Origin of the sequence: Gilvirhabdus luticola, assembly GCF_040117515.1 — a bacterium.
GTDB classification, from domain to species: domain Bacteria; phylum Bacteroidota; class Bacteroidia; order Flavobacteriales; family Flavobacteriaceae; genus Gilvirhabdus; species Gilvirhabdus luticola.
The window spans coordinates 115,344-173,014 of the sequence record NZ_JBEEEN010000008.1; the positions used below are offsets into that span (position 1 = coordinate 115,344).

At 32.2% G+C, this 57,671-nt stretch carries 55 protein-coding genes (1 of these 55 only partly in view); 11 read left to right on the forward strand and 44 right to left on the reverse strand.

Annotated elements, in window-relative coordinates:
- The first annotated feature begins 141 nt into the window (after positions 1–141).
- Positions 142–2,067, forward strand: a complete 1,926-nt coding sequence (locus tag AAFP94_RS12920) for a T9SS type A sorting domain-containing protein (RefSeq protein WP_316663157.1) — start codon at positions 142–144, stop codon at positions 2,065–2,067.
- A 6-nt stretch (positions 2,068–2,073) separates the two neighbouring features.
- Here AAFP94_RS12920 and AAFP94_RS12925 read toward each other — a convergent pair whose 3' ends face one another.
- From AAFP94_RS12925 to AAFP94_RS12995, 15 genes are all read right to left on the reverse strand, one after another.
- The gene (locus AAFP94_RS12925) at positions 2,074–3,417 is read right to left on the reverse strand and encodes a GntP family permease (RefSeq protein ID WP_316663158.1); all 1,344 of its coding nucleotides are present in this window, start codon (positions 3,415–3,417) and stop codon (positions 2,074–2,076) included.
- Positions 3,414–4,817 carry an NADP-dependent phosphogluconate dehydrogenase gene (gene gndA, locus AAFP94_RS12930; RefSeq protein WP_316663159.1) on the reverse strand — a complete coding sequence of 468 codons (1,404 nt, stop codon included), beginning with the start codon at positions 4,815–4,817 and terminating at the stop codon, positions 3,414–3,416. The genes AAFP94_RS12925 and gndA overlap by 4 nt, the downstream gene beginning before the upstream one ends.
- Positions 4,810–5,289, reverse strand: a complete 480-nt coding sequence (locus AAFP94_RS12935) for a gluconokinase (RefSeq protein ID WP_316663160.1) — start codon at positions 5,287–5,289, stop codon at positions 4,810–4,812. The genes gndA and AAFP94_RS12935 overlap by 8 nt, the downstream gene beginning before the upstream one ends.
- Positions 5,290–5,319: 30 nt before the next feature.
- Positions 5,320–6,321: an NADP-dependent oxidoreductase gene (locus AAFP94_RS12940; protein WP_316663161.1), complete on the reverse strand. Its 1,002-nt coding sequence runs from the start codon at positions 6,319–6,321 to the stop codon at positions 5,320–5,322.
- Positions 6,322–6,386: 65 nt separating this feature from the next.
- Positions 6,387–6,839, reverse strand: coding sequence for a cold-shock protein (locus tag AAFP94_RS12945; RefSeq protein ID WP_316663162.1), 453 nt, complete (start codon positions 6,837–6,839; stop codon positions 6,387–6,389).
- Positions 6,840–7,085: 246 nt separating this feature from the next.
- Complete coding sequence (locus AAFP94_RS12950; RefSeq protein WP_316663163.1) at positions 7,086–8,642, reverse strand: DEAD/DEAH box helicase; 1,557 nt, start codon at positions 8,640–8,642, stop codon at positions 7,086–7,088.
- A 192-nt stretch (positions 8,643–8,834) separates the two neighbouring features.
- Positions 8,835–9,791, reverse strand: coding sequence for an alpha/beta hydrolase (locus AAFP94_RS12955; RefSeq protein ID WP_316663164.1), 957 nt, complete (start codon positions 9,789–9,791; stop codon positions 8,835–8,837).
- Positions 9,792–9,847: 56 nt separating this feature from the next.
- A complete protein-coding gene (locus AAFP94_RS12960; protein ID WP_316663165.1) occupies positions 9,848–10,297 on the reverse strand; it encodes a hypothetical protein in 450 nt (149 codons plus the stop codon).
- Between the two features lie 161 nt (positions 10,298–10,458).
- On the reverse strand, positions 10,459–11,367 hold the full coding sequence (locus tag AAFP94_RS12965; protein WP_316663166.1) for a helix-turn-helix domain-containing protein: 909 nt from the start codon (positions 11,365–11,367) through the stop codon (positions 10,459–10,461).
- A gap of 10 nt (positions 11,368–11,377) precedes the next feature.
- On the reverse strand, positions 11,378–11,797 hold the full coding sequence (locus AAFP94_RS12970) for a nuclear transport factor 2 family protein (protein WP_316663167.1): 420 nt from the start codon (positions 11,795–11,797) through the stop codon (positions 11,378–11,380).
- Between the two features lie 33 nt (positions 11,798–11,830).
- A complete protein-coding gene (locus AAFP94_RS12975; RefSeq protein ID WP_316663168.1) occupies positions 11,831–12,103 on the reverse strand; it encodes a hypothetical protein in 273 nt (90 codons plus the stop codon).
- Positions 12,104–12,165: 62 nt separating this feature from the next.
- Positions 12,166–12,711, reverse strand: coding sequence for a carboxymuconolactone decarboxylase family protein (locus AAFP94_RS12980; RefSeq protein ID WP_316663169.1), 546 nt, complete (start codon positions 12,709–12,711; stop codon positions 12,166–12,168).
- A 232-nt stretch (positions 12,712–12,943) separates the two neighbouring features.
- Positions 12,944–13,849 (reverse strand): SAM-dependent methyltransferase, encoded by a 906-nt coding sequence (locus AAFP94_RS12985; protein ID WP_316663171.1) that lies wholly within the window; start codon positions 13,847–13,849, stop codon positions 12,944–12,946.
- Positions 13,850–13,956: 107 nt separating this feature from the next.
- Positions 13,957–14,148: a cold-shock protein gene (locus AAFP94_RS12990; protein WP_316663172.1), complete on the reverse strand. Its 192-nt coding sequence runs from the start codon at positions 14,146–14,148 to the stop codon at positions 13,957–13,959.
- A gap of 88 nt (positions 14,149–14,236) precedes the next feature.
- Positions 14,237–15,334: a fatty acid desaturase family protein gene (locus AAFP94_RS12995; protein ID WP_316663173.1), complete on the reverse strand. Its 1,098-nt coding sequence runs from the start codon at positions 15,332–15,334 to the stop codon at positions 14,237–14,239.
- A gap of 420 nt (positions 15,335–15,754) precedes the next feature.
- Here AAFP94_RS12995 and AAFP94_RS13000 point away from each other — a divergent pair, with 420 nt between their 5' ends.
- The 5 genes from AAFP94_RS13000 (at position 15,755) to AAFP94_RS13020 (ending at position 22,524) form a co-directional block, all read left to right on the forward strand.
- Positions 15,755–16,675 carry a M23 family metallopeptidase gene (locus AAFP94_RS13000; protein WP_316663174.1) on the forward strand — a complete coding sequence of 307 codons (921 nt, stop codon included), beginning with the start codon at positions 15,755–15,757 and terminating at the stop codon, positions 16,673–16,675.
- A 122-nt stretch (positions 16,676–16,797) separates the two neighbouring features.
- Positions 16,798–17,952 carry a helix-turn-helix domain-containing protein gene (locus tag AAFP94_RS13005; protein WP_316663175.1) on the forward strand — a complete coding sequence of 385 codons (1,155 nt, stop codon included), beginning with the start codon at positions 16,798–16,800 and terminating at the stop codon, positions 17,950–17,952.
- A 66-nt stretch (positions 17,953–18,018) separates the two neighbouring features.
- Positions 18,019–19,131 carry a helix-turn-helix domain-containing protein gene (locus AAFP94_RS13010; RefSeq protein ID WP_316663176.1) on the forward strand — a complete coding sequence of 371 codons (1,113 nt, stop codon included), beginning with the start codon at positions 18,019–18,021 and terminating at the stop codon, positions 19,129–19,131.
- Positions 19,132–19,258: 127 nt separating this feature from the next.
- Positions 19,259–21,676 (forward strand): outer membrane beta-barrel family protein, encoded by a 2,418-nt coding sequence (locus AAFP94_RS13015; RefSeq protein WP_316663177.1) that lies wholly within the window; start codon positions 19,259–19,261, stop codon positions 21,674–21,676.
- Between the two features lie 113 nt (positions 21,677–21,789).
- Positions 21,790–22,524: a head GIN domain-containing protein gene (locus AAFP94_RS13020; protein ID WP_316663178.1), complete on the forward strand. Its 735-nt coding sequence runs from the start codon at positions 21,790–21,792 to the stop codon at positions 22,522–22,524.
- A gap of 53 nt (positions 22,525–22,577) precedes the next feature.
- Here AAFP94_RS13020 and AAFP94_RS13025 read toward each other — a convergent pair whose 3' ends face one another.
- The 8 genes from AAFP94_RS13025 to AAFP94_RS13060 all read right to left on the reverse strand — a co-directional run bounded on the left by AAFP94_RS13025 (position 22,578) and on the right by AAFP94_RS13060 (position 31,168).
- Complete coding sequence (locus AAFP94_RS13025) at positions 22,578–23,033, reverse strand: DUF6265 family protein (RefSeq protein WP_316663179.1); 456 nt, start codon at positions 23,031–23,033, stop codon at positions 22,578–22,580.
- A 19-nt stretch (positions 23,034–23,052) separates the two neighbouring features.
- Positions 23,053–23,814 (reverse strand): SOS response-associated peptidase, encoded by a 762-nt coding sequence (locus AAFP94_RS13030; RefSeq protein WP_316663180.1) that lies wholly within the window; start codon positions 23,812–23,814, stop codon positions 23,053–23,055.
- Between the two features lie 82 nt (positions 23,815–23,896).
- Complete coding sequence (locus AAFP94_RS13035) at positions 23,897–24,952, reverse strand: NAD(P)-dependent alcohol dehydrogenase (protein WP_316663181.1); 1,056 nt, start codon at positions 24,950–24,952, stop codon at positions 23,897–23,899.
- Between the two features lie 115 nt (positions 24,953–25,067).
- Positions 25,068–27,077, reverse strand: a complete 2,010-nt coding sequence (locus AAFP94_RS13040; RefSeq protein WP_316663182.1) for a M13 family metallopeptidase — start codon at positions 27,075–27,077, stop codon at positions 25,068–25,070.
- 620 nt (positions 27,078–27,697) lie between these two features.
- Complete coding sequence (locus tag AAFP94_RS13045; protein WP_316663183.1) at positions 27,698–28,114, reverse strand: hypothetical protein; 417 nt, start codon at positions 28,112–28,114, stop codon at positions 27,698–27,700.
- Between the two features lie 18 nt (positions 28,115–28,132).
- Positions 28,133–28,639 carry a DUF4251 domain-containing protein gene (locus tag AAFP94_RS13050; protein WP_316663184.1) on the reverse strand — a complete coding sequence of 169 codons (507 nt, stop codon included), beginning with the start codon at positions 28,637–28,639 and terminating at the stop codon, positions 28,133–28,135.
- Between the two features lie 28 nt (positions 28,640–28,667).
- The gene (locus AAFP94_RS13055) at positions 28,668–29,051 is read right to left on the reverse strand and encodes a hypothetical protein (RefSeq protein ID WP_316663185.1); all 384 of its coding nucleotides are present in this window, start codon (positions 29,049–29,051) and stop codon (positions 28,668–28,670) included.
- A gap of 11 nt (positions 29,052–29,062) precedes the next feature.
- A complete protein-coding gene (locus tag AAFP94_RS13060) occupies positions 29,063–31,168 on the reverse strand; it encodes an elongation factor G (protein ID WP_316663186.1) in 2,106 nt (701 codons plus the stop codon).
- A 363-nt stretch (positions 31,169–31,531) separates the two neighbouring features.
- Between AAFP94_RS13060 and AAFP94_RS13065 the strand changes: the two genes are divergently transcribed.
- Both AAFP94_RS13065 and AAFP94_RS13070 read left to right on the forward strand, forming a co-directional pair.
- A complete protein-coding gene (locus tag AAFP94_RS13065) occupies positions 31,532–31,819 on the forward strand; it encodes a DUF3817 domain-containing protein (RefSeq protein WP_316663187.1) in 288 nt (95 codons plus the stop codon).
- Between the two features lie 51 nt (positions 31,820–31,870).
- Positions 31,871–33,070: a mechanosensitive ion channel family protein gene (locus tag AAFP94_RS13070; protein WP_316663188.1), complete on the forward strand. Its 1,200-nt coding sequence runs from the start codon at positions 31,871–31,873 to the stop codon at positions 33,068–33,070.
- A gap of 1 nt (position 33,071) precedes the next feature.
- Here the strand turns inward: AAFP94_RS13070 and leuB are convergent, their stop codons facing one another.
- The 4 genes from leuB to AAFP94_RS13090 all read right to left on the reverse strand — a co-directional run bounded on the left by leuB (position 33,072) and on the right by AAFP94_RS13090 (position 38,089).
- Entirely contained in the window at positions 33,072–34,130 is a 1,059-nt protein-coding gene (leuB, locus tag AAFP94_RS13075; protein WP_316663189.1) for a 3-isopropylmalate dehydrogenase, read from the reverse strand.
- 13 nt (positions 34,131–34,143) lie between these two features.
- Positions 34,144–35,667, reverse strand: coding sequence for an alpha-isopropylmalate synthase regulatory domain-containing protein (locus AAFP94_RS13080; protein WP_316663190.1), 1,524 nt, complete (start codon positions 35,665–35,667; stop codon positions 34,144–34,146).
- A gap of 230 nt (positions 35,668–35,897) precedes the next feature.
- The gene (locus AAFP94_RS13085) at positions 35,898–36,983 is read right to left on the reverse strand and encodes an Ig-like domain-containing domain (RefSeq protein ID WP_316663191.1); all 1,086 of its coding nucleotides are present in this window, start codon (positions 36,981–36,983) and stop codon (positions 35,898–35,900) included.
- Positions 36,974–38,089 carry a hypothetical protein gene (locus AAFP94_RS13090; RefSeq protein WP_316663192.1) on the reverse strand — a complete coding sequence of 372 codons (1,116 nt, stop codon included), beginning with the start codon at positions 38,087–38,089 and terminating at the stop codon, positions 36,974–36,976. Before AAFP94_RS13090 ends, AAFP94_RS13085 begins: the two co-directional genes overlap by 10 nt.
- A 203-nt stretch (positions 38,090–38,292) precedes the next feature.
- On the opposite strand from AAFP94_RS13090, the gene AAFP94_RS13095 reads away from it, so the two are divergent.
- The gene (locus AAFP94_RS13095) at positions 38,293–38,928 is read left to right on the forward strand and encodes a dioxygenase family protein (protein ID WP_316663193.1); all 636 of its coding nucleotides are present in this window, start codon (positions 38,293–38,295) and stop codon (positions 38,926–38,928) included.
- A gap of 1 nt (position 38,929) precedes the next feature.
- Here the strand turns inward: AAFP94_RS13095 and AAFP94_RS13100 are convergent, their stop codons facing one another.
- A complete protein-coding gene (locus tag AAFP94_RS13100; RefSeq protein WP_316663194.1) occupies positions 38,930–39,799 on the reverse strand; it encodes a DUF72 domain-containing protein in 870 nt (289 codons plus the stop codon).
- Between the two features lie 118 nt (positions 39,800–39,917).
- Between AAFP94_RS13100 and AAFP94_RS13105 the strand changes: the two genes are divergently transcribed.
- Positions 39,918–40,334, forward strand: coding sequence for a glyoxalase (locus tag AAFP94_RS13105; RefSeq protein ID WP_316663195.1), 417 nt, complete (start codon positions 39,918–39,920; stop codon positions 40,332–40,334).
- Here the strand turns inward: AAFP94_RS13105 and AAFP94_RS13110 are convergent.
- The 3 genes from AAFP94_RS13110 to truA all read right to left on the reverse strand — a co-directional run bounded on the left by AAFP94_RS13110 (position 40,327) and on the right by truA (position 42,621).
- On the reverse strand, positions 40,327–41,004 hold the full coding sequence (locus AAFP94_RS13110; RefSeq protein WP_316663196.1) for a DUF2461 domain-containing protein: 678 nt from the start codon (positions 41,002–41,004) through the stop codon (positions 40,327–40,329). The genes AAFP94_RS13105 and AAFP94_RS13110 overlap by 8 nt on opposite strands.
- Before the next feature lie 82 nt (positions 41,005–41,086).
- Entirely contained in the window at positions 41,087–41,644 is a 558-nt protein-coding gene (locus AAFP94_RS13115) for a hypothetical protein (RefSeq protein ID WP_316663197.1), read from the reverse strand.
- Positions 41,645–41,844: 200 nt separating this feature from the next.
- The gene (gene truA / locus AAFP94_RS13120) at positions 41,845–42,621 is read right to left on the reverse strand and encodes a tRNA pseudouridine(38-40) synthase TruA (RefSeq protein WP_316663198.1); all 777 of its coding nucleotides are present in this window, start codon (positions 42,619–42,621) and stop codon (positions 41,845–41,847) included.
- A 107-nt stretch (positions 42,622–42,728) separates the two neighbouring features.
- Between truA and AAFP94_RS13125 the strand changes: the two genes are divergently transcribed.
- On the forward strand, positions 42,729–43,148 hold the full coding sequence (locus AAFP94_RS13125; protein WP_316663199.1) for a hypothetical protein: 420 nt from the start codon (positions 42,729–42,731) through the stop codon (positions 43,146–43,148).
- 59 nt (positions 43,149–43,207) lie between these two features.
- Here the strand turns inward: AAFP94_RS13125 and hisIE are convergent, their stop codons facing one another.
- The 13 genes from hisIE to sucD form a co-directional block, all read right to left on the reverse strand.
- Positions 43,208–43,804: a bifunctional phosphoribosyl-AMP cyclohydrolase/phosphoribosyl-ATP diphosphatase HisIE gene (gene hisIE, locus AAFP94_RS13130; protein ID WP_316663200.1), complete on the reverse strand. Its 597-nt coding sequence runs from the start codon at positions 43,802–43,804 to the stop codon at positions 43,208–43,210.
- Positions 43,804–44,559 carry an imidazole glycerol phosphate synthase subunit HisF gene (gene hisF / locus AAFP94_RS13135; protein ID WP_316663201.1) on the reverse strand — a complete coding sequence of 252 codons (756 nt, stop codon included), beginning with the start codon at positions 44,557–44,559 and terminating at the stop codon, positions 43,804–43,806. Before hisF ends, hisIE begins: the two co-directional genes overlap by 1 nt.
- 1 nt (position 44,560) lies before the next feature.
- Positions 44,561–45,292, reverse strand: coding sequence for a 1-(5-phosphoribosyl)-5-[(5-phosphoribosylamino)methylideneamino]imidazole-4-carboxamide isomerase (gene hisA / locus AAFP94_RS13140; protein ID WP_316663202.1), 732 nt, complete (start codon positions 45,290–45,292; stop codon positions 44,561–44,563).
- A 2-nt stretch (positions 45,293–45,294) separates the two neighbouring features.
- Positions 45,295–45,876, reverse strand: a complete 582-nt coding sequence (hisH, locus tag AAFP94_RS13145; RefSeq protein ID WP_316663203.1) for an imidazole glycerol phosphate synthase subunit HisH — start codon at positions 45,874–45,876, stop codon at positions 45,295–45,297.
- Between the two features lie 74 nt (positions 45,877–45,950).
- Entirely contained in the window at positions 45,951–47,087 is a 1,137-nt protein-coding gene (gene hisB / locus AAFP94_RS13150) for a bifunctional histidinol-phosphatase/imidazoleglycerol-phosphate dehydratase HisB (protein WP_316663204.1), read from the reverse strand.
- Positions 47,084–48,133, reverse strand: coding sequence for a histidinol-phosphate transaminase (hisC, locus tag AAFP94_RS13155; RefSeq protein ID WP_316663205.1), 1,050 nt, complete (start codon positions 48,131–48,133; stop codon positions 47,084–47,086). Before hisC ends, hisB begins: the two co-directional genes overlap by 4 nt.
- A gap of 67 nt (positions 48,134–48,200) precedes the next feature.
- Positions 48,201–49,490 carry a histidinol dehydrogenase gene (gene hisD, locus AAFP94_RS13160; RefSeq protein WP_316663206.1) on the reverse strand — a complete coding sequence of 430 codons (1,290 nt, stop codon included), beginning with the start codon at positions 49,488–49,490 and terminating at the stop codon, positions 48,201–48,203.
- Positions 49,487–50,344, reverse strand: a complete 858-nt coding sequence (gene hisG, locus AAFP94_RS13165) for an ATP phosphoribosyltransferase (protein ID WP_316663207.1) — start codon at positions 50,342–50,344, stop codon at positions 49,487–49,489. Before hisG ends, hisD begins: the two co-directional genes overlap by 4 nt.
- 267 nt (positions 50,345–50,611) lie before the next feature.
- On the reverse strand, positions 50,612–51,427 hold the full coding sequence (locus AAFP94_RS13170) for a prohibitin family protein (protein WP_316663208.1): 816 nt from the start codon (positions 51,425–51,427) through the stop codon (positions 50,612–50,614).
- A 10-nt stretch (positions 51,428–51,437) separates the two neighbouring features.
- Positions 51,438–53,468 (reverse strand): VWA domain-containing protein, encoded by a 2,031-nt coding sequence (locus AAFP94_RS13175; protein WP_316663209.1) that lies wholly within the window; start codon positions 53,466–53,468, stop codon positions 51,438–51,440.
- Between the two features lie 3 nt (positions 53,469–53,471).
- Entirely contained in the window at positions 53,472–54,218 is a 747-nt protein-coding gene (gene fabG, locus AAFP94_RS13180; RefSeq protein ID WP_316663210.1) for a 3-oxoacyl-[acyl-carrier-protein] reductase, read from the reverse strand.
- Between the two features lie 106 nt (positions 54,219–54,324).
- Positions 54,325–57,276, reverse strand: coding sequence for a M16 family metallopeptidase (locus AAFP94_RS13185; protein WP_316663211.1), 2,952 nt, complete (start codon positions 57,274–57,276; stop codon positions 54,325–54,327).
- Between the two features lie 97 nt (positions 57,277–57,373).
- Positions 57,374–57,671, reverse strand: partial view of a succinate--CoA ligase subunit alpha gene (gene sucD, locus AAFP94_RS13190; protein ID WP_316663212.1) — the final stretch only. 575 nt of this gene lie beyond the right edge of the window; 298 of the gene's 873 nt are visible here — the last part of the coding sequence; the start codon falls outside the window, past its right edge; its stop codon occupies positions 57,374–57,376.

The following is a 57,671-nucleotide window of genomic DNA, read 5'->3' on the forward strand; positions in this document are numbered from 1 at the left end:
TAAAATAGGATTTATTATCTATTTACAAGCATTCTAAATTGATAAAGGATGATATAAATCATAGTTTAAATTATTGTCTATTAATACCTTAATATTTCCTTTAAATCATAGATAGAAATATTCACAATAAATTTACTAGTCATGAAATCAGCTTATGAAAAACTTGGAGTAGTTTTTATTTTAGCACTTTTTCTAATAAGCGCAGTAGCCACTTCAATTGATGATTTTTTCTTACCTGGATCGCAACCTGGCCAGTCAGGTACTTTTGATGCCCCCGATAATTGTGCAAGTTGCCATGGCAACTACGATACTGATGTAGAACCAATGTATAATTGGCAGGGCAGCGTTATGGCTCATGCCGCTAGAGATCCTTTATATTTGGCCTCTTTAACTATTGCAAATCAAGACGCGCACCAATCAGGAGATTTGTGCATACGTTGCCATGCACCAGCTGGTTGGTTAAGTGGTCGTTCTGTACCAACTGATGGATCTGCTCTTACAGATCAAGATAGAGAAGGCATAGATTGTCATTTTTGTCATAAACTCATTGACCCTGCAAGCACTACTTCTATAGACCTAGATTATTTAAATACTTTAAGCATTGTACCTCCACAATCTGGTAATGGCATGTATGTCGTTGATTCAGATAATAAAGCAAAGCGAGGTCCTTATAATGACACCAATGCAAAACATGAAGTTATATATTCAACATTTTATAGTGAGTCTACGCTTTGTGCAACATGTCATGACGTAAGTAACCCTGCATTTACTTTAGCTCCAGACGGAACTTATGTCCCCAATGAATTTGGAGAGGCCTCTCCTACTTTCAACACTTATGAGATGTTTCCAGTTGAGCGTACCTATAGTGAATGGAGCATGAGTGCTTATAATTCTCCTGAAGGAGTGTATTCTGAAGTATTTGGAGGTAATAAGGGCAATGTATCTACTTGCCAGGATTGTCACATGAAAGATGTTACTGGCTATGGATGCAATAAAAATGGGGTTCCACTTCGAAATGATTTGCCACTTCATGATATGACAGGTGGAAATACATTTATTCCTACGCTTGTTGCACAACTCTATCCAGACGAAGTGAATATAGATGCAATAAATGCAGGAATCATTAGAGCAGAAGGCATGCTGAAGAATGCAGCAACAATGAATGTAGAAGTTGAGGCAGAAGCAGAAGGGTTTGAAGTTAGTGTTGAAATCATTAACGAGACTGGACATAAATTGCCATCAGGATATCCTGAAGGTCGACGTATGTGGATTCACTTGACAGCCTATGATGAAAATGATGCAATCATTTATGAATCTGGTAGTTATGATACACAAACAGCTATTCTGAACACAGAAAACGCAAAAATATATGAAGCAAAATTAGGAATGAGTCAAGCTGTAGCAGACGCAGCAAGTCTAGATGGTAATAAAACATATACTGCTGGTGAATCTTTTCATTTTGTACTAAACAATATGATTATTAAAGACAACCGAATTCCGCCTCGAGGTTTTACCAATGCTAATTTTGAAGCTATACAATCAGCTCCAGTTGCATATTCTTATGAAGATGGTGCATATTCAGATATTACAGTTTATGATTTACCACTAGAGACATTCAGAATTAACACCCAATTATTATATCAAACGACATCTAAAGAATATATAGAATTTTTACGAGACGAAAATACGACCAATAATTTGGGGCAAGAATTATATGATTTATGGGCTAATAATGGTAAATCGGTACCAGTTATCATGAACGAAAATGATTTCTATACAGATAATTTAACTATATCAAATCATTCTGCTGAAGAAGCTGCATTGAAAATTTATCCAAATCCAACAAATGAAATTTTATACATAAAACACACAAGCAAAATCATTGAACCAATAAGTATTGAAATCTATACTATTAATGGAAAACGAATTGATTATCTAGGTAAAGGAGTTAAAAGAGACAACGATAAATGGATATGGAATACCGGTAATGTATCATCAGGAATCTATATTGTTTCATTTAAATATGAAAACACGACTATCTCAAAACGTATAATTGTAAGAAAATAGCAACTTTTAAAAAATTAAAGAAAAGACACTCACTGAAGCAAATCCAATAAAAGCAAGAATGGTTGTCATAACGGTCCAACTTCTAAATGTTTGTTTTTCAGATAGACCTAAATATTTACTTACTAGCCAAAAGCCACTATCATTAACATGAGATAAAATTGAAGCACCTGATGCTATAGCAATAACTATAAGTGCCTTATCAATTTCGCTAACACCAGAACCTAAAAGTGGTGCAGTAAGTCCAGCAGCAGTGATCATAGCAACAGTTGCAGAGCCTTGTAAAATTCTAACCAATGAGGCAGCAATAAATGCAAATAAAAATAAGCTTACACCTTGATTAGCAAAATACTTGGCCAACATTTCTCCTGTTCCAGTGTTGACCAACATTTGTTTAAATACACCTCCAGCACCTGTTAGCAAAATAATGATGCCAGCAGGAGCCATCGATTTTGTTGTAATGTTCAATAAAGTTTCTTTAGCAGTTTGTCTACGTATTCCTAAAAGATACCATGCAATTAAATTGGCTAGAATTAATGCAGTAAATGGATGACCAATCATTTTAAGCCATTCTTTTAAGTTTTGAGAAATATTATAATTTTCAAGCAATGGACTGTTAAGTAATGTATTACAAACAATTAATAAGATGGGAATACCAATAATAGTTACTATAAGTCCGACTGCAGGATAACTACTTTTTTGAGTGTCTTCATCTAAAAGTTCTGGTGCATTTATATGAATTTTTTTAGCAATATATTTTCCAAACAGTGGCCCTGTAACAATAGCCGTCGGAATGCCAACAAGAAATCCGAATAAAATAACCCAACCTAAATCAGCTCTTAGAATATCTGCAACAGCAACTGGTCCTGGTGTTGGCGGAATAAATGAATGCGTTATTGCCAAACCAGCAAGAAGCGGAATACCATATAATAATAAAGACTTCTTGGTTTTGCGTTGTAAAGAATAAATAAGTGGAACTAAAATGATAAATGCTACATCAAAAAAAACAGGAATAGCAACAAAAAAACCAGCAATTACTAAAGCCCATGAAGCATTTTTTTCTCCAAACTTTCTCAATAAATAATTTGCCAAAGCTTCAGCTCCGCCAGAATGTTCTAATATAGCTCCAAACATAGCACCTAAACCAACAACAACAGCCACAAAGCCCAATGTATTTCCCATACCTTCCTGCATCGTAGAAATGATGGAATAAGGCTGCATTCCTGAAAAAACGCCAACAATAATACTTGAAATTAATAGAGCAGCAAAGGCTTGAATTCTAAATTTGAGAATGAGAATAAGCAATACTATTATACCCAATAATACCGCTGTTATTAATGAAAAATCTATCATTTTACTTTCCAGTTTGTATGAAAATATTCATTAGAATCTTTATCAATACGCTGATATGTATGAGCACCAAAATAATCTCTTTGAGCTTGTATTAAATTAGCAGGTAATTTATTTGATGTCATCGAAATCCAATAGTTATAAGCAGAACAAAATGAATCTAAAGCAATTCTTTTTGAAAAAGCATTCTGAATGGTTTTTGAAACATCATTTTCAAATTGGTTTAAAAATTTAAACGTTTTTGAATCATCTATAATATCCTCATTTTTAGTAAATAATGAAGATAAATCATTCATTAAAGCAGATCGAATAATACAACCATTAGTCCAAATTCTAGCTAATTCAGATAAATTTAAGTTCCATTCATATACATCAGTAGCTTGCTTTATTAATGCAAAACCTTGCTGGTGGTTTATTATTCTGGCAAATTGATACGCTTTTTTTATGGACTCTATATCTATACTCAATTTTTCATCGGATAATTTTTTTGTCTGATTAGAATAAACAACACGTTTTTCTTTAAAAGATGAAATATATCTTGCAAATACAGCTGATGACATTATGGTATTTGGATAGCCTAAATTTAGTGCTGCAATACTAGACCAAGAACCCGTACCTTTGTTTTGAGCTTTATCAAGAATTTTATCCAATAAATAATCATTACCTTCTTTTTTCTGAAGAATATTAGCCGTTATTTCAAGTAAAAAACTTTCAAGTTCTCCTTTATTCCATTCTAAAAAATATTGAGCAATCTCCTGATAATTCAACGTAGTGGATAATAACGCATATAATTCCGTCAATAATTGCATTTCTGCATACTCAATACCATTATGAACCATTTTTACAAAATGTCCTGAACCTTCTGGTCCAACAAAAGTGCAACATGGTTTACCGTTAGAATCTTTTGCTGCAATGGTTTCTAAAATTTGAGAGACTTGATTATAACTTTCTTTTGTGCCTCCAGGCATCATTGATGGTCCAGACCTTGCTCCTTCTTCTCCACCAGAAACACCACAACCAATAAAATTAATTCCTTTTGAAGACAGAAAATCAAATCGCTTTTTCGTATCTAAATAATGAGAGTTTCCTCCATCAATAATTATATCACCTTTTGATAAAAAAGGTAGTAACTGGTCAATCATTTGATCAATGGCATCTCCAGCTTTAATCATTAAAAATATTTTTCTAGGTGTTTTTTGTGAATCAATGAACGATTTAAGCTCTGTAAATCCTTGAATATTTGTAAATGAATGATTGGTTTTCAAAAAATCTTCAACTACATATTCCTCGCCTGGAAACTCACGGTTATAGACTGAAATGGGAAAACCATTTTCTGAAACATTTAGACTAATGCTCTTTCCCATAACACCTAGCCCTATAACACCAAAATCTGATTTAATCATTTAAGTTTAAAAGTATTTGTTTAATAATGTCTTCTTTAGACTTTGCAATATTAATTTTCAAACCATAATTAGGTTCTTCTAAAGTATTAAATTGAGATTGTAATAAATCTGACTTCATATAATGATTATGCCTTTGCTCTAATCTTGATTTAATTAGGTCAAATGACCCATCAAGAAAAACCCAAAAAATATTCTCTGTTTTTGAAGATAGCAATTTTCGGTAAGATTCTTTTAGTGCAGAACAAGCTAAAATGGCTCCACCATTATTTTCCCATTCTTCAATTTTTGAAGCTAAATTATTTAACCATGGTAGCCTATCTTCATCAGTTAAAGACTCATTAGTCTTCATCTTTTTAATATTCTCTTCTGGATGAAAATCGTCTGCATCAAAAAATGGAAGTTGAGTTTCTTTTGACAATAATTTACCTATTGTTGTTTTTCCACACCCGCTTACACCCATTATTATAATCATAAGCTTTAATTTGATTAAAACTTTTTAAAGTCATTCAATGACCTTTAATATTAATTTTCCTTTCTTTTCTCCAGTAAACAAGCGTTTGAAGGTGTCATAAAAATTTTCAATGCCCTCGTAAATATCTTCTTTACTTTTAAGTTTCCCTTCTTTTATCCATTGACTCATTTCTAGTGCGGCCTTCTGGTAATCTTTGGCATAATCGAAAACAACCATGCCTTGCATAGTTGCTCTATTGACCAATAAGGACATATAATTTGCTGGACCTTTCATTTTAGACGTATTATTATATTGTGAAATGGCTCCGCAGATGACTATTCTTGCATGCAAACGCAATATTGCCAAAGCATATTCCAAAATTTCCCCACCAACGTTATCAAAATAAACGTCTATTCCATTAGGGCATTTCACTTTTAGCTCTTTAATCACATTTTCGGATTTGTAATCTATAGCTTCGTCAAAACCTAATTCGTCAAGTAAATATTTGCATTTGTCTTTACCTCCAGCAATACCAACGACCGTGCAACCTTTTAGTTTGGCTATTTGTCCAACTACACTTCCTACAGCTCCAGCAGCGCCAGAAACTAAAACAACATCACCGAATTTTATCTTACCAACCTCAAGAATCCCAAAGTAAGCTGTCATTCCAGTCATCCCTAATGTACTTAAATACATTGGCATTGGAGCAATAGAAGGATCCACTTTATGCCAGTTAGATCCGTTAGTAATGCAATATTGTTGCACACCGCCAAAACCTGTGACACAATCTCCTACTTTAAACTTCGGGTTGTTTTTTACCTTGACAATCTTACCAATAGTACCAGCACGCATCACATCGCCAACTTTAATAGGTTCTATATAAGACCTATTGGCATTCATCCAACCACGCATCGCTGGGTCTAATGAAACGTAATGGTTTTGAACCAAAAACTCTCCATCTTTTAAATCTGGAATATCATTTTTTTCCAATCTCCAGATATCTGGTTCGGGAAATCCTATTGGGCGTTTTACAAAGATTAATTGTTTGTTCATTCTTTTATTTTAGATGTGTACTCTAAAATAAGAAAAATGATTGCAATCAAAAAAAAAGGAAAGTTTTATATTTTCTTCACCTTTACGGCGTTCATGCCTTTGAGACCTTTTTCAAGCTCGAAAGTCACTTTGTCATTTTCTATAATTTCGTCAATTAAGCCGCTAACATGAACGAAGTGTTTCTCATTGTTTTCAGAATCAATAATAAACCCAAATCCTTTTGAAGTATCAAAATAATTAACTTTACCTGTTCTTACTGGGTCAAATGCAGCATCTTCACTATCTTCTTTTTTAGGAATGCCTATTTCAATGCTCTCGGCATCGACTTTAACCTTCATATTTGGGTCTGGCGGAGTATCTGTTAAATTTCCATTATAGTCTACATAGGCAAACTGAATACCCTTGGTTTTTTGATTTTCTGCTTTCCGGGCTTCTTTTTTCTTTTTCTTGTCTTCGCGTTTTTTTAGTCTTTTCTTCTCTTTTTCGCTTTTATTAAATGTTTGTTGAGATTTTCCCATTCACTAGATTTAAATTTTACATTATGATTTTATAAATAAGAATTAGTGCAAAATCAAACAAATTTTTGAAGATAGGTTTATCAAATATCAATCTAATGTGTACAGAGATGTCTTAAATATTTTCAGTAAAGATAGGGTTTACATTCTTAAAATAAGAATCAAAAAAAATAGATAGCTAATTTTTATACTAGTATATCACTGTAATTCAGGTATTTGTATTAGAAATTCCTTTAATTAAAATTTGTTTTATTCAGCAGGTTTACCGTGTATTTCTTCAAAAAGCACATCAAAGTTTTTACGTAGATATGTGCGCAATTTTTTTCTGTAGTCTTCTTTCAACCACTCAATAAAATTAAAGGTACTCTTACAAATACACTTACTATATCTATTTATCCTATGGTCTATGTCATCGCCTAGTTTTTTTGCTAATTCTAATGCATCATAAACATCTTCGCTGTTTTCTATGCACAACATGGCATGATGCTCTATAGAGCGCGATAAAACAACTTTAGAAGATTCGCCATTTCTTATGGATTCAGTATATACCTCATTAATATCTAAATAAACTTCTTCGGAATTAGAGAACTCTGCTCGTAATTCGTCAGGCATCTCATATTTAAAATTACTTTCGATATCCTCATCATTGAGTAAAGTATCCAAATAGAAATTAGGTGATCTAAAGATGCGCTGCCAATCTAATTCTGAACCCCAAGGCCCAAATCTATGAAGGTTATTTCCCAAATCTATGACTGTAAAAGTATCTTTATCTTTAAGAATTCGTGAGCCTCTACCAATCATCTGATAATATAATGTGAGCGATTTTGTAGCTCTGTTCAAAATGATAGATTCTACCGTTGGTTCGTCAAAACCAGTGGTGAGAATACTTACAGACGTTAAAATGGCATCAGGTGTATCTTTAAACCATTTTAAGATCTTTTTTCTTTCTTTTTTAGAGTTTGTATTGTCTAAATGGGCAATTGGATATCCAGCCGCTCTAAACGTTTCATAGACATATTGCGAAGTATGAATACCGTTGTTAAATATTAGCGTTTTCTTGCCTTTTGATTGCTCTTCGTAGGCATGCAATAGCTTACTTAACATATCAAAATTGTTGTATAAGTCTTCTGAAGATTTTACGGTATAATCTCCGTTTGCACCAACTACTAAAGAAGTTAAACCAACATTGTATGAATAGATTTCTGCTCTTGCCAAAAATTTATTCTTAATTAAAGACTCTATACTTTCACCAACAATAAGCTCGTTGTAATTGTCTTTCATTGGTAACTTTATGTTAGAGCTTAAAGGCGTAGCCGTAACACCCAAAATGAAGGACTTTTCAAAAAACTTAAAGAGTTTGGTAAAGGAGTTGTAATGAGCTTCGTCTATAATTACCAAGCCGATATTAGAAATATCTAGCTTATCTTCATTTAATCTGTTGTTCAAGGTTTCGACCATTGCTACAAAACAACTATATTGATCCTGATCTTCAAGATTAGCTTTGCTATCTACTACTTTATTAACCACATTAAACTCTGTAAGCATTCTAGAGGTTTGCTTGCATAGCTCAATACGATGGGTCATAACAAGTACTTTGGTATCGTGGTGCTTTAAAAACTGACGTACGATCTCTGAAAAAATAACGGTTTTACCTCCACCAGTTGGAAGTTGATACAATAAATGATAATCTTCTGGAGCATCTTCAAAGCATTTAAATATCTTCTCGATGGCACCGTGTTGGTAATTATAAAGGCTTTTACCAACTTTTCTGTCCTCAAGTTCTAATGTTGTAATAGATCTACTCATATATCAAGTTGCAAAAGTACAACCTAAATTGAGTGTTCAAAGAAATAATGATCAATATTTATTAACTATGTGTTGTTAGCTTTTTTATTGCGTATCATTTTATCAATAGGTTTTTTAAAAATTCTACTAAAGAAATATTCATCATTATCGCCTTGCTTATATGTGTTTTCTTTTGAAGTATCCCAACTGTTTTTAATTTTTCCCGTATAAAAATTCTAAAGCTTTTGGAAATCTTTTTGCAAAATCTTCAAAGCTGTGCTTACCTTCATTGTCCAAAAGATAGTTTACTTTAGTTTTAGATGCGTTGTTTTGAATTATGTTTTTTAAATTTTCTGCATCTTCAACAGCCATTTTTTTAATTTGAAATGTATCACCTTCTTCTGTACCAATACCAATATATACTCTTTGTGGCCATTTATTTTTGCCTCTAGAGATTTTTAATATTTCCTGATTATGAACATATAATGATGGACTTTCGAGAAGAAGTCGACTGCATTGTTTTGGGTTTTTTAACGCCGTATACAAAGCTATGAGTGCTCCTCTTGATGAACCTCCAAATCCCGTATGCTTATACCCTTTTTTAGTTCGAAAATTTGAATTTACTAATGGAATAACTTCATTGATCAGAAAATCTGGATACAACTTTCCTTTTGGGTTATTAATTTTTGCGTTTTCGTTTGTTTCAAAAAAGTCTTCCCAAGGTAAATATTCATTTGCTCGATCTCGCAAGGGGTTTGTTGACTCCACTGTTGAGGCTCCATTATCAATTCCAACCACAATAATTGGTTCTATCTTCTTTGACTTAATTAGCTCATGCACTATGGTTTGAATATCATATGCGTGAAACACTAAAACTCCATCGTTTAAATATAGTACGGGATACTTATTATTGTTTTTATAATAATCTGGTGGTAATAAAACCCGAATTCTTCTTGTATTATTGAATACATTACTTTTTAGTTGAATGGTATCAATAATAAATAGATTTTCTTTGGATTGCTTTTGAGATACTTCTTGTAACGAATTGGATTGAATTGAAGTTGCTTTACAACTCATTAAGAAAAATGAGACAAGTACTATTTGAAACAGAGGTATATTAACCTGCAATTGATATAAACGCATTAAGTCTTTTTGGTAAAGACGATGCATTTTGGTGTGTGTTGCATATTTTAACTACTATAGTTGTATTAAAATGCATTTGGTGTTTAGGATTGGTTACTAGCACTTTCTTCTACCTTGCTCCAAGTATCCCAAACTTGTTTCACAAGCGATTTTAATTCTATTGAATCCTTACTTTTCTCTAACTGTAAAAATATGTCATGCAATTCTCCTCTTAAGGACGGATACTTACTAGATATTTCCGCAACTTTTTTCCAAGCATTAATATGATCTTGGAATGCAGAAATAAAATTTTCGGGACAGTTTGTATAATCTAAAGATTCTAACTCACTAGTATAGTTGTTTAGTGCATCCTTTAATGGTATTTTTTCGGAAGCATGGTTCCTAACATTTCCTAAAAAACTGTCTTTTGCAAATATTCTTTCAATACATTCTGTACGTTTCATTTCCAATGAAGAATCAGAATTATTCTTTTTTACAACGGATTCTTTACAGCCTAGAATTGAGAAAAATACTATGAGTAATAACAATTTCATGTAACGATAATTTGAGTGATTGTTTAACAAGTTACCAACTACTGAAAAACAACAGGTACATACCCCATAAAATTAAATAAAATCTTAAATTTTCATTAGCTTTTGGTTGTAAAATTGTATCCAAAACGAAAACTACGTGAAGTGTGGCTTTATAGGACATATTATTCTTTAGTTTGGTATGAACTGGTAACGGCTGAAGCTCTATCAAAACCAACTGTGTCTCTATACACTTGTGGTGATACCTCGGCATTCTTTTTAAAGAATCTGCTAAAATAATATTCATCATTATATCCTAATTCATATGCAATCTCTTTTACGGTTTTGTTGGTGAGATACAGCTCGCGTTTAGCTTCAATGATAATACGTTCGGAGATGAGATCTGTTAAAGTTTTGTTGAAATGTATCTTGGTGAGCTTGGTAAGTGCCTTTGGGCTTATGGCCAACATATCTGCATAGTCACTTGCCGTGTGTTTGGATTTATAGTGCAGCTCGATATAGTTTTTTAGGTTTTGTAAAATAAAGGGTTTTTCGGGCTGGTCTATGGTCTCCTCTATCTGGGTTTGCTGTTCTGTTTTAAGCCGTGATGCCGTGATGAGGAAAATTTTAAGATAAGAGATCAATAACTCATATTGTGCAAGAGCTGGGTTTTGCATTTCAGCCTTGATCTGTTCAACAATCATATTAAAATTGGCTTGGACTTTTGCATCTACATCAACAAAAGGTGGACTATATATGTTGTTGAACAATACGCCATGACAAGCCACTTCTTTATGATGTTTATGGATACAAAAGAAATCTGGATGAAAGTTAATGACCAGACCACTAATACACTTCTCGGCTTCAACCATAAAGGGTTGGTGAGGCGAAAATGACAACAATGTGTTGGCTTCAAAGCTGTACTCATTAAAATCGGCTTTTACATTACCACTACCATTGGTTACCCAAATGAGCGAGTAATGGCTCAATTTTAAAAGTTCGTTAAATGGGTTGTCTACATCAAAATATGAGAGCTTAAAAGACAGTGTGCCTGTTTGCGGATTGATAAGTGTAAAATCATTGTGTTGCAACATAGGTTCTAAATTATGTTAATTTTCGTTCATTTTCATTAATTTTTAAATCGTTGATGCTGGCATAACGCTTTTGCATCAGACCATTTGCGTCAAATTCCCAAAGCTCATTACCATAGGCTCTGTACCATTTGTCGTATTCATCTTGAAATTCATACTCAAATCTAACAGCCATTCGGTTATCTTTAAATCCCCAGAGTTCTTTTTTTAGTTTATAGTGGCGTTCTTTCTTCCATTTTTGTGTTAAGAATTGTACGATCTCCTCTCGCCCATTAATGAATTGTGTTCTGTTACGCCATTCGGAATCTATGGTATAGGCTTTAGATACCTTTTCAGGGTTCTTACTGTTCCAGGCATCTTCGGCCAGTTGTACTTTTTGTAAGGCAGTTTCTGATGTAAATGGTGGTAGCGGATGTTTTATTTCTGACGACATTTTTAGTGTATTAATAATTGAACATGTAATGATCTAATGGTTGTAGCTTTCAAAACATACATTACACAATAGTGTTTTGTCTTTTGGTTTTAAGTGTATTGCCTTTAAATTTTGTTCTACATATGATGTGATCCAGCCTTTTTGTTGTTCTAAATCTTTGATGTTTTTAGATTTTAAAGCTTTATAAAAATTTCCACCATATTCTTGTCTTCCCCAACAATTCGGGCAAAAGCCTTCCGGAGAATTTGTATGCTCATGATTGGGGCTTTTCTTTAAGAACTTGAGTATGCTCTTTGTTAGATTCATTTTTTATATCGATCTATAGTTAAAAAAAGGAAGCATGTCATAAACATACTCCCTTTGCTATTTTAAATGGTTTCAGCTATTGGAAAATCAACTGGCACTTTAGTTAAATTGTGCAGGTAGTTCATTGCTGTTTTATCACTGATCTGAAGGATCAGATCCACAAGGTTTTCGTTAGTGTAGCCTTGAGCAAAAAACTCCTCTATGTTCTCGTCACTGGCATTACCTCTGTTTTGTGTAAGGTCTGCCGCAAGTACAACCAGAGCGTTCAGTTTTGGATTTTCGCTTCTACCCTTACGGATACCTAATAATTGTTCATCGTTAAAGCCATTCATTTTACCTAAAACCACATGTGCACTTTGGCAATAGATACAGCCGTTTACCTGACTAACAATAAGGTTTACGGCTTCTTTTTCTTTGTTAGACAAAGAGGTTTTAGCATTCTGAAATTCTAAATAACGTGCTAAACCATGGTCAGAATAGGCTATGGTGGCATAAAGATTAGGTACAAAACCTAACGCTTTGTTCAGGTTATCAAAAATCTCTTGGTTTGTTGAAGATACATCTTCTTTTGTAGGAACTTTAAATCCTGTTACGTGTACATTTTCCATTTTTGTATTGTTTTAAATATAGTGTGTCATTATTGACGATACAAAGATGGTAAGCATGTATGTTTTAAAAAATGGACAATTGTCGTTAATGGATGGACAATTTTCTTTAGGGGTTTATTGGAAAGGTGTTATCACATACATGCCTATTAATAAGCGTAATATGAAACTCTTGTACAGGCACAGACCGGCAATTAATTGAAAGATGCTGTTTTGGTGTTGCAGTGACAGTTAATTATAGCTTTTCGAAAACCAAGCGATAATGCTCCATAACTTCTTTTTCGAAACAGATCTTATTTGGGCTTATTCTAAAAACAGCCACTTGATGTCTGAATTCTCTATCAGTTAGTAATTTTGGGAGTAATGATAGGTATAGCGCGTACTTTTTAAAACTAAATGCTCTGAATTTTTTTCGCCATTGTCTAATGGTCTCTATGTAGTCTTTACGACCGCTGCTTTGCGATATTAATTTAAAATACGGTTTGGCATTGCGTATAACCATTTCTGGCCCATAAGGAAGCCAGGAACCAGGGAACTCTTTAATCATAAGTGCCATAACATGTGCTGCAGAACCTTTTTCTGCATTGACATCAATGGTTTCAAAATCGACCATGTTTTTAGCAAAGGTCATGGTTTGCATGTAAAATCTACCACCAGTAGGCAGTAAATAATTAAGTGTTTGAAAAAAATTTGCATAGATGCTTTCCTGTTTACCTGATTGCCATTGAGTAATGGAACAGAAATGTTCTAAACCACCAATGCAGGATATGGCGTCAAAAGTACCATAGTCATCTGGAGTTACCGTGCGACAATCTTTTACCAATACATTCATATCGTTATTTTGGCAGGCTTCTGCTTGCCCTTCTGATAAGGTAAGACCAATGCAGGCAGCACCTCTTTCTTGTGTAACATATTTGATGAATGGTCCCCAACCACAAGCCATATCTAATACCTTACTACCCTTTTTAATATTTAGGCTATCTGCAATGAATTGATGTTTTTGTTTTTGTGCCTCTTCTAGTGACATTGTAAAATTACCATCATATTTGGCACCACTATAATCGGCCGATTCTCCCATACTTAAACGGAATATTTTGTCAATAGTGGTATATGTGAAATCCAAGTCCTTTTTTTCAGCCATTAGAATAGTTTAACGGATTGAAGACATATGAAACATATGTTTGTTAGAAATTAAGAAGAAACCACCATTATTAGATGGCTTCTTTTTTAATGTTTAATAGCTATAAATTAGATTAAACTTACGGTAATTGCATTTAATCCTTTATCTCCTTTTTCAACCTCAAATTTTACTTGGTCGTTTTCTTTGATTTCATCAATAAGATTTGACGTATGAACAAATATTTCTTCTTCTGTGTCTTTTACGGTTATAAAGCCAAAACCTCTGGCATTATTGAAAAATTTTACTGTACCTTCTTTCATAATTGTTACTTTATTAGTATTTATTAATTTATTTATTAATGTCTTGAATATCATCTGTATTTAAATTTTATTATTGAATAATCATAGTTTATGCCATGACTGTACTCTCCTTCTTACCCAACCAACGCAACATCTTTACATGATCTGCAATGGCTCGTGCCATACTTTTCTTAACGTGATATGGCATACCAAACTCTCGTGCTGTTTCTTCCACGATTTTGGTTAAACTTTTATAATGTACATGGCATACATCTGGTAAGACGTGATGTTCTACTTGATAATTTAACCCACCAATAAACCAAAACAAGAATTTACTTTTGGGTGCAAAATTGCTAGTAGTTGCAAATTGATGGCCGTACCAATCTTTTTGCATCATACCATCTTGGTTAGGTAAGGGAAACTGATTGGCTGGCATAATGTGTGCAATCTGAAACACGATACTTACCAAAAGTCCTGTTACAATATGCATACATATAAAGGCCAATAGTATCAACCACCAAGGCTGTGGTACCATAAGCATAGGTAATGCCAAAGCATAGGAGTAATAAAAGAGTTTCCATGCAGTCATGCTTGCCAATGCTTTTGGGTATTCGTACTTATTATTTAAAAAGCCCATATTCTTGTAACGTTTTAGCCGTACAAAGTCTTTTGCAGTTACCCAGGCTATGGTAGAGATTCCATAGAAAAACCAGATATATATATGCTGAAACTGATGCAGCCAATTGTATTTGGTATGTGGTGAAAATCTTAAAAAGAAAGGCATGTTAAGATCGTCGTCAGCCTCATTAATATTGGTATAGGTATGATGCAATACATTGTGTTGAATTCTCCAAACGGTGGCATTGGCCCCAATAAGATTGAACGTATAACTCAAGGCTTTATTAATGTTTTTGCTTTTTGAATATGAACCATGTATGGCATCATGCATCACGCCCATGCCTATGCCTGCCATGCCTAAACCCGTAATTAAATACAGAGTAAACAATAACCATACAGATGTGACTATGCCTGTAGCCATAAGAATTAATGGTACGAAGAACAAGGCGATCATTACGCCAGTTTTTATAACCATGTTAGCATTGGCGTTTCTGCTCTTGTTGTGGGTTTTAAAATACGTATTTACTCTGCTTCTTAAAGTCTTTGAGAATTGGGTATTTATGGCTCTTGAAAATGTTGGGTTAACCATATGCATTTCTTTTTTATTGTTGTAGTGCTATTCCTTGTGAATGCGAAGCGATAAGCCTTAAGGACTACCAAAATCTGGCACTTTAATTTTATTAAAAAATTGAAGAAAGCAAAGGATTAAATATATTGGGGTACAAAATAGATAAAGAAAAGCCGATCAACTAGCTAATGCTGTAAAGATAGGTTAAAATAACGACGCAGTTGCATCATTTATGTTAAAGTGTTATTATTCATGCCAATAGCATATATAATGGTCTTCATTCTTTCTAATATGTAATATTGAAAGTGACACTATTAGATTATTTGTAGTTTTTAACATTTCTCTCTTTTTTAGTATCAAAATCTTATATTTTCTAACAATAGATTAACATATATTTTCGTTTAAACTTTTTATATTCGTCATTCAAAAAAACAACCAACCTTGTTTAATAGCACAAAACTCTTAATTGCATTGGCTTCGTTGTTGGCATTTTGTACAGTAAATGCCCAAAACTATCAACCCGATCTGGTACTCAACGCGTCCCATTTTAAAGCTCTGGATTCATTGGATGAACTACAAATGGAGAAAACCTTACAGGTAGTTCCTCTAGTCAATATTAAAGCCGAGTATTGGGACAACACAAAATACAACCCTTACCAAGATGTGGAACTTATCTTCCCGCTACGAATACGATTTGACGATAGTAGCTACACATCTCCTATTGGCATTGACAAAGTAGTGACCTCGCGCTTTGGTTGGAGACGAGGCAGAGGGCACAAAGGTATAGACATTGATCTGGTAACCGGTGATAGTATCTATACCATGTTTGATGGCATTGTGCGTTTTGCACGGTACAATACAGGTCACGGGAAAACGGTTGTGGTAAGACATTACAATGGTCTGGAAACAACCTACGCACATTTATCAAAGTATGCGGTTAAAGAAAATGATACCGTAAAAGCTGGAGATTTTTTAGGGCATGGTGGTGCCACAGGCAATGCCAGAGGCAGCCATTTGCATCTAGTTATTAATTATAAAGGCATTTCTATAAATCCAGAATATTTATTTGATTTTGATGACGATAATACCATTAGAGCCCAGGAACTTTGGGTGACCAAAAAATGGACACGACCAGCATACCATAATTCTAGACGCCAAAGTAAAATTGTGCCTCTGCTTTCTGAAGAGGAAGCTATTGCTAGTCTCGAAAAACAACGAGAGGTCTATATTGTAAAGCCTGGTGATACTTTATCTAGAATTTCGTTACGGAATAATGTAACGATTAGGTCTATTTGTACCACAAATGCCATACGTAAAAATTCAGTATTGCGTGTTGGGCAAAAGTTGATTATCGAGAAATAGAAAGATCTTACATATACTACGTAGTTAATAATATTTTTAGCTGAGCATAACCCTTATGCTTTTAATACTTTTATCTTATATCTTTGTAAAACTATGATTACAATTGCAGAGTATCTATAACCATGGAAGATTTTACGTTTCAGAACTTAATTAATCTTTTTTTGGTATTGATATCATGGCTTCTAGTTATATTTTTGTTAACTGCTAAAACAAAGAACAAAACCAGTAATATATTACTAGCCTCATTCTTATTGGTCAATGCTCAAGACTCTAGCGGTATTTTGGCCTCTTATTTTGTATATCCAACACATCCAGGATTGGGGATGCTTATTAACAATACTGTTTTTTTTAAATTGCCTTTGCTTTATTTGTATCTGCTTTCTGTAATCTACTCCAATTTCAAGCTAAAAGCTAAACACCTATTTCATATATTAGGTTTTGTAATTAATTTTATAATACTATGGCCTGATTTTTTTGCAGTTGATTTTGAAAGCAAATGGACATTTTTAGAAGCCAATGCTGCTGGACATGAACTACTTGCCATAAAACTGTCTTATATCACTCTACATATCCAACTGTTCATATATTTAGTGATATGTTTTATCGAAATTAAAAAATATAAGCAACTGCTTCTAGAGAACTATGCTGATACAAAACTACTACACCATCAATGGTTATTTCAACTTGTTACTTTACTCACCATTAGTATCTTGCTTGCAACCATTAAAAATGCATTAAGGTTTATGCATCTAGATGTCATATTCTTTTATATTAATTGGTTGGTACAACTTCTGGCATTGGGCATTATTTGCTGGATGGTACTTAAAGCCTTGCATAGCCCTGAACTTTTCAGAGGTATAAATTCCAAATTGCAATTGGTAAAGCATATGATTAAAAGTGAGCAGCATGTCACCAAATCTAATAATGAGGACTCTGAAGAGATCAGGTCTCTTAAAACTTATATGGAAATGGAAGAACCTTATTTGAATCCCAATCTTACCATATACAAATTGTCTGACCAGTTGCAAGTGCCTATAAAGCAATTATCGTTACTTATAAACCACGATATGAACCAACATTTCTTCGATTTTGTTAATAGTTACCGTATTAAGAAGGCTATGACCTTATTGCAAGATCCTGATAAGAAAGATATTACAGTGCTAGAAATTTTATATGATGTAGGCTTTAATTCAAAGTCGTCATTCAATACGGCCTTTAGGAAATATACCAATCTCACACCTACACAATTTAGAAAAAGAGCTTTAAATGATTTATAGATAGTGAACTTGAATATTGATAACATATATAATCTTATTACCATTTGTTTGGCTTTATTGTTTTCAATGTATCTGTTTTTTAACAAGACTAAAGAGCGTTCAGGTAATATTTTTTTAGGCTTCTTTATTTTAGATTTTGCTATTGAAAGTTTTGATGTACTTTTGAGTAAAACCTCCTTTTATACAGAGCACCCGAACTATTATTTAATAATACCTGCATTATCTTTTTTAATCTATCCTAGTTGGTTCTTCTATATTAAGACTACTGCTTTTAAAGATTATAAATTAAGAAAAGTTGATTTGTTACATTTAATTCCTTTTATAGCCATTGTAATTATCTTTCTTTTCAGTTATCACTTACAACACGATGATGTTAAATTAGAGATAAGAACGAATCCTAATCACACGCCATGGTTTATCGGCTTTACTTACTACCTATTAAGAATTCAAGGGATAGTTTATGGCATCTGGTCAATTAGGATAGTATATAGATTTAAAAAGATAGTCAATGAAAACTATTCAAATATTAGCGATAAGAACTATAAATGGATATTGCAGCTAACCATTGTGTTTGTTTATTTTATATTAGCTACTTTAGTCTATAACATTTTCAGGTTTGGTTTTAAGGAGTTGTATGAAGAACAGAACATCCATCATCATATATCATCCATTATTACTCTTATTTTTCTATCGTGGATTATTTATAAAGGAATGTCCCAGCCATATTTATTTAATGGTGTAGATTCAAACATTAAGCTATTAGAAGAATATCTGAAAGAGAATAAGGAAAAAGAGAAAAAATCTATAAGTAAAGAAAGAACTAATCGAGATTCAGCTTTAAAAGAAAGACTAGAAGAATATGTAATTACAAATAAAATATATACCAACTCTTCCATAACAATTTTTGAACTGGCCAATGGGCTTGGAATGAGTAGTTATGAATTATCTCTTTTTTTAAACAAAACCTTAAACAAGAAATTCTTTGACTATATCAATGAGTATAGAATAAAGAATGCTATGCAAATTTTACAAGATCCTGACCAAAAACAACTTACTGTTCTTGAAATATTGTACGCTGTAGGCTTTAATTCTAAATCTTCTTTTAATACTGCCTTTAAAAAATACACCGGTAAAACACCAACCGAATACCGTAAAGAGTATTTAAAATCAGTTGATTAGAAAAAAGTCGAACGTTTACACTAAAAAAGTCGAACCCATTTATTTTTAAAAATGCGTTCGACTTTTTTTAGTCGGTCGATTTTCAATGATTTCTACAGGACATTTGTCTCATAAAATCATTGAAACCATGAAAACACTATTTAAACTGTTCGTATTAGTAAGTATATCTTTAACATCTCTAAAAGCATTTACTTCAGAAGCCAAATGGACCATCTCTGGAACAGTTGAAGAACAACAGACCAAAAAAACGGTAGCTTATGCCACAGTGGCATTATACTCTAAAAAGGATGCTACTTTAATTACTGGGGTCATAACCAACGACGAAGGTATATTTCTACTGGATAAAGTAAGTGAAGGTGATTATTACTTAACAGTAAGTTTTATGGGTTATAAAGATTATACCGTTGAGACCATTGTATTGAAGGCAAATGAGAGACACATTGATCTTGGAACTATTCTCCTTGAGCATAATCTAGAAGCGCTAGATGAAGTGGTAGTAACTTCTAAAACCAAAGCTATAAAGCATGCAGTTGATAAGCAAGTACTATCAGTAAGCTCAAACTTACTTGCAACTGGCGGAACAGCTGTTGATGCCTTAAGGCTTTCCCCATCCATTCAGATTGATTCAGATAACAATGTAAAATTAAGAGGCAGTACCAACTTCATTATTCTTATCAACGGTAAGCCAACCACATTAAGTGCTCAAGATGTTTTAAAGCAAACATCTGCAAACACTATTAAGAACATAGAAGTTATTACCAATCCATCGGTTAAATACAATGCCGAAGGCGGCGCAGGTATTATCAATATTATACTCAAGAAAGGAGTTGTATCAGGATTCAATGGTATCGTAAATGCATCTGTTGGGACCAAGGATAAATACGCTGGCGATGTGAATATAAACCTGAATAAAGAGAAAGTAAGTTATTCTTTCGGCACAGAATGGAGAGATTACTCCAAAACAGCTAATAACAATTATTACCGGACACTTTATAATGAAGATAATACCCACTTTGCCACCATGCTTCAGGATAGAAAGTTTACCGAGTCTAACCTAGGGTTCAGATTTGGGCTAGACTACAACCCAAACGAAAAGACCAACCTATCGTATTCTTTTCACACTGGATATAACAAAATAGACGGTCAGGTCCTTACAAATAACTCTGGATACACTGTACCAGAAAGTAGTGAGGAACATAAATACAACCCGTTTTACACAACTATTAAGCCTACATTCTTTACCAATAACCTTGGTCTGACTAGAACTTTAAATGAAAGTAATGACATATTGTCTTTTAACTTATACTATTCTTATATAGATTATGATTTTAACAACAGTCAGGCTTCATATCTTACAGATGAAAATCAGATTATCATCGACCCCGAACCATACAGATTAGACATTTCCAATAGGAATAACAGTAATGACGTACGTTTTGATGCTGATTATACCAATGTAGTTTCGGAGCAAAGTAATTTGGAAACTGGTGTCTCCTATCATCAATACAACCGCTTTTTAAACTTTACCTATTCAGAATATGATTATGACCAAAATGATTGGGTGAACCATCCTGATTATACAGGAAAGTATAAATTTAATGAAGGTGTATATGCTGCTTATCTAAACTTAAACAGTTCTTTTTGGGGTTTAAGCACATCGTTTGGTTTGAGAATGGAATATACCGACAGAGTTTTAAGAAGTAAAAATACCGATGATGAATACAAATATCATAAAGCCAATTTCTTTCCTGGAGTATTCTTAAGTAAAAACCTAAACGACAACGCCAATGTAAAATTTGCATTGACTAACCGTATTAATCGTCCAGATGAATATTATATGAATCCTTATCCAGAGTTTCAGGATGATTATTTCTATTCTGAAGGAAACCCCTATTTGATTCCAGAGATTATTCGCAATTATGAATTTGGTTACAGCTATAGCAAAAACCAAACATCTTTTGCAGCAAACCTGTATTATCGGACTACAAAGAACAAAATTGAACAAAAGTTAACTGTTGAAGACGACGATAAAATACATACTATCTTTCATAATGACAGTGGTGACAAGTCTATCGGAACAGAACTTATGTATAACTTCAACTTCAATGATTGGTGGAGTGTTAATGCTAATACAAGTCTGTTTTATTATGATATATGGGCTAATATTGATGGTACTAAATCTAGCAATAATGATTTTTCATGGACCTCTCAAGTAGTTAACTCTGTAAACTTAAACAACACCTCATCGCTCCAGGTTATAAGCTATTATGCCAGCAAAACAGCACGCTCGCAAGGAGAATTGAGTAATTACTTCTTTATGGACATTGCATTGAAAAAACAATTTCTTGATGGCAAGCTTTCTGTAAATCTGCAATTAAAGGACGTATTGCAATCATTGAACTATGAACTCTATACCAATACAGCCAATATGAATCTTGTTGGTGACTTTAATAATGAGTCTCCCATCTTACTACTCAATGTAAGTTATAAGTTGAGCAATTACAAAAAGAAAACAAAAGATGTTGAAACTGAATTTGATATGTAATTCTTAAAACAGAGTAACATACACGAAAATAGATCGTCATTAATTGAAAAATCTTTTTCAGTTCTATTATTAAAAATAGCAAACAAATTAAATTAATTATAAAACAAACAATCATGAAAACTATTAAATTTAAAACCTTTGTAATACTCTTAATGAGCATCATTATAGCTTCCTGTACAACAGACGAAGACTGTATTACAGGCAACGGGACCATAATCACGGAAACCATTCCATTAGCAATTTTTTCTGGGATAAGAAGCTCTGGAACAGATCATGTTATTATTTCACAATCCAATACCCAAGAAGTCACTGTAACTGGTCACAGAAACATAATTAACAAACTAAAGCGCAGTGTAAGTAATGGTGTTTGGAAAGCCGAACTTGAAGATGGCTGCTATAGAAACAGCCAATTGGAAATACATGTAAAAGTACCAGAGATGAATTATGTCAGGTTGGTTGGTTCTGGTAGTATTTTGGTTAAAGATTTTGTAAGCCAAGACTATATGGAAGTCATCCTTGAAGGTTCTGGATCCATTGATCTTAATGCCAATCAAGGTGCAAAATGGCTTGATGTACTCATTGAAGGCAGTGGTACTATCACGGGATTTAAAAACTTTGAAGATTTAGAAAATCTTGATATAGAAATTTATGGTTCGGGAAATTTTGATGCTTTCCCAGTAGTATCCAACTCCTGTGAGATATATGTAGAAGGCAGCGGAAACTGTAATGTTTCTGTCGAAGATTATTTAGATGTAATAATTGAAGGGTCATCTGTTATTAGTTACAAGGGTTATCCTAGTATTTCAAGTCGTATTGATGGTTCAGGATCTGTACAAGACACCAATTAATATCTAACCAATAATAAAAAAAGCCTGAATAAGTTCAGGCTTTTTTTTATGAGTTACTGTTTTATAAAATAAAAAGAAAAACCTTTATCATTTTCTCCCAAAACATTAACTTTTATCTTTCCACCTTCCAGAAGCTGATATTGTATCTTTTTTGGGAAGTCGTGGTTTTGATTTTCAAAAGACCATAGGTTGTCAAGAGATGCGCTTAAAGTAAAAGGAATGCTCTGACCTTCGTTCTGGTCTGGTACAGTAGCAATGAATGTAATGTTGTTATCATTAACTTTAAGTTCAAGCGTTTCTGATATCCTGGTAACGCCATCTCTTATCTTGTAACCTTTACCGATAAATTCTGTTTCACTTACCTTTTCCCAGTATTCAAAATTTTGTTTTCCTTCTACCTGCCAAGTACCAATAAGAAACTCTAATTGGGATAAATCTTGTTGAGCTAGGCAAAGGTTAAATGATAGTGCAAAAAAAAGAAGGTTTAAAATTAATTTTATAGTTTTCATTATTTATATATTTTAAATTTTAAAACACTAATTCTTTATAAACAACCTCATCTGATATATTTTCTAAATTTCCTGGATATTCTTTTCCTCTTAATTTTGCAACGCTATGATATGTTAGCTCATCTACTGGATACGGTTTTATAAGCTCTTGAATTAATTTTTTGTCTATATCATCATTAATTGGATTTAACCAAACATCAGCAAGTTCTTCAAACAGAATAAGTGGCATCCTTGGGCCTTTAAGCTTCGGATTATTATGAATTTTTGCCATCATTGAATTACCTTCAGTGGTAACAATAGAAAAAGAATTGACAATGCCTCCAAATTCAGTTTCCCAATCATTCCACAAACCAGCTAAAATCATTGGTTTGCCATCTTTTCTATAAATATAGAATGGATAAGTACTACCATTATAATGGTGATGCTCATAAAACCCATCTATGTAGATTAAACATCTATGATGTTTTGCAGATTCTTTAAATGATGGTTTTTCAAATATGGTTTCGCCTCTAGCATTTAGAGTATTATTCCATATTTTTTTCATGCCTTCTTCATCTCTAACCCAATGAGGAATTAGTCCCCATGTTGCAATTGTAGGAAAATAAGGAGAATCATCTGTATAAATCAGCAAATCTGGATGACTAAAACCTGAAGAATGAAATAGTGGCAAATCTGTAAATGGTATAAGTTTCTCTTTAATCTCTTCTACTGCCTGAATATCTCCTCTTGCTTCTGCCCTTTTTAATTGAGATTCATATGTGGCTTTTATATCGTAACACATATTAAATTATTACCAAATCTTAATCCATTCTTCTTGTATATAATTCTGATCTTTTTGTTTGCTTATAAGACTTCATTGAAAATTAATTTTTAAGTGATTTCATATCGATGACAAATCGGTATTTTACATCACTTTTTAGCATACGCTCATAAGCTTCGTTGATATTCTGTATATCAATAACTTCAATATCAGATGTAATGTTATGCTTACCACAGAAATCCAATAATTCCTGGGTTTCTGCTATACCTCCTATTAAAGAACCTGCAACAGCTTTACGTCCGAGTATCATTGGTACAGTGACGAGCATTGGATCTAAAGGTCCCAAATATCCTACAACTACCAAAGTACCATTTGTGCTTAAAGTGTTTATGTAAGGATTTAAATCGTGTGCATAAGGAACAGTATCTATAATAACATCAAAATGCCCCGTCACACTTTCTAATTGGGCTTCATCTGTAGTGATAATAACCTGATCTGCACCTAGAGCTTTTGCATCTTCAATTTTACTTGTAGATCGTGAGAACAAAGTAACATTAGCACCTAAAGCATGAGCCAATTTGATGGCCATGTGCCCTAGACCACCAAGACCAACTACTGCCACTTTACTATTTTTGTCTACATTCCAATATCTTAAAGGTGACCAAACAGTAATACCTGCACATAAAATAGGCGCAAGACCTGGCAGTTCTAGATTTTCCGGAACACTTAAAACAAATGCTTCATCTACTACAATAGTTTCAGAATAACCACCATGAGTGGGTTCGTTTAAATGCTTATCAAAACCACCATAGGTGCCAACCCATCCTGGGCAATATTGTTCTAAATCATTCTTGCAATTTTTACAAGTTCTACAGGAATCTACTAAACAACCCACTGCAACAATATCGCCAATATTGTGTTTGGTAACATTTACTCCTATTTGAGTAACTTTTCCAACGATTTCATGACCAGGAACAATCGGGTATACTGTCATTCCCCAGTCGTTACGAGCAAAATGCAAATCTGAATGGCAAACACCACAATATAAAATGTCTATTTCTATATCGTCTTTGGTAATTGCTCTTCTGTTGATATTTAATTGTTTTAAATCGGCTTCTGGAGCATCAGTTCCATAAGCTTTTACACTTTTTAATGCCATGTTTTTTTAGTATTTATGTTTAACAAATGGTTATACCAAAATCAAGTATGTCTATCTGTAAAAATGAGGAAATTAAAGTTACTAAATTTTTAGTTAGCTTTTTACTACCATTGCGTTACCAAATCTTAATCCGTTTTTCTTCTGATTTATAATTCTTGTCTCCAGGTTGAACATCAAACGCCTCATAGAACGGTGTAAAGTTCATTAACGGACCATTAACGCGCCATTCTGCAGGAGAATGTGGATCTGTAGCTACATAGTTGCGTTGAAACTCATCACGTACTTTAACACGCCAAATACGAGCAATGGATAAAAAGAAACGCTGATCTGGTGTAAAACCTCCAATCTTGGTAGTATCTTGACCTTGTTCTGTCATTTTAAACGCATCATAAGCAATGGCAATACCTCCATTGTCTGCTGTGTTTTCACCAACTGTCATGGCACCTTTTAAGTGTACACTATCTAAAACTGTAAATTGATCATATTGATCAATGATCTGTTGTGTTCTAGCTTTAAACTTTTCATAATCTTCTTCTGTCCACCAGTTATTTACATTGCCATTACCGTCGTATTGCGCACCTTGATCATCAAAAGCGTGGGTTAACTCATGACCAATGACCATACCGATACCACCATAATTAACAGCGTCGTCTGCATAAAAATCAAAATATGGCGATTGTAATATTCCAGCAGGAAAAACAATCTCGTTCGCTGATGGATTATAATATGCAGTTACCGTTGATGGTGTAGTAAACCATTCTTCTTTATTTGGTGGTTTGTTTAATTGGTTAAGTTGATAATTAAACTCATTTTTGTTTAAAGCTACTACATTTTCAAAAAATTGGTCTCTTAGAATTGTGACATTGTATTCTTTCCAAACATCTGGATAACCTATTTTTTTGGTAATGGTGTACAATTTTTCTTTAGCTTTTAGTTTTGTGCTATCGCTCATCCAATCCAGTTTATCAATTCTGTTTTCAAAGGCTTTTTGAAGGTTATCTACAAGCTCTAAAGCTCTCTTTTTAGCATCTTCGTTAAAATAACGTTTAACATATAATTGACCCAACGCAAAACCCAATTGGCCATCTACCCTTCGCGCCATGCGTTGTTTACGAGATTTTTGAACAGACTGGCCTGATAATACTTTAGAATACTGAAATGCTGTATCCTGAAAAGGTTGACTTAAAATATTGGCATAGTTACTAATAGTATGTGCCTTTAAATAGTCTTTCCAGTCTTCTAAAGAAACAGATTTGAGCATAGCATCCAATTTTTCATAATATGCTGGTTGTCTGACATTGATAGAATCTGCCTCTGCACCTAAATTTAATAATAAGTTTCCCCAACCTATATTTGGTTGATTATCATTGAGTTCAGATATTGCCATTTTATGATAGTTTTCTTTTACAACTCTCCGTTCAGTTCTAGTCTTATGAGATGTAGCCAGTTCTTTTTCGATGTTATAAACTGTATTGGCCAAGTTGGAGCTGTTCTCTTGATTGACAAGATCAAATAATTTACTTAAATAGTTTATATATGCATCTTGAATAGCCAAAGAAATTGAATCGGTTCTGAAATAATAATCGCGATCTGGCAGGCCAATTCCGGTCTGGACTGCATGCGCAATATTAATACTGCTATTTTGGTCGTCTGCATCTACATACACGGCAATAATTGAACCACCGTTTTCCTTGAGTTGTTCGGTTACAAAAGTCATTATTCCAGAAACATCCTTAATGGTTTCAATATTTTTTAAAATAGGTTCTATAGGTTTAAATCCACGTCTATTAATGCTTACTGTATCCATTCCAGATGCATAGAAGTCTCCTATTTTCTGTTCAATACTTCCTACAGGATGTTCTTGACGAGACACTTCTTCTAAAATACTTTGCAATAACTTTTGTTGAGGAATATTTAAGTATCTGTAAGAGCCTACTCCTACCTGATCATCATCTATGACCGCAGTATCATACCAAGTTTTATTAACATGGCTGAAGAAGTTGTCGCCTGGCTTTATAGAGTTATCTATGCCATCAAAAATTACTTGTTTGTTATCGATAGGATTTTCTTTTTTGCAAGAAAAAAGGATTAAAATAAAGAGCGGGAAATAAAAAATGTTTTTCATAAATTAAAAGTCGTTTTAACAAAGATATATAATTTTTATGTCTGCTTTTGTCCTAACTAGTACATAAAAAATGCAACCAAAATGAACCTTTTGAATTATATTATAAAAACACTTCTTATAAACAACCTTTTAAACTTCTCAATAAAAAAGACTTTAGGATTCATGGAAACATACAGTTTACTATTGAACCACGTTGTACTTCAGAGTTTATAACTTTTAGTATTATATCAAAAGATGGTAACCTAGACGTTATTATAGATGGTTGTTAACTTTTAATTGTAAGGGTCTATTGTAACAATAGACCATCTTCACGGTAGGTGATTTCAGTTACTTTAAAAGACCTTAAATGCATAACCTATTTGGTTTCTTAAATTGGTTTATTGCACCCATAAAAAACAAAAATAATTAACAGAAAAATTATAAAATTTTTAGTTGGGTTTTTCATAAAAAGTAATATTCAGCACTAAAAATTGAGATAAATTAGCGTATTCTTTTATGTTTAAAAAGATAAGATCAAATATTGAAAAGATTGAGAAAGAAGCATCCAGAAACTAGAAAATGACACAAAGTAAACCTTGTATCATTTTCTTAACAAACCTTTTGTTCAATATTTGAAGACGCTATTTCTTTAATTTAATTATCGCATCACTGACCAAATCTCCAAAGACTTTTTTATGCTTTTCAAATTGCTCTTGATTTAAAATTTGTTTTACCTTGTTATTGGATTTAACTTCCAATTTCAGTAATTTTTCTTCCATTTCTTCAGCGGAAAGATCTTTGTCTTTGTCATTTACTCGTTTCATATCGAAGACAAAATCGGTAATAATTCGATTATACTTTTCTCTGTTCTTTTCAGACAGACCCATTTTGTTTGCTTGGTTATAAAATGACATTTGAATACTGTCTTTCTCATTCGGCGTATAAATTTCAACTTTGTTTTTTTCTCTTTCCAGTTGTTTTTGAGTCAAGTCTTGACTGGCAATTGGATTACTGATAAATAATGTAAATGCGACTATTAATAAAAATGATGTTTTCATTCTATTATTCTTTCTTTGCTATTTTTTTGAGAGTTTTCCATCATAAGTAATGCTGTTTCTATTACTGCTGATTATGTATAAAGAGGTATTTCCACTGGGATATACTGTCAAGGTAAGTGAGAACTTCTCCGAACCTTCAGAGGCATTGGCTTTAATGACGATCCGTTTCTTTTTATCCACTTTTTTGACTTCATATTTGGAGAGATCGCAATTAAAATTTATACCAGCATCACCACCATAACTAGCAACTTGAGCGACTCCAAAATATGGTAAATCTGCCTCTGCTTTTGTGCCATCCACCCTTAAATAATTGGGATTACCAATTAGATTAATCCTCCTTCCTTTTTGAGTCGTTGCCCAATTCCCAACAAATTCAAACGCTTTTGAATCTATTATGGTTTGAATATGCCTATATTCTTTAAGCTCGTTTGCTTCTTTTTCATCTTTTTTTTCAGCCTTTGATTGTGCGTTAATGACTTGAGCACTAAAAATTAGTACAAGGCAAATAAACAATCTGCTTTTCATAATTATATAATCTATTTGAATAAATTGTTTATAACCAACGTGCAAAGAAATCCATCATTTCTTCTTTAAGATCATAATGCATCTTTATATAATGACGCATATCATCTTTAAGAGGACGTTGTTCTTGTATAAGGCGACCATCAATGTTTTCATTATAGTCTGCAATCAATAAATTATTCATTTTTCGCTTGCAACGATGCATTAATTTTGAAATTTCGTTTCTTTCAATCATGATACGATTTTGAAAATTTTCAATCTTCTTTGTCGCGCGTTTATCATATTCTCTGGCTGCTATTTCTTCTAATTTTTCTTCAAACGTATCCATTTCATTAAAATGAAAACGTAATTCTCTTTTCCAAGTTTCTAAATTGAACTTTAAATCGCTTAAATAAGATACTTTAGTTGCTAACATGTTATTTAAATTTAATTATTACTTACTAATTGGTCTTGAACATTTTTTGGTACGGACTCATAAGATGAAAATACCGAACTAAAGGTTGCCCTTCCTTGTGTTATTGAGCGTAAATCTGTTGAATATCCATACAATTCTGCTGCAGGAGTTTGAGATTTAAGTATTTGATAATTACCTGTACTTTCAATGCCTAAAATGATAGAACGTCTGGATTGCAAATCGGTCATGACATTACCAACCATATCCTCTGGTACTTTTACAACAAGTTCTTGAGTTGGCTCTAATAATTTTGGATTGGCATTTAGAAATGCTTCTTTAAATGCGTGAGCTCCAGCTATTTTGAAAGAAATATCGTTAGAGTCTACTGCATGCATTTTACCATCATAAACCATAACTCTTACATCTCTTATATAAGAATTTGTTAATGGTCCAGATTCCATAACTTCTAGAATACCTTTCATAATAGAAGGCAAATATCTTAAATCGATAACGCCACCAACTATACAATTGTAGAACACCAATTTTCCACCCCATGGAAGATCCAATTCTTCTTTTCCTCTTATATTAAATCCTTCAGGCTCTTCTATCCCTTCATGCCAAGGCTCTATTTTCATGTGTACTTGAGCAAATTGTCCTGCACCTCCAGATTGTTTTTTGTGTCTGTAACTGGCATTTGCAGCCCTTTGAATTGTTTCTCGATAAGGAATTTTGGGTTTGTCGAATTTCGCTTCAACACCATATAAATTTCTTAAAGCCCAACTTATGGTGGCTAAATGAAGCTCTCCTTGACAGCCTACCAATAACTGTTTGGTTTCTTTAGAGTATTTGATTACAACTGTTGGATCCTGACTATGGATTTTCTTAAGTGCATCACTTAACTTTTCATCATCGGCTTTTTCAACTGGAGAAGTAGCCCTAGTTATGCGCGGTTCAGGATATTTAATAGGTTTGATGGTTACAGGAAAATTTTTAGAACTTAAAGTGTCACTAGTTTCAGTGGATTTAAGTTTTAAAGTTGCTCCTATATCTCCAACCGTTAATTTAGACACAGACTCTCTTTTTTCACCATCCATGATGAACAATTGATTGAGAATTTCTGTTTCTCCATTTCTAGAATTTACAAGCTTATCATTAACCTTAACTTCACCAGATTTTACTTTAAAAAAAGTAACTTGACCTAAATTGGGTTGATGAAACGTTTTAAATACAAACAATGAAGTTGGCGAATCCTTTGAAGGTACAATCTCTTTGCCTTCAACACTTTGTATAGATTTTAAATCGGCTGTGGCTGGAACTACATTGTCTATAAAACCCATTAAGCGGCCTGTACCCATATCATTTAATGCTGAAATGCAAAACACTGGAAAAACTTCATGATTAAGCATACCAGCTTTGATACCTTTTCGCATTTCGTCTTCGTTGAGTGTTCCTTTTTCAAAAAATAATTCTAAAAGTTCTTCATCATTTTCTGCTGCTCTTTCTACCAATTCATTATGGAGGTCATTAGCAATTTCTAGCTGATCTTCAGGAATTGGTAATTTTTCTGGTTTGCCCCCTTCAGGTGAAAATTTATACATCTTCATCTTAAGAACATCAACAATGCATTGCGCTCCATCAACTTTTAGAGGATATTGTATTTTTACTACATTATTTCCTACCAATTGAGATAAACTCTTATAACTCTCGTCGAAATTAGCTGTTGGGTGATCTATCTGATTGATGACAAAAAGGGTAGGTTTTTGAAATCTTTCTATATAACTCCATATAATTTCTGTTCCAATTTCAACGCCATGTCTTGCATTAATTACCGTAACTATTGTATCTGCTACTCTTATTGAAGAAATGATCTCACCTATAAAATCATCCAGACCAGGAGTATCAATTATATTAATCTTATAATTACGCCATTCTGTGTGTAATGGTGTTGCAAAAACTGAAGTCTGTCTTTCTTTTTCTATGTCATGGAAATCGGAAACAGTATTTTTAGATTCTACTGTACCTCTTCTGTTAATTAAACCTGCTTCAAAAAGCATGGTTTCAGCAAATGTAGTTTTACCGCTGCCATGAGCACCCACAAAGACAACATTCTTAATATGCTTGTCGTCGTATACTTTCATTTATTTAATTTTTAGTTGAATGGAAAAACTACTTATAACATTAAAATAAAAAAACGCAACTTTTTGAGTTACGTTTTAAGTATACATTATATGTGAATAGTAGATTTTCATAATCGATTAATTTCAAAATTTAAACCTGAAATCAGACTTCAATATACTAAATTTTTATGAATTTGAATTCTTATGACTGCTAAAATTTAATTGATTACTTTTTTTATCCTTAATACTATGATACAGGTATTTTATTCAATTATAAATCCTGCATGTTGTTTTAAAAAATCCAGATAATAATTCAAGATAATTTTATATTTGAAAGTAAAAAGAATAAAGTATTAATATCTTTGCACTTTAAAAAAATAAAGAATGTTATCTACTTTAAATATTTTTAGAATTATTGCTTTTTTAGAAGGGGTTTCTTATATACTACTATTATTTATGGCCACCCCGATAAAATATCTAATGGAAGAACCAAAGTATGTAAAGCTTTTAGGTATGCCACATGGTCTCTTATTTATTGCCTATGTTGCTTTTGCATTTTTATTAAAAGGTGAATTTAAGTGGAATACTAAAGATTTTAGTTATATATTATTGGCATCCATTATTCCTTTTGGCACATTTTATATCGATAAAAAATATTTAAAAACTGCATAAATTTTGGAATCTCTAAAGCATCTTTTATACGATTATTTAATTTCTGTTCAAATGCCAGAAACAACCGCTAAATATTTAAACATGTTAGCATTACTTCTGGCATTACTCATTGTTGTTTTCATCATTGATTTCATTGTTAGAAAAATTTTACTTTCTGTCTTTACAACTTTTTCTAAAAGAACAGAAACTAACTTTGATGATATTTTAGTCCAGAATAAACTCCCAAGAAACATTGCCCATATTATTCCTTTACTCATTGTTTTAGAGTTTATTCCAATAGTATTCGCAGACTTTGACTATTTTGAAAACATTGTTGAAAAAAGCTTGCAGGTCTTTGCCATAATACTTACACTTTGGATAGTTAGAAGCTTGCTTAATAGTGTTCATGATTATTTACAGATGCTCCCTAGGTTTAGTGATAAACCTTTAAAAAGTTATATCCAGGTATTTATGATCTTTGCTTGGGCTATTGGTATACTTTCCGCATTTGCAATCGTTACTGGTATTCCATTTTTAAAATTTCTTACAGGGTTAGGAGCAGCTTCAGCCGTGATTTTACTCATTTTTAAAGATACAATTCTTGGCTTTGTTGCTAGTATTCAGGTTTCTATAAATAACATGGTGCATATTGGTGACTGGATCACCTTTGAAAAATATGGTGCAGATGGTGATGTTATAGAAATTAGTCTGGCAACAGTTAAAGTTCAAAACTTTGATAAAACTATTACAACCATACCAACTTATGCTCTTATTTCTGATTCTTTCAAGAATTGGAGAGGTATGGTAAATTCTGATGGAAGACGTATTAAAAGAGCTTTGAATATTAAGCAAAATAGTGTGAAATATTTAAAGACTGAAGAAGTAGATAATTTGAAAAATATAGGACTTATAAAAGCTTATCTGATTAAAAGACAGTCCGACATTGATGAATATAATTCTAAAAAAAATATTGATAAGTCGTTGTTACTAAATGGTAGGAATCTGACTAATCTTGGTGTTTTTAGAAAATACATTGAAGAATATCTAAAGCATCATTCTGCAATCAACAAAGATATGATGATTATGACAAGGCAGTTGGCTCCAACATCACAAGGAATTCCTTTGGAAATTTATGCATTCAGTAGTGATAAACGTTGGGAAAATTACGAATACATTATGGCAGATATTTTTGACCATGCCATTGCTGCAGTTCCTTATTTTGATTTAGAAATTTTTGAACTTCCTAGTAATTCAAGCTTCTTAAATAATTAGATTAAAGATTATTGGCTAACCAATCGCCTACTTCGCTTGTTTTATAAGCTTTGTTGCTGCCTGATAAATCTTCCGTTACTACACCTACTTCTAATGATTTATCTACTACATTTCGTATTGCATCAGCTTCTTCTTTTAAACCAAAAGCATCTTCAAACATCATAGCTGCAGAAAGAACAGTTGCTAATGGATTTGCAATATCTAATCCCGTTGCTTGCGGATAAGAGCCATGAATAGGTTCAAATAAAGAAGTATGCTCTCCAATAGAAGCTGAAGGCATTAATCCCATAGATCCTGAAATTACCGAAGCTTCATCTGTGAGAATATCTCCAAATAAATTTTCAGTTATTAAAACATCATAAGAATTAGGCCATTGTACCAAACGCATAGCAACAGCATCTACAAATTCATAACTTACTGTTACTTCTGGATAATCTTTTTCCAATTCCTGAACAGTTTCTCTCCACAGACGTGATGTTTCCAAGACATTAGCTTTATCTACACAGCACAATTTTTTAGAACGAGACATAGCCATTTCAAATCCTTTTCTTGCTAATCTTATAACTTCTGCTTTGGTATATACGCAATTGTCATACGCAGTTGTGCCTTCATCTCTTCTACCTTTTTCTCCAAAATATATACCTCCGGTTAATTCTCTTAAAAAAACCAAATTGGTTCCTTCAATGCGTTCCCTTTTTAAAGGAGAATTTTCTATTAAAGAAGGAAAAGTAAAGGTTGGCCTTACATTAGCAAACAACCCCAATTTTTTACGCATTTTTAATAAACCTTGTTCTGGCCTTACTTTTGCACTTGGGTCGTTATCATATTTTGGGTGACCAATAGCACCAAACAAAACAGCATCGGCTTTCATACAAATATCATGAGTCGCATCTGGATAGGGTTCTCCAACAGCATCAATTGCTGCTGCACCTGTTAAAGCTGAAGTCCAAATAATTTCATGACCGTATTTTTTTGCAACAGCATCACATACTTTTACTGCTTGATCAATGACTTCTGGACCAATACCATCTCCTGCTAAAAGCGCTATGTTTAATTTCATAAATTGTTAAGTGTTAATTTGTAATAATGTTGAGCATTTTTTCTGTTGCCTTAATAGCTGATACTGTTTGATCTGAATCTAATCCGCGTGTTTTAAATTCTTTCTCTGAATTCTTCCAGGTAATAATTGTTTCACATAGCGCATCAGAATGACTTCCTGGTGGAATTCTAACTGCGTAATCTATCAATTCTGGCAAGGTCGTTAAATGTGTTTTTTTATAAATTTCTCTAATGGCATTCATAAAAGCGTCAAACTGACCATCTCCTTGTGCATTTTGTTCATGGGCTTCTCCATTAATTGTCAAAGCAACTGTAGTAGAAGGTCTTAATCCTTTCGAATGCGTCAATACATACGAATTAACTTTTACCTTTTCTTCATAGGTTCTGTCTAGAACATCTGAAATGATATAAGGTAAATCTTCTTTTGTAACTACTTGTTTTTTATCTCCTAGTTCAATGATGCGCTCAGTTACTTTTTTAAGATCTTCATCATTCAATTGTAACCCTAACTCTTGTAAGTTCTTTTGAATATTTGCTTTGCCAGAAGATTTCCCCAATGCATATTTACGCTTTCTACCAAAACGCTCTGGCATTAAATCATTAAAATAGAGGTTTTTCTTATTATCTCCATCTGCATGGATTCCTGCAGTTTGAGTAAACACATTAGCTCCAACAATAGGCTTATTTGCGGGAATCATAAATCCGGAAAATGTTTCAACAAGTTTACTTACGGTATACAAAGATTTTTCATTTACATTAACTTTGATATCTGGGAGAAAATCATTAATCACAGCAATAACACTGGCTAATGGTGCATTGCCTGCACGCTCTCCCATTCCGTTGAGAGTTAAATGAATACCATCTGCACCAGCTTTTATGGCTTCCATAACATTTGAAACACTCATATCGTAATCATTATGAGCATGAAAATCAAAGTGTAATTGAGGATACTTACTTCTTATCTCTAATATAAACTCAAAAGATTCTCTCGGAGTTAAAACTCCCAATGTATCAGGTAACATTATTCGTTTTACTGGTTGAGCAGACAAAAACTCTAAAAATTCAAAAACATAATCTTTGGAGTTTCTCATACCGTTACTCCAATCTTCTAAATAGACATTGGTTTCAATATCATGTTCTTTAGCTTGATTAATAACTTCTTCTATCTCTTTAAAATGCTGATTAGAAGTTTTTTTGAGTTGATGAATTAAATGGTTTAATGAACCTTTTGTTAATAAATTCTGAACCTTGGCACCTGCTTTAATCATCCATTGGATTGATACTCCTTTGTCAACAAAGGTTAAAACTTCAACTGCATCTATATAATTGTTTTGAGTGGCCCAATTTGTAACATTTTTAACTGCTTGAAACTCGCCTTCTGAAACTCTTGCTGACGCAATTTCAATTCGATCAATTTTAAGCTCTTCTAATAATAACTTCGCAATGGTTAATTTTTCTGAAGCCGAAAAGGATACACCTGAGGTTTGCTCTCCATCACGCAATGTGGTATCCATTATTTCAATTCTTCGTTTTGCCATCTTAATTGTTAACCTTTATTGAGAAATCAAGTTGACAAATGTATAAAAAACAATTTTTTTATATAATTAATTAATTAGTTTAGATACGATGTTCACGCACTTTTATAAAATTAATAATAGAATGACCACATATTGAAATTAATGTAATGTTCTTAATAAATTCAACAAACTTATTGCGAAATAAATATTATATTCAAGTTAACTGGTAAGATTGAGAATTAAATTTTGCTTTATTTTATTTCAAATTGAATTGATTTGAATTTTGGATATTCTGTCTTAATGGTTTCTTCATTTAAATCTCTATCAAAAAGATAGTTTAAATTATTTCCTGCCAAATCTTCTAGCTCTGTATTTACTGAAATGGAATAATTACCATTTTTCCAGTTCGATTTTGGTTGAAACTTTAGGACAGATTCGTTATTTGTTAGTTTAAAATCACCTGGAACTAATTCATTAATTGAATCCAAAACCTTTACGGTTTCCAAAGCCAAAGCAAAATCCAACGATTCACCAAAATCTATTATCAATTCGTTTTGTGTATTTGCTAACGGAGTTTTAATTAACCATTTATTTATATCTGGTGATTTTGAATCCTTTTCTCTTACCAAAAAAGTTTTATGAAAATTTTCATTTAATAGATTTCCATTAGCATCTTTAAAATCTTTTGAAACCCTAATGGTATAAGTGTTTCCATTTACAATTGGCAAACCCAATTCTTTATTAGGTATTAAATCTGTTTTAATACGGCCAGGATCTAGCCAAAGCGTTAATTGTGTATGGTCTTTATTCCATAATTCAGTTTGTAGCTCAAGGAAAACTGGAACTTCTTCTTTTTTAGTGTTATCAATTACAGTAATATATTCTAATGCAGATTTTACTTCTTGCATTGGTTTAGAAAATACGAAGTACATTTTCAACAAATTTTCTGGCACTGTGTCTTTGGTTGGATAGATACCTAATAATTCTGCCTTGGTTGAAATTAAATCTTCAATTTTAAATGTTATTAAGGTTGCATCTTGATCTTTTAATTCATATTCTTTTCCACTAGTAAATGGGATAACTGGCCTAAAAGTTACAATGCCCTTATTTGAATAAAAATCGCCTAAAATGGCTGTGTTATTGCCTTTTAAAGTGATCTTTAATTCATCTGTTTTAACATTAGAAGAAAAGGAAATGCTTACGGCTTTATCATTTTCATAATTTATAAGTTCATTGTCAATGTTTTTGACTTGCTTACAATTAAAAAGAATAACAAAACAAAAAAAGACCAAGAAAACCTTGGCCTTAAACATGTTTTTCTGAAGAATTACATCCATTGTTTAGTTCTGTTTCTTAAAACCAGATCTCCTTCTCGATCTCTGATTAAGAACAATACGTTTTCGTTGTCCAAATTATCCATCTGCAATACATTAACAAAAGGTAGGTTGTCATAAGTTACACCATCTGTGGCAGCAAATTCTTTAACTTCTTCCGTAAGTGAGTTTTTAAAATTTGCAATATCATCATAATCTATACGCATTACTGGTCGGTTTGAATTTGACATAAAAAACTTTTGTTTGCCATTTTTCTCAAATACAATCATATCTAAAGGAGAATTACCTCCACCTAATTCTGCAACTGTTCTTCCTTTAATATGCTTATTCCCTTTTAAATCTTTTAATGGAAATAACACCAAAGGCGTACAGGTATAGCTAGCTATTAAATAATCTTCATTCTCTATATTAATAACATTAAAAGCTTTAATTGGTGCATAGGATTCAAATCTACCATGAGCAGCATGCCAAATTTCTAAAGAAGCAAATTCTTCATTGTCATTAAATGGGAAATCTATACTCCGAAATGTAGATTTAAATTCTTTATTGGATAAACCTGAAACCATTACTTTTCCTTTATGATACATCATATCTGCAATTGCCCAGTTCCTTAAAGGGCGTCCTCTATGATCTTCATCGTCAACACCAACAGGATTCGTTAACTCAACTTTAGAATAACTTACACTATTCAATGAAATGTTTTCAAACTTTTCTCCATTTAATTTCAACAATACTGGAGTGCCATCGGTTACATTAACTGAAAAGTATACCGATTTAGAAACTGGATTTACTGCCATATCTGTAATCTTAATATTGTCCTTGGTTGTCCCTATAGAGGCAGCAATTTTATTATCAAAATCGTTAATCATAATCTCTGGTGCTTTATCATTAGCTTTTGAATCTTTAGTGTCTAAAGCATAAATGGCTGCATTTTTTGAATCGCCAATAAATAATATTCCCTCTGGACCAAAGGTTAAAGCATTAATTGATGCTATCTTGGTATCTTCAGTAATAAAGTTTTCAGTAAATGGGCTGCTGTCTTTTTTAAATGCCGAAAGTGTCAGTAAAACCATGCAGCAAAGAGTGAAGCTAAAGATTATTTTTTTCATTTTGAATTAGTTTATCTAAAAATATTAGATAATTAAATACGCTTCAAGTAATTAACATCGAATTAACGATACTTTAATAGCCCAAGAAATATTTAAAAAATGTTCTTAATTAATTTTTAGTTAAAAATTATAAACTTTTCTTAAACATGACTTTAAGGTTTGAAAATTCTTTAATTTAGAAACTCAACTTAATTTTAATAATTGTGAAAAAGGTTTATTGTTTATTTATCATATTAACTTTATTTTCTTCTTGTATTAAATCACAAAATAATAAGGAAACCCTAAAAAATATTGGTGGACCGTGTGAAGGATGTGAAGCGATTTATGAATACGGAAACAAACGTCTTCAAAATGTAGATACCTTACCTGATTTTAATAATTCCAATAATAAAATAAAAATTAGTGGTACAGTATATGAAATTGATGGTAAAACTCCAGCAAAAGATGTTATTATTTACATCTATCACACCAATGAGAAAGGTATTTATCCATCAACCAATCGGTCTAAAGGTTGGGAACGCAGACATGGTTATTTAAGAGGTTGGATTAAAACCAATGCTAATGGAAACTACACCTTTTATACCTTACGACCAGCATCATATCATAACACAACCATTTCTCAACACATGCATGTCACCGTAAAAGAGACAGATAAAAATGAATATTATATTGATGATTTTCATTTTGAAGATGACCCAAATCTACCTGAAAGAATGAGAAAAAGAGAAAACCCAAGAGGTGGATCTGGCGTTGTAACTTTAGAGAAAAACGGTAACATTAGTGAAGCTCATCGTGATATTATTTTGGGTTTGAATATTCCTGATTATCCTGAAAAATAACCTATGCCATTGTTGGTAAATTCAAATCAGTATCCAGTTCATTATTTAACTTTTCAATAAAATATGATGAAAGTAATGGCGATTCTTTCTCAATATTTTGATGCACAAAAAAATCAATTTCATTAATACCCTGTTGCTTCCAAGTCTTAAGCCTTGCAACCCAATCGTCCAGACGTGAGTAATCTTTTTTGTGATTTGCTCCAACATATCTTACAAAAGCTGTTCCATTTGTTAACCTCATGTGTAGCAAGTCTCTTCTTCCTGCAGTATCTACAATAATATTAGAAATATCATTTTTCTCGAATAAATCATAAAGCTCATTTGCAACAATTTCATCATTATACCAATTGGTATGCCTGAATTCGATAGCTAAAGGTATTTCTTTTGGCCAACTCTCAACAAAAGTTACTACTCTGTCAAAATCTTTTGGAGCAAAATTGTTATGCATTTGTAAGAAGATTGTTCCAAGCTTTTCATATAGATTGGATGCATGGTAAAGATAGTTCTCCACAACATCTTTAACCTCGTTTAAACGTTTCCAATGGCTAATCTCCTGATTTAATTTTGGAAAAAATTTAAATCCTTCTGGTGTTTTTTCTTTCCAATTTTCAAATTGTTCTGCCGAGAAAATTCTGTAGAAAGTAGCATTAAGCTCTATGGAATTGAATTGAGAAGAATAATATGCTAATTCATCTTTTGTTCCTCTTGGGTAAAATCCTTTTAAATCTGCTTTATTCCATTTTGCACAACCAACATAAACCTTTAAAGGTTTTTTATCATTACATTTTTCTAAAACCTTCTGATTGTCAGGATGGTCTGATGGCAATGTAAAATCTATATTTCCTGGGTCATCTGTGCTTCCGAATTTCATTATCTAAATTTTTATAAATATAAGAACTCTTAATTGTTCATAAAGCCGTTAACAAGTATAACTCTTACCTCTTTTTTAATAATCATTAATCTATATTTTTAATTAAATTTTAAATGCCATGGACACTCGAAACACTAATTTAAAATCAATCCGTCCAGAAGTTTCCCCAAGTTTAATTAACGATAATATGAGTTCTGATGAACGGTTTCAAAACTTGGTACTTCGACCTATTACAATGCTTCAAGGAGATTTGATTATTGAAGTTTTTAGAAATTATCTAGCAAAACATAAGAGTACTTTTTACAATCTTACTTTAGAAAAACGCGTGGCTTACATTGATAATTCTATTAATAAAGACATCAAATTTAGAAATTCTTTAAAAGGTATGATTATAGGGCTTTTTACAGTTGAAGAATATATGCTATATATAGAAAATTCTTCTGCTTTAAATAAGCGAATGATGCATATCGTAAAAGAGCATCTACAAAATAACATTCAGCTTTTTGAAAGGCCTAAAATGCTTACTGCTATATAATTGAAACTCCGTTAAGATCTGTAGTAAGCACATCGCTCATATAATCAAAATATGGTCGAATTAATTTGAATGCTTCATTTACATTTTTAAGAAAATCTTCTTCTAATACTTCTTTGTCTGTGTATTTTTTTACAAAGATGTATTGTTTTTTTCTAATTAAATCTATTGCTGGATGGTCTTTGTCAAAATCTCTTGGTGCAGATTTTAGCTCGTCTCCTACTAGTACACCCCAAACATCCTTAAATTTTTTATTGTTCATAATCTTTCGCATTTCCGTATCATCCATTTCAAACTCTTTTCTGATGCGGAGTAAATCTTCTTTGTTTGGTTCCCAAAAGCCTGTAGCAATAAAAGACTCATTATTTGGAGCTATGTGCAAATAGTAACCACCACGTAAATGTGGTTTCTTTCTATGGTATGCTCCTCCAAAATGGGTTTTATAAGGTGATTTGTTCTTTGAAAAACGAACATCACGATAAATCCTGAACATTTTTAAGCTATCTACATCGTCATGTGTTTTGATGGCTTCAAACAAAGCATTATAGGCTTGCTTTGCTTTTGCTTCTATAGATTTAAACTCTTTTTTATGTTCGTTAAACCAATCTCTATTATTGTTCTTTTCAAGGGACTTAAAAAAAGTTAATGCTTCTTTTGGTACTGTTATATTCATATTATATAAATAATTTTGTTTGTTAAAATACAAAAAGTCCCAATTAAATTGGAACTTTTCATATAACGTTAACAATTATATATTAATCTAAATCTGTTCTTCTATAAGTTTTTGTTTCAATTAAATCTAGATCCTTGTTGTAATATTCTACAACAAAATTTCCTTCAGTATCAAAATATCCAATGCCTTTATTCTCCTTTTCGTGCACAAGATAATGTTTGCCCGAGCTAGTATTCCATACTTTTGCCACCTTTATGAATTTAGAATGATTATTATTAAACTGAATATCGAATCCTCTCTTATTAGGAGATAACATATAGCTTTCGTTATCTAATTTGTAATACGTTTCGATTGATGCTATGTCATACTCAGAATCAGAATCATTATCAATCATTGTAGTTTTTTCAACCTTAACAGATGAATTGACTCGGTCTTGATTAACTTTATTTATATCATTACCATCCAACTCAACATTTCCTGTTTCTTTGATAACTACCTTTATTTTTTTTTCAGTAGTTCCTTTATCTGTTTTAACCTTAACAGTTTTAATTTCAGTCTCTTCTTTTACTTCTTTTGGTTTTTCTTGCGCCATTGCAGTTCCAAAGACAACCATTACTAACATTATTAATATGAATTTCATTATTTTAAATTTACTAGTTAATATTATACTATATTCTCTTATAGAACAAGCTACTACAAAGGTCAAATATAATGGTAGATAAAGAGTTACATGGTTTTCAATAAGATTTGCATAATCTACATGTACAAAGAAAAAATTATGGCTTTATCCAAAAAATTATTCATAAGATATTTCTATGCTATAAAACTAATTTAATCAAGTTATTCAAATTTAATATCGTTTAAAATTAATCCTGAAGCTGGAGCAATATAATCCATAACCTCTTTGCTTCCAGACTTCAAGGAATCTTCAATATAACTTAAAGAAATCTCACCTTTGCCTAGTTTAATAAGTGCTCCCATCATTAGTCTTATTTGGTTTCGCATAAAACCTTTACCCTTTATTCTTAATATATAAGTTTCCTTTGGGAAAAAGTTTGCAGTAAATAAATTGTTTTTTTCTAATTCGCATAACAATACCTCTCTTTTGTATATACCATTATCTGTTGCTTTGTAACAGTATGTTTTAAAATTGTGCTTTCCTTGAAAAAGTTTAGCGCCTTTTTTCATGGTTACAATATCGAGTTCATCTAAAATAGTGGTTAAGATTGGCGCACAGAACGGATGATTTTTTTGTCCATGTGAAAAAAGATAAATGTATTCTTTTGTTTTTGAATGTTGTATAATATTAAAGTTTTCATCAACTTCTTCTATAGATAAAGCCCTAATATCTTGTGGCAAGTTATAATTGAACAATTCCAGGAATGCTTTCTTGTCTTCAATAGGTTCATTTAGAAAAAGTTCAAATGCCGCTTCGTTGGCAGAAACCATGGCATCTGTTCGACCTGAAGCTAATGTTTTAAATCGCTTGCCTTCAAGGATATAATTGAAAGTTCTATCTATCATCAAATGAATCGTTTTTAATTTTGGTTGTTTTTGCCACCCATGAAACCGATAGCCTAAATATTGAATTTTAAATAGATAATAATACTTCTTCAAAAGCGAAAGCTTTAAATTAACAATCGTCCTACAAGTAACCTTTTTTACCACATATGACAAAATTTTTATACATTGTATTCATTATTTACTAACTAAAAACTAATATTATGTCTGAAAATTCAACAAATAAACCACCAATTTGGTTTTGGATTGTAAGTGTTATAGCCCTTGTTTGGAACGGAATGGGTGTGAATGCATATTTGCAACAAGCTTATAATACGGAGAGCTTTCGTGAAATGTATCCACCTGAACAACTAGAAATTATAGCTAACCATCCTGCATGGTTAACAGCTGCTTTTGCAATTGCTGTATTTGGTGGTGCACTAGGAAGTATTACATTACTTTTAAGAAAAAAATGGGCTGTAACATTATTTTTAATATCATTAATAGCCGTTATAGTTCAAATGGGTTATGCTTTTATAAATGATCAAGTAACTAGTATGGTTATGGTACTCATGATAATTGTATTTGCAATATTTCTTGTATGGTTTTCAAGAAAATCTGCAGCTAAAGGATGGATTTCTTAAACGAAGAATAATTTAATAAAAGCCTTCAAGCATTAATTATATAATTAATGCTTTTTTTATTAGTGTCTTGATTTTAAAACTTCGACAATATCTTTTAGGGAATAACCTTTTGCTTGTAATAGTATCAAATAATGGAAGAGTAAGTCCGCACTTTCATTGAGAAATAAATCTGAATTAGAGTCTTTGGCTTCTATAACCATTTCTACTGCTTCCTCACCTACTTTTTGAGCAATTTTATTAATACCTTTTTCGAATAGCAAAGCCACATAAGATTTATCTGATTTAGAATTATCTTTTCTGTTTTTTATGACATCTTCAAGTTGAGATAGAAAACCAAAGGTTTGTTCATTACTCTCTGCCCAACATGTATCTGTTCCTTTATGGCATGTTGGACCATCCGGATTTACCAGAATTAACAAGGTGTCGTTATCACAATCTACTTTAATATCAACAAGATTTAAACTATTTCCACTTTCTTCACCTTTGGTCCATAATCGATTTTTTGATCTGCTATAAAAAGTGACTTGTTTAGTATCTAGTGTTTTGTAATATGCCTCTTCATTCATGTAACCAAGCATCAACACCTTTCTTGTGTTTGCGTCTTGAATAATTGCAGGGACTAATCCATCGTTGTTTTTATTAAAATCTATAATCATTACAATCGTACTTCTATATTATTCTTTTTTAATTCTTCTTTTAAATCTTCAATTTCAATCTCACCAAAATGAAAAACACTTGCAGCCAATGCTGCATCAGCCTTTCCAATTTTAAAAGTATCAACAAAATGTTGCATGTTTCCTGCACCACCAGAAGCAATTATAGGAATATTCAATTCTTTTGATAATCTAGACAGAGCATCATTTGCAAATCCGTTTTTTGTACCATCATTGTTCATTGAAGTAAACAATATTTCTCCTGCACCTCGCCGTTCTACTTCTTTTGCCCAATCAAACAAATCTATATCGGTTGGAATACTTCCACCTGCCAAATGAACTTTCCAGTTTTCATTTATTTTTTTGGCATCAATAGCTACAACAATACATTGATTGCCAAATTTGTTTGATAATTCATTTATTAATTCAGGTCGTTTTACTGCTGAAGAATTAATAGACACCTTATCTGCACCACATTTCAGCAAAGCATCGACATCTTCAATACTAGATATTCCTCCTCCAACAGTAAACGGAATATTAACTTGCTCTGCCACATGCAGGACCATTTCGAGTGTTGTTTGACGCTCTTCAATTGTCGCAGAAATATCTAGAAAAACCAACTCGTCAGCCCCTTTAGCAGCATATTGCTTTGCCAATTCTACCGGATCACCAGCATCAATTAAATTAATGAAATTAACACCTTTTACAGTCCTTCCATTTTTAATGTCGAGACACGGAATAATTCTTTTAGTCAGCATATTACATTTGCGTTTCTAAATCTCTTAAACTAATTTTACCTTCATATAAAGCCTTACCAATTATAACGGCTTCACAGCCCAAATCTTCCAATTTATTAATATCTTGAACAGACGAAACTCCTCCAGAAGCAATTAATTTAATAGCTTGATCTTGACTTGTAGTACATTCTGAAATGATTTTTCTATACAATTCAAAGGATGGACCTTCAAGCATACCATCTTTAGAAATATCTGTACAAATAACATACTGAATACCCTTTTTTTGATATGTTTTAATAAAAGGAGTAACATCTAGATTGCTTTTCTCTAACCAACCACTAATGGCAATTTTTTCATCTTTACAGTCGGCACCTAGAATAATTTTGGTTCCTCCGTATTTAGAAATCCAACCTTCAAAGGTCTTTTCATCATTAACCGCAATACTGCCTCCGGTAACTTGCTTTGCTCCAGAATTAAAAGCAATATGTAAGTCTTCATTAGATTTTAGGCCGCCTCCAAAATCAATTTTTAATGAGGTTTTAGAAGCTATTTGCTCAAGGACTTTGTAATTAATTATTTCCTTGGCTTTTGCACCATCTAAATCTACTAAATGCAAATATTCTATGCCAGCTGCCTCAAATTTTTTGGCTACTTCCAATGGATTTTCATTATAGATTTTTTTGGTTTCAAAAACACCTTTGGTTAGTCTCACACATTTACCATCTATAATATCAATTGCAGGTATTATTCTCATATTTATAATTCAATAAAATTCTTTAAAATTCTTTCTCCATCTAAACTACTTTTTTCAGGATGAAACTGAACACCATAAAAATTATTGTTTTCTAGGGCTGATGCATACTCTAAACCATAGTTTGTTGTTGCAATAACTTGATTTGAAAGTTCTGCATAATAGCTGTGCACAAGATACATAAAGGCATTGTCTTTTATTCCTTTAAACAAATCTGATTTTAAATTGGATATTGCATTCCATCCCATTTGAGGCACTTTTACATTATTAGGAAAACGTTTTACATGTGCATCAAAAATTCCTAATCCTTTAGTACTTCCTTCTTCAGTAGAATGGCATAACAACTGCATACCTAAACAAATACCCAAAACAGGTTGTTTTAATTTTGGAATAACCAAGTCTAATTTGCTTTGTTTTAACATTACCATAGCACTGCTTGCCTCTCCAACACCAGGGAAAATAACCTTATCTGCTGATATGATTTCTTCTGGATTATTTGATAGAACTGCATTAACACCTAACCTATTAAAAGCAAATTGTATGCTTTTAATATTTCCTGCACCATAATCTATTATTACTAACTTCATTTAAATTTTTTATTAAAAATAGTTTCCGCATCACTTTTCTATTTCGCTCAATGTCCAGTTCGGAATAATAAATTTTATAACATTCCTTTTGTTGATGGTAGAATCATTTTCTCTATATCTCGTTTTACAGCCATTTTGATAGCTTTTGCAAAGGCTTTAAAAATAACCTCAATTTTATGATGCTCATTGGTGCCTTCGGCTTTAATATTTAAATTACATTTGGCACCATCTGTAAAAGATTTGAAAAAATGAAAGAACATTTCTGTAGGCATTTTTCCTATCATTTCACGATTAAATTTAGCATCCCAAACTAACCAGTTTCTACCACCAAAATCGATAGCCACTTGCGCCAAGCAATCATCCATTGGTAAACAAAACCCATAACGCTCTATTCCTAATTTATTACCTAGAGTTTTTGAAAATACTTCACCCAATGCAATCGCGGTATCTTCAATAGTGTGGTGTTCATCAACTTCAAGATCTCCAGCTACTTTAATATTTAAATCTAATTGTCCGTGACGTGCTATTTGATCAAGCATGTGGTCAAAAAAAGCAATTCCAGTATCAATATTACTTTGCCCTGTACCATCAAGGTTTAAATCAATTTTTATTTTGGTTTCGTTGGTGTTTCTTTCAATACTTCCTGTTCTGTCTTCTGTTTTAAGGAACTCATAAATCTGTTGCCAGTCGTTAGTTTCTAACGCAATGAAGCCATCTAATTCTTCTCGTTTAACAGTAATTTCATTCGTTCCTAAATTGGTATAGTCATTAATGTAAATCCCTTTTGAACCTAGATTTTTTGCCAATTCAATATCAGTCAATCTATCACCAATTACTACGGAGTTTTTTAAATCATATTCATCTGAAAAGTATTGTGTCAATAAACCTGTGTTGGGTTTTCTGGTTGATGCATTATCTTTTGCAAATGTTCGGTCAATATATTGCTCTTTAAATTCAATGCCTTCAGCTTTAAACGTTTCTATAATGAAATTATGAACTGGCCAAAATGTGTCTTCTGGATAAACTTTTGTTCCTAAACCATCTTGATTAGTGACCATAACGATTTCAAAATCCAGTTCTTTTGCAATTCTACTTAAATACTGAAATACCTTGGGATAAAACACCAACTTCTCAAAAGAATCTATTTGCTCATCTGCAGGCTCTTTAATGAGCGTTCCGTCTCTATCAATAAACAATACTTTCTTACTCATGATATACTTTTTAGTGCATTTATCAATTTCTTATTTTCTTCACTTGTACCAACCGTAAAACGTAAACAATTTTCACATAATGGTTGATTGGTTCTGTTTCTCGTTACAATTCCTTTTTCAATAAGTTGATTATAACGTACTTTAGCGTCGTCTACTTTTACTAAAACAAAATTGGCATCTGTTGGATATATTTCTGAAATAAAATCAATGGTTTTCAATTCTTTTATCAATGTTTTTCTTTCAGCAAGAATATTTGAGACTTGCTCATTAACTAAATCCTTATTCAACAACTGTTCTATAGCTCTTTGCTGTGTTAGCTCATTAACATTGTAAGGTGGTTTTATTTTGTTTAAAACAGAAATAATATCTTTTGAAGCATAGCAAATTCCCAACCTAATTCCTGCCATTGCATAGGCTTTAGACAGCGTTTGTGTGACAATTAAATTAGCAAATTCTTCCAAACAGTTTAACCAACTTTCTTGTTCTGAAAAATCGATATAAGCTTCATCTATTACAACAATTCCGTTGAACTTTTTTAATAAACTCTCAACATCATTACTATTGAAACTATTTCCTGTTGGATTGTTTGGTGAACACAAAAAAAGGATTTTACTTTTATCATTTGAAGCCTTTAAAATCTGTTCAATATTTGGATGGAAGTCTTCAGATAATTCAACCTTTATAGTTTCAACTGCATTCACTCTGGCTAAAACTTCATACATACCATACGTTGGAGGCAAAATGATAACATTATCTATACTAGGTTCACAAAAAGCTCTAAAAATAAGATCTAAAACTTCGTCACTTCCATTTCCTAAAAGAATATTTTCTACTGCAATTCCTTTGGCTTCTGAAAGTAATATTTTCAAATTGGTTTGTTGTGGATCAGGATAACGATTGATACCATTATCAAAAGGATTTTCATTTGCATCTAAAAACACCATTTCTGCATTAAAATCCTTAAATTCATCGCGCGCAGATGAATAAGGCTTAAGGCTTTTGACGTTTTGTCTTACTAGGTTTTTTATGTTGAATATTTGTTTCATAATTTTCATTCATTGTGGATTCCACGTCACATTTCGACTTCGCTCAATGTCTTTGCGGAATGACAAATCACTTTTGTTTTATATCCTTTAGTCTCATTGAAACAGCATTTTTATGAGCTTGCAAACCTTCAGCTTCTGCCATGAGTTCAATGGCGTTTCCAATATTTTGAAGGCCTTCTTTTGATATTTTCTGAAATGTAATACTCTTTGTAAAACTATCTAAATTGACACCCGAATAGGCTTTACAAAACCCATTCGTTGGCAATGTATGATTTGTACCTGATGCATAGTCGCCAGCACTTTCAGGCGTGTAATTGCCTATAAATACGGATCCTGCATTTACGATTCCCTTTATATATAACTCTTCATTTTTAGAGCAAATAATAAAATGTTCAGGAGCATATTCGTTGATTAATTCTAATGCAATTTTGTCTGATTCAACAAAAATTAATTTAGAATTTGCAATAGACTTTTGAGCAATTTCTTTTCTAGGTAATTCATTCAACTGATTATCGATTTCCTTTGAGACATTTGCAATTAAACTTTTGGATGTAGAAACTAAAATTACCTGACTATCTGTACCATGTTCTGCCTGACTTAATAAATCTGAAGCTACATAAGCAGCATTTGCAGAATCGTCTGCAATTACTAATAATTCGCTTGGTCCAGCTGGCATATCTATAGCAACACCGTATTTGGTTGCGAGTTGTTTTGCTACGGTTACAAATTGATTTCCTGGCCCAAATATTTTATACACTTGAGGAATAGTTGCTGTTCCAAAAGTCAATCCTGCAATGACTTGAATTCCTCCAACTTTGATGATTTTTGTTACTCCACACAATTGTGCTGTGTAAAGAATTTCGTTTGCTATTTTTCCTTCTTTATTTGGAGGTGAACACAAAACTATTTCCTTGCAACCTGCTATTTGTGCAGGAATAGCAAGCATCAAAACTGTTGAAAACAAAGGCGCTGTACCACCTGGAATATATAAACCAATTTTTTCTATAGGTCTTTTTTCTTGCCAACAGATTACTCCTTTTATAGTCTCAACTTCTACTCTATCAGTTTTTTGTGCTCTATGGAATTTGTCAATATTTAGTTTTGCGGTTTGTATTGCTTGCTTTAAGTCTTCTGAAACTTTAATAGACGCTTTTTCAATTTCAGTTTTAGAGACCAAAAGTGATTCTAATACCACATTATCAAATTTTAATGTGTACTTTTCAATGGCTTCGTCACCATATAGCTTGACATCATTAAAAACTTGATTAACTGTAGATTCAATGTCATCAACAGTTTGTGTTGGACGTTTTAATATAGTAGACCAATCTTTTTTATTTGGGTTTTCAATTGTTGTCATAATACCATATTATCAATTGGGCAAACCAAAATTCCTTGTGCTCCTTTGGCTTTTAACTCATCTATAATCTCCCAGAATTCATTTTTATTAATCACAGAATGAACGGAGCTCCAGCCTTTTTGTGCTAAAGGTAATACTGTTGGACTTTTCATGCCAGGAAGAATATTGATAATTTCTTGAAGTTTATCGTTTGGTGCATTGAGTAAAATATATTTTGCTTGTCTTCCTTTTAAAACAGACTGAAATCTAAATTGAAGTCGCTCCAAAATAGCTCTATTTTCTTCAGGAATTTGAGGTGACATGGCCAATACTGCTTCAGATTGTAATAAGACTTCAACTTCTTTTAAGTTGTTTTTAAACAAGGTGCTTCCGCTTGAAACAATATCAACGATAGCATCAGCTAAACCAATATTTGGCGCAATTTCTACAGAACCATTAATGATGTGAAGTTCAGCACTTATATTATTTGCCAGTAAAAACTGGTTTACTGTGTTTGGGTATGATGTGGCAATGCGCTTTCCATTTAAATCTTGAATACTATCGTATTTTTTTGATTTTGGGATGGCAACCGAAACCTTGCATTTTGAAAAACCTAGTTTTTCAATAATTTCTATACCTTTTCCTTTTTCAATTAAAATATTTTCACCAATAATGGCAGCATCTACAACACCATCTTGAAGGTATTGAGGTATATCACTATTTCTTAAATAAAAGACTTCTATTGGAAAGTTTCTTGCGGAAGCTTTAAGTTGGTCTTTTCCATTGTCTATTGAAATCCCAACATCTTTAAGGATTTTCATTGAATCCTCATTTAAACGACCAGATTTTTGAACTGCAATTTTTAATTTACTCATTTTAGTTTTTTATGTGTTTGAGCAAATCATAGATTTTTTTAAATTAAAAACCCGCGTGATTTACTCAAACGGGTTTAAAATATATTTTAGTCTATTCAATACATTTTCAGCTCGCTTGAGTGCAAGTATGAAAATGGTGATGATGTGATTGAATAAATTTCATTATGTTATGTACTGTACAAATATTCATAATAAATATTTAGAATTCCAAATACTAAAGTCTAATTTTCAAATTATTGAATATTTCTTAAAATACAGCATTAATATTTATTGATTTCCTAAAATAATAGGCATTCCACTGTCTCCTGAACCAATAATAACCACTTTACTATTTGGCGATTCTGATAATTTGATAGTTGCTTCTATACCTTTATCTTGTAAAATTTTATCGGTTAATGATGCGCTTAAAATACGGTTTGCATCTGCTTTACCTTGCGCCTCAATGATTACCTTTTCTGCCTCTTTTGCAGCTGTTACCAATCTAAACTCATATTCTAATGATTCCTGTTCTTGTTTTAATTTACGTTCAATGGCATCTTTAATCGTATTAGGCAAGGTGACATCGCGAACTAATACTTCATTTAATTGTACATATTGTTTTTCAAGAATTTTTTTAGTCTCGGCAAAGATTTCGTCTTGAATAGCATCACGTTTACTAGAATACAGTTGTTCTGGTGTATATCGACCAACAACACTACGAGCAGCAGAACGAATTGCAGGTTGAATTACACGCTGTAAATAACCTTGTCCTAAAGATTGATGCAGATTTCCTAAATCATTATAGACTGGTTCATACCAAGCAGACGCATCAATTTGAATTTCTAATCCATTAGATGATAATACTTTCATTTTTTCAAAAAGCTCTTGCTGACGAACTTCGTAAACAAAAACCTTATTCCAAGGTGCAACTAAATGAAACCCTTCTCCCATTGGTGGTTCATCAATTACAACTCCTTCTCCAAAAGTCTTAAATAGTACTCCTGCTTCACCAGAATCTATGGTTACTGCAGATTTTGAAATTAATATTATTAATACAATTAATGCCACGAGAATTGGCAATCCAATTTTTGGTAATTTTTCCATTATTTTTATTTTAAATTAGTCCGTTATATTTTCTTAAAAACCACTCAGTTGCAAGGCAAAATACTAGAAGAAAGAGCAGATATTTCCAATCTATCAAAGGTATGATATTTTTATGGTTTTTTTGTACTGCCAAGAATCTTTCGTCATTTAATAAGCCAACTGATAAATTACTATAATTATCTATAAAATAACTTTTCCCTGTGCTGTTTATAGCAACTTGATTTAGCTTTTTTACATTAGCATTTAAGAATTGTTGCTCAATATTATATTCTAATATTTTAAAGATTCCTGATTTGGAGATATTTTCATTTTTTGCTCTAACTGTAAATTCATATTCAGCTGGTGATAAACTACTCAAATCTAACTGATATGAATTATTTTTCAACACAAATGGATACTCCAAAATGTTTTGAGTAGCCTTATTCCTTAAAGTTATTGTAAGCGTTTCTCTAGCATCAAATTCATAATTCTTGTTGAAATATTGTGCATTAATTATGACACTACTACTTCCGTTATAAAATGATTCATATTCAACTTTTAACCTGCTTTTACGCTTATTTGAGGATAAGTATTGAATTAGTTTTCCAAGAAAATTATCAAACTGATTAAAGGATTGAGTATTTAAAAAACTTTGGGAACGCCATTGCCATAAATTTTCACCTAATAATAACGCTTCTCTTCTATTGTTGCTTTCAAACGTAAGCAGCAAAGGATCTTTTGTAGAAACATTGCCTACTTTTTTATACAATAGGATTTCAACAGGAGTATTAAAAGTAACTTTTCCAAATGTTGATTTTAATGGTGGGAACGATTCAAAATCTAAATCATCTAATATAAATGTTGAATAGTTGTTATTTAACTCCGGAAGATAGTTTTCCGTTTGATTTGTTATTTCGTGTTCATAATTACTATTTATACTATTCAAAAAACGCCAATCTGTTTGTGAGCCAGTAATTACAAATGTATTCTTGTTTTGTGCTTTTAGAACTTCATATAGGTTATTGAAGCTTCTGTTTGGCTGATATAATATCACCAACTGAAAATCATCTAATTTATCTTTAACTTCATTTGGCTTTAAAAAAGTAACGCTTCTTTGTTCATTACTTTCAATACTTTGCTTAAGCGCACCAAGGTCTGGATGCAAAAAAGAACTCACCATAGCTATATTGGTTTTCTGATCAATAACTTCAACTGCAAAATTTTTGTTATTGTTAACTTTATTTTTTTCGTTATTAATTGTAGAAATTGTAGCCTTGTATGTATGAACACCAGCTGTGTTTGTTGGTAAAGCAAAGTTTATAATACTTGATGTATTTGTTCTACTAAACGAGATCTTTTCAGAATAAACGATGGTATTTCCATAACTTACTGTAAAGTCAGTTGTTATATTTTCGTTACCGTTATAAGTAACTATTGCTTCTACTGGAAACCTATTTTTCAAATAGGCGTATCTGTTGACATTTAATTGTTTGATTTGCAAATCAACATACGTTGTAGTATCTCCTAAAATTACAGGGAAAATGGGCTGTTTGTATGATGATGAAGTAAACTCATAGTCGTTTCCATAAGTTTGATTTCCATCTGTAATTAGTATCATTGGAGCTATACTATTTTTATAAATCTGACTCAATTCTGAAATAGCTTTACTGATATTGGTTTGTTCATCAGTAAAAGAAAGAGAATCTTTTGGTTGCAAATTATTTCCAAACGTGTAAAAATTTACATTGAATTTTTCATTAATAGCTTCGTCATTTTTAATAGCCCTAATTAATTCTTGTTCTTTTTGATTTTGTTCTAAATACAAAACAGAACTTGAGTTATCTGCAGCTATCACCAAATTCGGTTTTTCAACCGAATTTGTTATTTGTTCAAATTTTGGATTGACCAAAAGCAGAAAAATTGAAAAGAATGTTACAAATCTTAATCCTGTAAAAATTAGATTCAGTCTACTTCGCTTTGATTTATATACATACTGAAAAAGCGCTATTACTAGCGCTATAATTCCAGATAATATAATATATAAAACTGTTGCTGCAGACATAATTTATGTTAGCATTCCTCCGTCTACATTTAAGGTTTGGCCCGTTATATAAGCACTCATGTCGCTGGCTAAAAAGACACAAACATTAGCAATATCTTCTGGAGTGCCTCCTCTTTTTAATGGAATAGCATTCCGCCAACTATTTACTGTATCTTCATCTAATTTTGCAGTCATTTCTGTCTCGATAAATCCAGGAGCAATCACATTACTTCTAATATTTCTTGAACCTAACTCTAATGCAACAGATTTTGAAAAACCAATAATCCCTGCTTTTGAAGCTGCGTAATTTGTTTGTCCTGCATTGCCTTTAACACCAACCACAGAACTCATATTTATGATTGAGCCTTTACGCTGTTTTAACATCGTACGTTGTACAGCTTTGGTCATGTTAAAAACAGATTTTAAATTGACTTCTATCACTTTGTCAAAATCTTCTTCGGTAATACGCATTAATAGGTTGTCTTTAGTAATACCAGCATTATTAACAAGCACATCTATACTTCCAAATTCTTTAACAACGTCTTCTGCAAGTTCTTGAGCCTGATTAAAATCTGCTGCATTACTTTGATATCCCTTTGCCTTTATACCATAAGAATTCAATTCTTTTTCCAATTCTTGAGCAGCTTCAACCGAAGAACTATATGTAAAAGCTACATTAGCTCCTTGTTGTGCAAAAACCTGGGCTATTCCTTTACCAATTCCTCTACTTGCTCCTGTAATGATAGCTGTTTTTCCTTCTAATAATTTCATAATAAAGTTAATGATTAGTTGATTTTCAAATATAGCAAATACAAGTTGCATCAAATAAAAAAACCTCACAAATTCTTGTGAGGTTTTTAACAATAAGTGCTGTAAATTATAATTTTACATCTTCTGGTTTTTCATAATTGAATAGGTAATCAACATCCAATTCTTGAATTTCTCCTAATTTGCTTAATGCATTAAAATCTAAATCCTTTTTATTACCAATAACCATAATGTTGTAGCTTTCTCCTTTAATTCTATCATTAAAGAATGCTTCCATATCTTCCAAAGACATGTCTTTAAGATTTTTGTAAAGGTCTCTTCTTATATCATAATCTAAACCTCTTTTTTGAAGTCTTTCATAATTCCAAAAAATGTTAGCTTTTGTTATTCGCTCTGCAGCAATCTTTTTAAGTGTTGCTTCTTTTGCATTCTTAAAATCTTCAGGAATTTTTGGGAAACTACTCATTACCTCCATCATACCATCAACTGCTTGAGGGATTTTGTTAGCTTGTGTTCCTATATAGGCTATTAAATCATCATTTTCATCCTTATCACTTGCAGGTCTATAAACAACTTGAGCTGCATATGCTAGAGCTTTAGATTCTCTGATTTCTGTATAAGCAATATTTCCAAAGTATTCATTAAATAATGGACCTGTTCCAATGGTTTCTGGATTAAATGGCTCTCCTTTGGCTATAAAAATCATTTCAGATTGTACCATATCGTAGTCAACAAAGTAAACATGGCCTCCAGTTTCTTTTTCTGTGTACACAACTGGTTCTGGGTAATCTTTCAAATCTGAAGCTGTTTGATGATGAGTGTTTAGCGCAGCAACTGCAGCATCTATATCTTTTCCGTAATAAAAAATACGTTGTTTGTAGTTTTTTAAATCTTTAACCAAGTCAACCAATTCTTGTGGATTGATTGACTTTAATTCACTAACAGGAATAATATTACGCAGTCGAGAATTCTCACCATATTTACCGTAGTTTAATAAACCTGTGAATAATATACTTCCTTTTTGAGTTTTGTTGTCTTGACGTGCTTTAGCGATTTGGTCTATATACTTATCATAAGATTCTTGATTTGGAATTGCATTAGCCCAAAGATTCTCAAGAAGTTCAAGTCCTTTAGGTAAGTTTTCTTTTAGACCACTTATCCCAACGTATGATTTTTCTGAACCAGTAACCACATGATAATCTATTCCTAATTTGTAAAATTCTTTCTTTAAATCTTCTGGTGAATATTTATCTGTTCCTAAATATTCCAAATATCCTACTGCTAAAGCTAATTTCTTATCATTATCGCTTCCCATATCGAAAATGATCTCTAAATTGAATAAATCATTTATCTCATTTTCAACATAAGATACTTTGAGACCACTATCTGTTTTTGTTTCCTTTAAAGCTGTAGCATAATCTACAAATTGAGGTTCTAACGGAGCAGACTCAATTTTATTAAAGTTTACTAAATAGTCAGAACTTTTATCTCTGTTAAGATTTACAGGTGAGATTCCAGGATTTTCAACTTTAACAACGTTAGGATCTTGGCCTTTGCGCTTATAAGTAATTACATAATTATCTCTATAAAATGTATTAGCAAAATCTACTAATTCTTGTTTTGTTATTTTTTTTAATTCATCTAAAAATTTTACATTTTCAATCCAATCCTTACGACGAATAAAAGCTTCAAAATATGCTGAAGCTAGAGCGGTACTATTTTCATAACTCCGGGTTTGTCTTAATTTTAAATCGTTAATAACCGCATCTAGCATCCAATCTTCAAACTCACCCTTTTTAAGTTTTTCAATTTGTTCCAAAAGTAAACCTTTAACTTCATCTAGTGTTTGTCCTTCTTTTGGTGAGCCAGTGAATTCATGATAACCATAATCGTTATAAAATGATGGGCTACTACCTGCATTTTGCACCAATTGTTTTTGATTTAAGTTTAAATCTATTAATCCTGCATTCCCATTGGTTAAAATCATATCTGCTAAAGTCACTAATTTTTCTTCTTGCGATCCAGAACCTTTTGATCTAAAAGCGATTGATAGGTTTTCGGATGTTGGCCCAAATACCTCTTTAACAACAGGCTCTAATATAGGCTCTTCAACTGGTAATGTTGGATGTACAACTTCTTTATTTTCAAATTTCCCAAAGGCATTATTTACTCTTTTAATGGTTTCGTCAAAATTTAAATCGCCAACCAATACCATTGCCATGTTATTTGGTACATAATACTTATCAAAATAATTATGAATGGCAACCATTGATGGATTTTTTAAATGTTCTCCAGTACCAATTGTTGTTTGTTGTCCAAGTGGATGTAATGGAAATAACCCATCCATCATTGCAAAAAGACTCTTTCTAGAGTCATTATCTTGAGTCCTATTAAATTCTTCAAAAACCGCTTCTAATTCAGTATGAAATAATCGTAAAACTAATTTACTAAAACGCTCTTCTTCTAGTTGCAGCCATTTTTCTAATTCATTTGCTGGTATTTTATTCATGTAAACCGTTAATTCTTTCCATGTACCAGCATTGGTTCCAGTAGCTCCAAGAGAGTTTACCATTTTATCAAGTTCGTTTGCAATGCTATAATTAGAAGCAATTAATGAAACAGAATCGATTTTTCTATAAATTTCTTTTTTCTTCTCAATATCCGTTTCAGCTTTATGCTCTTCATATAAATCTGAAATTTGCTCTAAATAAACTTTTTCTTTTTCCCAATCTAGAGTTCCAATTTCATCAGTGCCTTTAAAAAGCATATGTTCTAAATAATGTGCTAATCCTGTTGTTTCTTTTGGGTCATAGTTTGATCCAGCTCTAACAGCAATATAGGTTTGAATTTTAGGCTCATCATTGTTTTTACTTAAATATACTTTCAGACCATTATCCAAAGTGTATAATCGTAAACCTGTCGGATCATTTGTAACGGTCTCATAACTAAAACCATTAGCATCTGTATGCTGTTCAGTTTTATAAGTAGATTCATTATTGTTTTTGCAACTAACAAAAAGAACAACAAGAACAATAGAAAAAAAGAATTTGATATTTTTCATTTTTTTGTTTGATTTAAAATAAATTGAAATAAAACAATTCGTAAAAATTGTTAAAGAAAGTACTATTTACAAATAGTTTGTGTTAAAATTATTATAATTAAGATAAGACTTCGGCAACTTTTTTACCAATTTCAGCTGGAGAATCTACTACATGAATTCCACAGTCTTTCATGATTTTCTTTTTGGCTTGAGCTGTATCATCGCTACCTCCAACAATTGCTCCAGCATGACCCATAGTTCTACCTGCTGGTGCCGTTTCTCCAGCGATGAAGCCAACAATCGGTTTTTTGCTTCCGCTTTCTAGATACCATTGAGCAGCATCTGCTTCCAACTGACCACCTATTTCTCCAATCATAACGACACACTCTGTTTCAGAGTCCTTTACTAACATTTCA

Coding starts and splice junctions, on each gene's coding strand:
- AAFP94_RS12950 (WP_316663163.1), bottom strand. CDS start 8,642: ATGAGTAGATCTATTACAACATTAGAACTTGAGGACAGAAAAGTTGGT.
- hisG (WP_316663207.1), bottom strand. CDS start 50,344: ATGAGTAAATTAAAAATTGCAGTTCAAAAATCTGGTCGTTTAAATGAG.
- hisC (WP_316663205.1), bottom strand. CDS start 48,133: ATGAAACAAATATTCAACATAAAAAACCTAGTAAGACAAAACGTCAAA.
- AAFP94_RS13105 (WP_316663195.1), top strand. CDS start 39,918: ATGGACACTCGAAACACTAATTTAAAATCAATCCGTCCAGAAGTTTCC.
- AAFP94_RS12960 (WP_316663165.1), bottom strand. CDS start 10,297: ATGAAATTGTTATTACTCATAGTATTTTTCTCAATTCTAGGCTGTAAA.
- AAFP94_RS13010 (WP_316663176.1), top strand. CDS start 18,019: ATGTATCTGTTTTTTAACAAGACTAAAGAGCGTTCAGGTAATATTTTT.
- AAFP94_RS13070 (WP_316663188.1), top strand. CDS start 31,871: ATGCCAGAAACAACCGCTAAATATTTAAACATGTTAGCATTACTTCTG.
- AAFP94_RS13040 (WP_316663182.1), bottom strand. CDS start 27,077: ATGAAAAACATTTTTTATTTCCCGCTCTTTATTTTAATCCTTTTTTCT.
- AAFP94_RS12995 (WP_316663173.1), bottom strand. CDS start 15,334: ATGGTTAACCCAACATTTTCAAGAGCCATAAATACCCAATTCTCAAAG.
- AAFP94_RS13175 (WP_316663209.1), bottom strand. CDS start 53,468: ATGTCTGCAGCAACAGTTTTATATATTATATTATCTGGAATTATAGCG.
- hisB (WP_316663204.1), bottom strand. CDS start 47,087: ATGAGTAAGAAAGTATTGTTTATTGATAGAGACGGAACGCTCATTAAA.
- AAFP94_RS13060 (WP_316663186.1), bottom strand. CDS start 31,168: ATGAAAGTATACGACGACAAGCATATTAAGAATGTTGTCTTTGTGGGT.
- AAFP94_RS13125 (WP_316663199.1), top strand. CDS start 42,729: ATGTCTGAAAATTCAACAAATAAACCACCAATTTGGTTTTGGATTGTA.
- AAFP94_RS13050 (WP_316663184.1), bottom strand. CDS start 28,639: ATGAAAAGCAGATTGTTTATTTGCCTTGTACTAATTTTTAGTGCTCAA.
- AAFP94_RS12935 (WP_316663160.1), bottom strand. CDS start 5,289: ATGATTATAATAATGGGTGTAAGCGGGTGTGGAAAAACAACAATAGGT.
- AAFP94_RS12975 (WP_316663168.1), bottom strand. CDS start 12,103: ATGAATCTAACAAAGAGCATACTCAAGTTCTTAAAGAAAAGCCCCAAT.
- AAFP94_RS13080 (WP_316663190.1), bottom strand. CDS start 35,667: ATGGCAAAACGAAGAATTGAAATAATGGATACCACATTGCGTGATGGA.
- AAFP94_RS13115 (WP_316663197.1), bottom strand. CDS start 41,644: ATGAAATTCATATTAATAATGTTAGTAATGGTTGTCTTTGGAACTGCA.
- AAFP94_RS12920 (WP_316663157.1), top strand. CDS start 142: ATGAAATCAGCTTATGAAAAACTTGGAGTAGTTTTTATTTTAGCACTT.
- hisD (WP_316663206.1), bottom strand. CDS start 49,490: ATGACAACAATTGAAAACCCAAATAAAAAAGATTGGTCTACTATATTA.
- AAFP94_RS12980 (WP_316663169.1), bottom strand. CDS start 12,711: ATGGAAAATGTACACGTAACAGGATTTAAAGTTCCTACAAAAGAAGAT.
- AAFP94_RS13065 (WP_316663187.1), top strand. CDS start 31,532: ATGTTATCTACTTTAAATATTTTTAGAATTATTGCTTTTTTAGAAGGG.
- AAFP94_RS12955 (WP_316663164.1), bottom strand. CDS start 9,791: ATGCATCGTCTTTACCAAAAAGACTTAATGCGTTTATATCAATTGCAG.
- AAFP94_RS13005 (WP_316663175.1), top strand. CDS start 16,798: ATGGAAGATTTTACGTTTCAGAACTTAATTAATCTTTTTTTGGTATTG.
- hisIE (WP_316663200.1), bottom strand. CDS start 43,804: ATGATTATAGATTTTAATAAAAACAACGATGGATTAGTCCCTGCAATT.
- AAFP94_RS12970 (WP_316663167.1), bottom strand. CDS start 11,797: ATGTCGTCAGAAATAAAACATCCGCTACCACCATTTACATCAGAAACT.
- AAFP94_RS13030 (WP_316663180.1), bottom strand. CDS start 23,814: ATGTGTTACGATATAAAAGCCACATATGAATCTCAATTAAAAAGGGCA.
- gndA (WP_316663159.1), bottom strand. CDS start 4,817: ATGATTAAATCAGATTTTGGTGTTATAGGGCTAGGTGTTATGGGAAAG.
- AAFP94_RS13045 (WP_316663183.1), bottom strand. CDS start 28,114: ATGAAAACATCATTTTTATTAATAGTCGCATTTACATTATTTATCAGT.
- AAFP94_RS13090 (WP_316663192.1), bottom strand. CDS start 38,089: ATGAAAAAAATAATCTTTAGCTTCACTCTTTGCTGCATGGTTTTACTG.
- hisH (WP_316663203.1), bottom strand. CDS start 45,876: ATGAAGTTAGTAATAATAGATTATGGTGCAGGAAATATTAAAAGCATA.
- AAFP94_RS12990 (WP_316663172.1), bottom strand. CDS start 14,148: ATGAAAGAAGGTACAGTAAAATTTTTCAATAATGCCAGAGGTTTTGGC.
- AAFP94_RS12945 (WP_316663162.1), bottom strand. CDS start 6,839: ATGGGAAAATCTCAACAAACATTTAATAAAAGCGAAAAAGAGAAGAAA.
- AAFP94_RS13110 (WP_316663196.1), bottom strand. CDS start 41,004: ATGAATATAACAGTACCAAAAGAAGCATTAACTTTTTTTAAGTCCCTT.
- AAFP94_RS13025 (WP_316663179.1), bottom strand. CDS start 23,033: ATGAAAACTATAAAATTAATTTTAAACCTTCTTTTTTTTGCACTATCA.
- hisA (WP_316663202.1), bottom strand. CDS start 45,292: ATGAGAATAATACCTGCAATTGATATTATAGATGGTAAATGTGTGAGA.
- AAFP94_RS13020 (WP_316663178.1), top strand. CDS start 21,790: ATGAAAACTATTAAATTTAAAACCTTTGTAATACTCTTAATGAGCATC.
- AAFP94_RS13015 (WP_316663177.1), top strand. CDS start 19,259: ATGAAAACACTATTTAAACTGTTCGTATTAGTAAGTATATCTTTAACA.
- AAFP94_RS13100 (WP_316663194.1), bottom strand. CDS start 39,799: ATGAAATTCGGAAGCACAGATGACCCAGGAAATATAGATTTTACATTG.
- AAFP94_RS13085 (WP_316663191.1), bottom strand. CDS start 36,983: ATGGATGTAATTCTTCAGAAAAACATGTTTAAGGCCAAGGTTTTCTTG.
- AAFP94_RS12965 (WP_316663166.1), bottom strand. CDS start 11,367: ATGTTGCAACACAATGATTTTACACTTATCAATCCGCAAACAGGCACA.
- AAFP94_RS13170 (WP_316663208.1), bottom strand. CDS start 51,427: ATGGAAAAATTACCAAAAATTGGATTGCCAATTCTCGTGGCATTAATT.
- AAFP94_RS12985 (WP_316663171.1), bottom strand. CDS start 13,849: ATGGCTGAAAAAAAGGACTTGGATTTCACATATACCACTATTGACAAA.
- AAFP94_RS13055 (WP_316663185.1), bottom strand. CDS start 29,051: ATGTTAGCAACTAAAGTATCTTATTTAAGCGATTTAAAGTTCAATTTA.
- AAFP94_RS12925 (WP_316663158.1), bottom strand. CDS start 3,417: ATGATAGATTTTTCATTAATAACAGCGGTATTATTGGGTATAATAGTA.
- leuB (WP_316663189.1), bottom strand. CDS start 34,130: ATGAAATTAAACATAGCGCTTTTAGCAGGAGATGGTATTGGTCCAGAA.
- AAFP94_RS13035 (WP_316663181.1), bottom strand. CDS start 24,952: ATGGCATTAAAAAGTGTAAAAGCTTATGGAACTGATGCTCCAGAAGCC.
- AAFP94_RS13185 (WP_316663211.1), bottom strand. CDS start 57,276: ATGAAAAATATCAAATTCTTTTTTTCTATTGTTCTTGTTGTTCTTTTT.
- AAFP94_RS12940 (WP_316663161.1), bottom strand. CDS start 6,321: ATGAACAAACAATTAATCTTTGTAAAACGCCCAATAGGATTTCCCGAA.
- fabG (WP_316663210.1), bottom strand. CDS start 54,218: ATGAAATTATTAGAAGGAAAAACAGCTATCATTACAGGAGCAAGTAGA.
- hisF (WP_316663201.1), bottom strand. CDS start 44,559: ATGCTGACTAAAAGAATTATTCCGTGTCTCGACATTAAAAATGGAAGG.